The following is a 53,940-nucleotide window of genomic DNA, read 5'->3' as shown; positions in this document are numbered from 1 at the left end:
ACGAAATAATGATATTTTTTGAAGTATAATCAAATTCACTTTTATTTTTACATTTTCATTTCATAAATTATTGTGTAATTGATTATAAAATTAACTGAATAAAGCAATTTATATATAAATAATTAGCAAATTGGCATTGAGTAATTAGAAATAATTCTATATTGGAATTTTGTTGTTTTATCACATTTTAAAATTAAAATATCTTGTTGTTATGATTAAAAAATTAACTTGTTATCAATGAGTTAAATTTACATTATCGAGTTAACTTTGGAGTGCGTGTAGTAAGGAGACTCAAGTGATTGCTCGCAAACTTAACTTCCAACTGATTGACCGTCCCACCTTTTTCGGGGCTTTAGGTTTATTAATATCAACTGTTGTTCCGCTATTACTTTTTCCTAAAGAAGGTGCTGAATGGATAGCAATTGCTAAATCATTTATGACCGATAAATTAGGTTTTTTATATTTGGGACTTGGCGTTGCTGCATTCTTTTTTATGATCTATATCGTTTTTTCTGATATTGGTCAGATTAAATTAGGGGATCCAGATGAAGCGCCAGAATTTAAAACAGCATCTTGGGCTGCCATGTTATTTTGTGGTGGTATTGGTGCCAGTATTTTATATTGGGGGGCGATTGAATGGGCTTATTACTATCAAAGTCCACCGTTTCAGTTAGAACCTGGAAGTGAAGAGGCCGTTCGTTGGGCTGCGACGTATGGTATTTTTCACTGGGGACCGATTGCATGGTCAATTTACTTAGTGCCTGCATTGCCGATTGCTTACTTCTTTTATGTTCGTAAACAACCTGTTTTAAAAGTATCGGCGGCTCTGATGCCTGTTATTGGTGAAGCTCGTAGCCATGGTTGGGTCGGTAAACTAGTTGATGTTCTTTTTATCTTTGGTCTATTAGGTGGTGGTGCCACAACATTAGGTCTTGCTGCACCGTTGATTACTGAAGGTGTTAACTATCTATTTGGTGTGCCAAAAACAACTGAAACTCAAGTTGTTGTACTGCTGGTTTGTACTGCAATTTTTGCTTACTCTGCTTATGCGGGAATGGAAAAAGGCATCAAATTACTCAGTAATATTAACTTTTGGGGCGCGTTAGGGTTATTGGCCTTTATCCTGATCTGTGGTCCAACTATCTTTATGCTAGAAACTGGTCTCGATTCATTAGGCCGTATGCTTTCTAATTTCTTTGTAATGGCAACATGGGCAGAACCGTTTGGTGGTTATGGTTCATTTGCTGATACCCATTTCCCTCAAGATTGGACTATTTTCTATTGGGCGTGGTGGCTAGTTTTTGCTCCAAGTATGGGTCTGTTTGTCGCTCGTATTTCACGTGGGCGCACGATTAAGCAGATGGTTACTGGTTCTATCTTCTTTGGTTCTATGGGCTGTTTCCTATTCTTTATGATTTTAGGAAACTACGGTTTATCACTGCAACTTTCTGGGGCTTTGGATGTTGTTGGAATTTTAAATGCAGAAGGCGCAACAAAAGCGATCTTCTCTATTTTAGAGCAACTGCCATTTAGCACATTCGTTATTGCGGCCTTTACTGTGTTGTGTTTAATCTTTACTGCGACAACTTTCGACTCGATCTCATACATTTTGGCTTCTGTTGTGCAAAATAATGTGACTGAAGAGCCGATGCGCTGGAACCGATTATTCTGGGCGTTTGCGTTGTCGTTCATGCCTTCTGTTTTACTCTTTATGGGGGGATTATCTACTCTGCAAACGGCAGCCATTGTCGGAGGTCTTCCGCTGTTAGTTATTGCGGTGATGTTGATGGTCTCTGCGGTGAAAGCGGCAACTCTCGACTTATCGCATCAAGAAGGATACGAAGATCCAACCATTAATATTGAAGAGTTGCCTGATGTCGATCCATGGTCCAAAGAAGGCATGGCGTTAGCGAAATTTGAGCAATTACGAGATGCAGCGATTGAAGCGGCTGATGCTGAACGTGAAGCGCTCAATGCGATTTGGAAACTGAAGAAAAAAATGCGCGCAGAGGCATTATCTCGCGGTGATTCTGGTTATGAACTGGGTGATTTACCACAAGAAATGCATGACGAACTTGAGCAACTAACTGATGCCGCGATGAGTGCTAAAGATGCTAAATTAGCAGCCTCAGAACAAGCTCAAGAAGCACGAGTAGCATTTAACGACATTATGAAGCAAAAAATACTAGCGGAAACACAAGAGCAAACCGTTTAAGTGATTGTCAGCTATGATTAGAATTTAAATGGAATAATAAAACGGCTTAAGAGAACTTGAGCCGTTTTTATCGTTAAGTGTTTTATGCAGAGAGTGCTTAACGATAAATACGAAAAGGAAAGGATGCTGCAGGATGGAACGCTCAGAGACTTTATTGAATCTACGTGTAATTGAAGCCAAAGATTACCCACAAATTGCCGAGTTAATGGACTTAGTTTTTCATGATGTGGGTGGTGCTTGGCCGCGTATGACAATTATGGATCTTATCCATCAATTTCCTGATGGACAGGTTTGTATTGAAGATAATGGTAAAATTATAGGTGCGGCGCTTACGATTAAAGTGGACTATAACCGTTTTTCTTCAAGCCATACGTATGATGAAATTATTAATGAACATAATGTGGTGCAGCATAACGGCAATGGCGATGCGCTCTACGGATTAGATGTATTTGTTCACCCCGACTACCGAGGACTGCGTTTAGGTCGACGTCTGTATGAAGCTCGACGTGAAATGTGTTTTAGCCATAATTTAAAGGCTATTTTGGCTGGTGGCCGCATCCCAGGTTATAAAAAAGTGGCGCATGAAATGTCGGTGGTAGAATATATTGAACAGGTAAAGCGTCGCCAACTTCATGATCCTATTTTGTCGTTCCAATTGGCAAATGGTTTTGATGTTAAGCGTATTATGAAACGCTATTTGCCTGAAGATGACAGCTCTCAAGGTTATGCTACCTTGCTTGAGTGGAACAACTTTTTCTATGAGGATGAAGTCGAATCGATTCATGATGTTGAAAAAACAGTGGTGAGGTTAGGTGTTGTTCAATGGCAAATGAGAGCCATGTTATCACTGGATGATTTATTGGATCAGGCTGAGTTTTTTGTTTCCTCATTGTCTAATTATCAAGCTGATTTTGCTCTTTTCCCTGAGTTTTTTAGTGCCCCCCTTATGGGATTAAAAAAGGATCAAACCTCAGTTGAAGCCGTGCGTTATCTTGCACAGTTTAGTGAAGAGATCAAAAATCGATTTTCCCAATTAGCGGTAACCTATAACATCAATATTATTGCGGGTAGTATGCCTGTCGTTGATGGTGAACATCTTTATAATATCGCTTATCTGTTGCATCGTGATGGTAAAATTGATGAACAATGTAAAGTGCATATTACCCCGCATGAACAGAAAGATTGGGTAATTGATGGTGGTAATAAAGTTGAGGTGTTTGAAACTGATGCTGGCAAAGTGGGCATCTTGATCTGTTACGATGTTGAGTTCCCAGAATTGGGTCGAATACTGGCAGAGCAGGGTGTTCAAATTCTGTTTGTGCCGTTTTGGACTGATACGAAAAATGGCTACTTACGAGTTCGAATTTGTGCTCAAGCTCGTGCTATCGAAAATGAGTGTTATGTCGCGATTGGTGGCAGTGTAGGCAATTTACCACGAGTTGATAATGTGGATATTCAATATGCGCAATCTGCCGTATTTTCACCATCAGATATATACTTCCCACATGATGCGGTGATCACCGAAGCCAGTCCTAATACTGAAATGATCATTTTTGCTGATGTGGATTTAGATAAATTGAAATCCCTAAACCGAGAAGGTTCTGTGACCAATCTTCGTCACCGTCGATTAGATATTTACGGGTAGAATAGGATAATTGAAATGAAAAGGCCCATCAGATTGATAATGATGAGCCTTTTTGAATATGCTATAAGATGTTATATCGATAGGGGGTTACTGGTTTAGTTGCTGTTCAACCAGTGTTTGCCAGAAATTAACGCCCGACATTAAGATATTATCGTTAAAGTCATAATGTGGATTATGCAGAGCGGTACCGCCACACTCCCCAACACCATTACCGACTAAGATGTAACAACCTTTTGCTTCGCGTAGCATGAATGAGAAATCTTCACTGATGGTAAATGGCTGACAACTACCGTTTACTTTATCTTCACCTGCAACCGTAAGGGCCGCTTTTACTGCATGATCTGTTTCTTCCGGCGTGTTGATCGTTGATAAAAAGCTATTATTGAAGTTGTATTTATAATCAACTCCAGCAGCCATACATTGTCCTGCTACAATACGCTCAATTGCTTTTTCTATTTTGTGTAGTGCTTGGTCTGTAAAGCTGCGTGTATCGCCTTTAATGGTCACTCGAGATGGAATAACGTTGACGGTTCCATTTGTTGCAAATTCGGTAACTGAGATAACCGCTGTTTCATCAATGGCACTTAAATGACGAGAAACAATGGTTTGTAGTGCTAATACGATTTGTGAGCCAACTACAATAGGATCGGTACCCATATGAGGCATTGCAGCATGTCCACCTGTTGCGATCACTTCAATTTCAAAGCTACTTTCGCTTGCCATAATAGAATGAGGGCGAGTAACGAAATGACCTTCAGGAATCCCTGGTAAATTGTGCATGGCATATACGGCATCAATATTCCAGCGAGTAAATAGGCCGTCAGCGATCATTGCTTTTGCTCCAACCCCGTGCTCTTCACCTGGCTGGAAAATAAAATACACAGTACCATCAAAATTTTTACTTTGAGATAATTGGTAAGCAGCGCCTAATAACATTGCCGTATGGCCATCGTGACCACAAGCATGCATTACACCATCATGAACAGAGGCATGAGCAAAGGTGTTTTTTTCACAGATATGAAGTGCATCCATATCTGCTCGAAGACCAATAGAACGTTCACTATTACCACATTTTAAAATACCCACAACACCTGTTTTGCCGATATTTTTATGAACTTCTAATCCAAACTCTTCTAATTTTTGTGCAACAAACGCTGAGGTCATCTCTTCTTCAAAACCAAACTCAGGGTGTTTATGAATATGGTGACGCCATTCAGTTACGATATTTTTAATGGTCATGTGTGTTACCTCAGTAGTGCAAGAGCGCAGCTATATATTCTAGCTGCGCTAATTTCTTGTTTATGCTTTTTGTGTAGTAAGTTCTGTTGCTGATGATTTTTGCTTTTCTGTTTCTTTTGCTTTGTCGTTACCAAATTTCATGAACATCATCATTGATACGATTACCACGGCAATGGCAAGTAGACGCATCGGTGTAACCGATTCACCTAGAGCAAAGACAGCAAGAACAAAGGAAGAAAGAGGCATTAGGTTGAGTGCCATACCAGTGCCATCAACACCAACACGTTCCATTGCGTAGATATAGATTAAGTAACTAATACCAGAGATACCAACGCCTAATATAGTGATACACAGAATACGAAGTGGAGAACTAAAGATACCTAGGGCAGAACTTAAATCGGCGCCTGTAAATACAAGGTACAAACCAAAGCCAATAGAAGCGAAAATAAATTGATGGAACATGGTCGCTACAGAACCGTATTTCTCTGCAAGTTCTGCACGAGCATAAGCCATAGTTGCAAAGCTTGCTGCGCTACCAAAACAGATTAAGTGACCAATATTAAAGCCATTTGTTTCTGATTTTGGATCCATTACCAAGATAGCTACACCAACAAATGCTCCGACTGCTGCGACCATCTGAAGTGTTGTAAAACGTGCATTATGGCGGAAAAAACCAACTGTTAGAATTAGGATTGGGATCAGGCCTTGAATAACGCCATTTTCTGATGCTGTAATGTAATCCAGAGATAGGAAGGATAGAAAACTAAAAGCGCCTTGGCCGATAATGCCACAAGCTGCCGACCAAATGATATCGTGGCGATTTTCCCAATTGAGTTTGAAATCTTTTTTCTTTTCTAGCTTTCCAGTAGCAATACCTACATTTAAAATAATCGCTAATGTTAGAAATGCGATTGTATATCGGGCCCAAACCAAGACTTGAGCATCCATCACTTTAAGAATCGGTGTACCGACGATCCATGGAATACCCCATAAAAGACCGATGAAAATTGCTGCTGTCCAACCCATTGCTGTACGGTTCATAATTTAAATCCTTTAACATCCATTAAATTTGAGACGAAAGCCCCCGTAAGCTGAGTTCTTCAGCCTAATTCCATCACTATTTATGGGCTTCGTTAACCTGTAACGCTAGCTTGTGGTGCGACCTAAAAGGAGCTATTCAACGTCTAAATTGCGTTGCTCTGTTAGGTTTAATAAGCGGCCATATCCTGGGCATGATGCGGTTTTGCCCGTAAGGTGTAATGCATGCCAAAACATGGCTGAATTACTACATACGACAGGAATATTAAATTGGTCTTCAATTTCTTGGATATGGTCTAAAACTCGTAGGTTAGTACATGACATAAACACTAAATCAGCACCTGAATTAGGTAGAATTTGCGCTAAAGCTGTTAGCATAGATTCTTTGGAGACAGTTGTAATATCAGTATCTCGTTCAATACCTAGAGAGCCCAGAACTACAACTTCAAAACCAGCATTGGTCAGTTGTTGATATAAGGGGAAGTTAACTTCTGTTGGGTAAGGCGAAAATACGGCGATTTTCTTTGCCCCTAAATGTTTGAATGCAGCTTTGGCGGCTGTCCATGGATTTGTTGCTGGAATATTGCCACGGTTCTCTGTTAGTAATTGAGCAACGCGTTCTTCACCAATAATAATAGATGCGGAGGTGCAACCAAATGCCATTACATCCATCGGTAACCCATAGGCAATTAAGTCAGAGCCTTCACTAATACCACTGGCAATATTATCTAGTGCCTCCGGTGTCATTTCACTGTTATAGAAAATGCGGGTACTAAATACAGCAGCTTGAGAACCCAATAATTTAGCCCAATCCATTTCTAATGAATGATCCGTACTTAACTGAACAAGTCCTATATGAGTTCGGTCGATACGAGGTGCAGCAATATAGCTTAACGGTTGTTCGAATTGTTTAAATTCATCTAAGGTATTCATAGGGTAGAGGTACTCTTCTTTTTGTTATTTTGTTTTTAGAGGGGAGCACGTCACTCCCCTTAGTTTATTGATAAACGATTATTGAATTACGATAAGCTCTGGTTCTGCGCGTTCAGAAAGCCATTGCGCGCCATCTTCTGTAATCACAATGTTTTCTTCATGCACCATTGATTTACCTGGTGCGTATACCATGCCTGGTTCCAACGTCATCACCATGCCAGGTTTTAAAATAGTATTATCTGTTGCGGTATTTGATGGGCGTTCAGTGAGCTCCATACCTAGACCATGGCCTAGTCGACCTACATCATTACCAAGTGCACCATTTGCTTCTAATACCGACCACATTGCATTGTAAATATCGGTTGTTGTTGCACCTGGTTTCGCTGCTTCAAAGCCTTTAGTTGTTGCCTCATATACCGCACGATACGCCGCTTTTGTCTGCTCACTTGCTGAACCAAATGCCCAGTTACGGTCAAAGTCAGAGAAATAACCATCACGTACCGCACCTGTATCAATGATCAACACATCGCCCTCTTCGATAATACGATCTGTTGGACCCATAATGATGCTGTCGTAGCCGTCTGGACCTGAACCTGCAATGATGTAAGGACATTCATCTGCGCCTTCCATTAACATATCAATACGGAAACGTTTACAAATTTCGCGCTCTGTCATACCTGCCTTTGCATATTCTGGAACTTTTGCGAAACCAACATTTGTAATGCGACAAATCTCTTTTACTTTGGCAATTTCAGCCGCAGATTTCACTTGGCGAATTTCATGCATAGGCAGCGATACATCAACGAAGGATTTTTTTACTAGCGTTGTTAGCTTTAGGTAGTTATTTACTGGCATGCGCAGGTGTGACTCGATGCCAAGAGTTGCACCAACACGACCAAAGCGACAAGGTAAAGAATTAAGGAAGCTTGCAACAAGGCTAATTCCATCATCTTCTGGGCGAGGTGAAGGCCAAGTAATGATGTTATCAATCCATGTACCAGCCATACCACTTGCGCCAATTTCAGGGATGATAGCTGTTGGCTTACCTTCGGCTGGAATGACTAAAAACCACGGGCGAGTTGGACTATGCCAAAACTGAGTATGAAAACCAGTAAAGTAGCGAACATTAGGCTCTGTCGTAAATAACATGGCATCCAGCTCTAGTTCACGCATTACTTTTTGAGCACGAGCAGTACGTTGTTCAAACTCAGCTTGCTCAAATCCACGCATTAGATAGTCATTCATCTAGGTATTCCCTCATTACATGATACGGTTACAACAAGTTAACTTTGAATTGTTATGGTTAACTATTGTTGACGTTATGCTGCGCAGTTTACGTATTTATGAACTGAATAATGTGACTAAACTCTCACGGTTAACTTTTGTGACCTCTAATGGGTGGTAGAACGTTTTGATTGGTGATGTCTGTCAACTTTTTTGAACTTTAGTTGCTTTTTGAGTTGCTATAAAGGGGATTTTAGCTTCTTATAGTTAACGAATTTAGATTTTAGAGACAAAAGGTGATAATCTTTACCTTAATGTTTTATCAATTTTAGTTAACAATAGTGACTTGTTATGAGTACCAAGACTTTAGATTCACTCGCAACCAAATTCAGTGACAGAGACAAAGAAATTTTGACTTCTTATTTTCGACTTGCTGATACCATTGCAGATTTTATTGGGCCTCATAGTGAAGTGGTGATTCATTCATTTGAAAACTTCGAAAAATCAGTTGTGAAGATTGTGAATGGTCATCATACAGGTCGAACTTTGGGTTCACCGATTACGGATTTAGGGTTAAGAATGCTAAGTGCGTATGAGAAGACTGGAGAAGTGACTCCAAAAAGTTATTTCACTCAAAGTAAAGACGGCTCGCTATTGAAATCGACAACTTGCATTCTAATGGGTGAGAACAACCGACCAATAGGTATGTTTTGTATCAATATGAATTTGTCTTTCCCATTTCCAGAGATCATTAAAACGTTAATGCCAGATATGGGACATAGCACAATGGCGGTGAGTGAGAACTTTAGCTCTTGTGCTAACGACGTTATTGATCATGCTCTCGACCACGCAATAACTGAAATTGAAAACGATGTCTCAATAAATCTGAAAGGTAGAAATAAAGCCATTACGAAATTATTGTTTGAAAACGGCATCTTTGAATTAAAAGAAGCGACAGCAATTGTTTCTGATCGGCTTGGAATTACTCGCCATGCCATTTATAAATATTTGCGCGAGTTTAAATCTTAGTTACGGATAGCAAGAGACAAAACATGAAAACTCAAATTCACACAGATTCAGCACCTGCAGCTATTGGTCCATATTCTCAAGCGTTAGCATTTCAAGATATCGTTTTCACATCAGGCCAATTACCGCTTGATCCTGAAACGATGGCTTTTGCTGAAGGGGATATTAAAGAGCAAGCTCGCCAATCGCTAACAAACTTAAAGGCGATTTTAGAACAAGCGGGTGCATCTATGGACACCGTTCTTAAAACAACGTGTTTCTTATCTGATATGGAAAACTTTGCCGCATTTAATGAGGTGTATACAGAGTTTTTTGGTACTGAAATTGCGCCTGCTCGCTCTTGTGTTCAGGCTGCTCGCTTACCAAAAGATGCACTAGTAGAAGTAGAAGCAATCGCCTTTATTAAAAAGTAATCTTCTGAATCTCAAGGCAAGTATTTAATTTCTTGCCTTATCCCTCTATTCTTGCGACATATAAAGTGAATGCCATGTTAAAAGTCTCTCAAAACTCTTATTTTTCGGGTCAAACTAGCCCGTTATTTACTCAAGAAATGGCGAAAGAAACGCGTACATTTCATCAAAAAATTGAAGGTTATAGCCCAACACCGTTAGTATCTTTGCCAAACTTAGCCCAGCTTTTTGGTGTAAAAAGTATTTTAGTAAAAGATGAATCTAAACGTTTTGGTCTTAATGCATTTAAAGTTCTGGGTGGATCCTATGCATTAGGACAGGCTCTGGCTGAACATCTTAACGTTGATATTAATGATATCGATTTAAAAACAGTCGCTTCTAAGCTTGAGCAACCATTAGTATTTACAACGGCAACAGCCGGAAATCATGGTACTGGTGTTGCATGGGCTGCTCGTGAGATGGGTCAAAAAGCAGTTGTTTATATGCCTAAAGGTTCTCCACAAGCGAGTGTTGAACGTATTCGCGGCTTAGGAGCTGAATGTATTGTGACAGATGTAAACTATGACGATACTGTTCGCCTTGCTAACAAAACCGCAGAAGAAAATGGCTGGATGCTAGTTCAAGATACAGCCTGGGAAGGTTATGAGCAGATTCCAACATGGATTTCGCAAGGTTATATGACTATGGCAGATGAAGCTCTTGAGCAGGCTATAGCTCTTGCAGAACAACCAACGCATATTATGCTTCAAGCAGGTGTGGGTGCTATGGCTGGTGGCGTTTTAGGTTACTTCGCGGATGCATTAGGTTCTGATAAGTTTACTGCTATTATTGGTGAGCCTGCGGCGGCTGATTGCATTTATCGCTCTGGTATTAAGGGGGAAATGGAAAACGTATCTGGCGATCTTACATCGATTATGGCTGGCCTTGCGTGTGGTGAACCAAACCCTGTGACGTGGCCAATTTTACGCGATTGTAGTCACTCATTTATTTCTGCAAAAGATGAAGTTGCAGCTCTGGGTATGCGTATTTTAGGTAATCCATTAGCTGGTGATAGTGTTGTAACAAGTGGTGAATCAGGTGCACTATCTATGGGAATTCTGCATCAATTGATTACAACAGAAGATGGACGTCAGCAGGCTGAGAAAATGGGTCTAAACCGTGATTCAGTTATTATGATTTTTAGTACGGAAGGAGATACCAATCCGGAACGTTATCGTCGAATCGTTTGGACTGGAAGTGCTTGTTAATACGATATTAACTGACATATCCTAATCGCATAAACAAACCGCAAGAGTCGCAATAATTCTTGCGGTTTTTTGTTTTAAGCAATATTAGCCATAGGAACAAGAGGCAGCTGTAATGAACGCAGCTTCTCTACGAGATTATGTAGGCTTTCCGGGTTATCCCAGTTAATTTCGATCAATTGTGTGCCCATTTTTCGGCAAACTTGAGGTAATACAGCATCGTGGAATGCACTAATATCAGTCAAATAATCTAAGGTTAATGATGATTCTTCTTCACGACCGCGTTGCTTCATACGCTTAAAAGCAACACTTGGATCTGTTTTTAGATAGATACAGTAATCGATGGTTGGATAATCATGGATTTTTGCAATTAGGTGCTTATAACAGTCCATGTGAGTTGCAGCATCTTCTGGTGTATTTTCATAGTTTGACATACAAGCATGCGTAAACACTAAGTCGCTTAATAGTGAACGCTCAATGATGTATAACCCATCAGAATCTAACCCTTTTAATAGGTTAGCTCGCTGAGAGGTGATGTAGCGCTGAAAGTTATTACGAGCATGAACATCGGATGGATTATGGCTAAACAGTCCTAATAAACGCTGAAACTCAGGATCTGTATCGGCAGGCTCAAGAATAGGTGTCGCTTGTAAAATTGCTGCTAATTTTGGCAGTAATGTTGACTTACCTGAGCCAATATTTCCTTCAATACAGATGATGGTCGGTTTAATGCTTGTCATGATGATCTCTGTCCTATCTAAAGTGCGGCGCAACAGTAACCCATTTCACAACAATATGTAATACCTTGCTCTCTGTTTCATATTAAAATTATCCATATATAGTTGTTATGATTAATTTACACACTATATGTTGTGTTATTTCCAGTTGTATATGAAGCTAAGAAGAAAATAGAAAGTTAAAATCTAGCAAGGAAAAGTAACAATAATGTACGGCGAATAATAATATTTCGCATTTATGAGGTGTGAATTGAGATCAGTAGGCCAAAATACGATAAAATAACACGGCATTTTATAACTTTTGCGTATTAAATTTATGGAACAACAATCAACGTGTGCACCTGAGCCAGTTGACTCCTTAACTAAATTACAAAAAGCGTTTATCACGGGTATCTGGGCGACGTTAGCCAGTATTTCGGTCAGTTTTCTGTTTAAGGTGTGGCTAGCTCAATGGGTCGCCAAAAGTGACTTAGCTTTATTTAACTCAGTCGTTGATATCATTTCTTTGTCGTTGATTTTGATGACAGGGTTTCGTTCATCTATGGTCGTTAGCTTTAGTCAGACTAATAACGATCGCGATATTATTAATATATTTCGTTTCAGTTTGATCGTGATGGTATTGATCACTTGGGGAATTGTGATCCCCTATATCAAACATGAGCTGCATATTAATGTCAGTTATTTTGAAATGGTAGGTGTGATCATCGGGATGGGGATGAAGGTCTATTTTACTAACCTGATTGCCATGTACCGTTTGTATCATATCTCGAATAAAGTGACTTGGATTGAGCCCATCTCCAATGTATTGATCTTTTTAGTTTGCTATTACGGTTTGCATTTCACTGCTTTGGCTTCCCTGTTTTATAGTATGATGTTGTCGTCACTAATCGTGGCTCACTATATGTATTGGCAGCGACGTAAAGAGATTGCAACCAAGCCAATAACAAATGTTCAGTTGAATTCAGATATGATCAACTACATGAAAAAAAGCTTTACTGCCTCTTTAGAAGCAGGCGCAAGTATCTTAATGATCTATATCGCGGTTTTACTTACTATCACCCATTTTAGTATTGATGAATTGGGGGATTTTCAAGTTGTAGTACGTCCAATATTTACGTATATGACTATGTTATTTGTCTTTCCTATTTATCGTTTTGTATTGCCAGAACTCTCGGTCTGTGTACGACAAGGTAAACATGATGAGATCAAAGCCATTCGCCGTTGGGTCTTTAAATTAGCCTTTATTGTTAGTGCTGTATTTTTTGCTTTAATGCTATTTTGGGGCAATGAGATTGTGATGTTTATTTTCCCTCCACAATACAAAGGCGCTGTTTTAGTTCTCTTTCACTTCTCAATGTTTTTTGTTTTCATGATGTTAAACGCTTATCAATTGGCGTACATCAAGGCTCATGGAAAATTTACATTAAGCTTAATGATTCGTATCAGTGGTATCGTAACTTTAGTCGCAGCTTATTATATTCTGTCTGAATTTACTGCCAATGTGGTATCAATCATTGTTGCGCTTTGTTTAGGTTATGTGATGATGTTTATTCTCTCAACCATTGAAGAGAAGAAGATCTTGCGCGGGTATCAACAACAAGATACCTGATAATAAATTGAATTTATGATCGATATAAAGAGAGTGAGTTAGCCATAATTCGCTCTCTTTTTTATTGTTCTCTCATCAGCAAGGATGCTCTCATAAACAATGATAGATGAGAGAATATAATGAACAAAAAATGGTTAGCTATTGCTTTATTAATGAGTACATCTGCCTCTGCTAATATCCACTTTTCTCCAGATATTAAATTAGGTCCTTATTATTTAGGACTCGGAGCTCAAGTTGGGCTACAAGATGTGATGAGTGTTGAAAGTGTTTATGGCAGTTTTGGCTATATGGATTCAACATTTTTATCAGATAAAGAAACCATGTCACACTATCGTATAGGGACTCAATATAAAGAACAATCAAAGGGAATATATTCAGTCCAGTTAGAAGCGGGAGTGGCAAAATACAAAGGGGCTCGCTATTACTGGCGTGATAAGGAAACAAAAGAATCTTACGGCCCAAGTATTGCGGGGGCTTTAGTTTTTAATAACAGCTCTCCTTTTCAAGTGAGGGTTGGTGCAGAGTTGTCGTATTTCAAAAAGTCATATTTACCTAGCCGTTTAGCGCCTAATGTAACATTAGGTATTTTGATGCCGCTTTAATTTGAGAATTGCACCTTATCAATATTATTTAAATGATATTGATAAGGTGCTGATTTGATTATCACAAAACTGGCGAGATCCCAGCGCTGTGACTACTCACAAGTAATAAACCAAAGAGCACTAAAATAATACCGCCAATTAGTTGAGCCCAAGTACCTGCTTGACTGTTGCTGTTAGGGTTATGGTTTAGATAGCGTTTAACCAACGACTTTCCGGTGATGGTCATAATCGCAATAATAGAGGTGGTCATAGCTGTACCTAATGCCATAACAAAGGCACTCACGACGCCTAACCAATAGATACCAACCATATTTGCAAACAGCAAGACCATGACTGCACCAGTACAAGGCCGGATACCGATACTGAAGATAATGCCTGCGTACTCTTTCCATGTTGTCGCGTTATTTATCTCGTCAGCGCTAACCACATGCTTATGACCACAACCACACACTCCATTATTATCATGTTGATGGGTATGGAACGTGGTAGAAGCAAGTGCAGGCGTGGGTTTGGTATTGACTGCATTTATAGAGTTTGAGCTTGAACTCTGCAAAGGTTTGATTGCTGAAATAGTGAATTTTGGAGCTGATTTATCCGCTAATTCTTGCTGTTTAATCTCTGGGGGTGTGGAAAATTTTGCTTGAATCAGCTTTTTAATCGCTTTTAATCCAACCCAAGCGCCAAGAGCAACAACAGCAAAAGAGCTAAATAGAATAAATTGATCGGCTTGGCTACTGATCTGTCGCATTGAAGCATTAAAAACAGCCAGTAAGATTGAGACTAAAGCAACAGCCACCACCGCTTGCATGAGTGCTGAAACAATAGTCATGGTTAAACTGGCTTTGATCTTGGTTGGATTGGTCGCTAAATAGGTTGTAACGATCATTTTACCGTGCCCAGGACCTAAAGAGTGTAGAGCACCATAGATAAAGCTTAAACCTGCTAATGAAATGCCTGCCGCTAAGCTATTGTTTTTCGCATCATAAAGCAGATCACTTAATTGACCATTGATTTCGCGTTGCCATTTTATACTGCTGAGTACCAAACTAGGCCATACCTGCCACAGTTCGTAACACGCCAAGCCAATTAAGCCTAGAATAACCACAATTGATAGCCACGAAGACTTGCGTGATGATGTTTGAATCTGTTCCATGTCGTTCTATTTACATCCTGTCTTAGCTCGATGGTTTACAATGTAAACGTACTGTTTGAGTAAATAATTGCCCTAATGCATTATCAGGATCCGCATCTGGCGGTAGGGACATTGCATAACTCATTTGTTCTGGCGTTGGGTTTGGTTCAATCATTTCAGCATTACAAACGGCTGCTAGTTCAGGATCTAAAATAACGTCTTTGCTTTTTTTCCATGACATATCAACATAATAGCTTGGCTCAAATATCAATACTTTTAAGCTATCTTTGGTGAGTGGTTGTGGCTTAGATAATGGAAGATCAAATGTTAGGGTAAGTTTAGTTCGATTTTGGGTTAACTCACCATTTTCAGCCAACTTATATTTGATTGGTTGTTCACCATTATAAAAGTAGGTGAAATAGTGTTCGTTGATCATATTATGCATCACCGAATCGCCTACTTGTTTGAGTGTCTGAGCTTTGTGATCTGGTGACATGTCTTCGCCATCGAGCATATAGGCAGACGTCATCGCATCAAACGTCCACTCCATAGTAAATCCTGTAATTTGTTGCTCTGTACCATGGATATAGGTTTTCATATCTATCCATGAGTGGGGGTGGGCTAATCCGGCGCTGGAATAAAGCAGTGTTGCAGCAATAGATAGCCAGCGAAATTTCATTTTTTTGCCATCAGAAAGCATAATGATGCTCAACCTTGTCATATTTATTACATTTATGTGTGATGTTATAACATATGTGTGTAGTAGGGAAAGACAAAGGAAGGTAAAAAATGAAGAGAGGATAGATAACTTGTTAGAATGAGCTAATTAAAAAGACAATTAAGCTCAGCATCGATATTCCATCTTTCCTACCGATTTTGAGCTTAACGATTTAGGTATACCCAAATAACTTCAACACATTACAGCTTATATAGTCATAAGATCTTCTCGAATTAACTTTTTGCTTAGTTTTAGCATTAATGCGTATTCATCATCAGATAATGGTGAAAAATAATCGCTCACAATAGCTGATACGATCTTATTGGCTTCTTCTTTTACTTGTTGACCTTTATCTGTAATAACCAGTAAGCGTACTTTTTTATTGTTCTCACTTTTTTTTACATTGATCAGTTCACGCTTAATACAGTTATCCACTAGGCGTTTTGTGACAGAACGCTCACGGCATAGCGCATCAGATAGCGTTTGTTGTGGGACTTCTCCTAAATGTGCTAATACTCGTAATGCCCCAAGCATTTCCAATGTAATATCAAACTGGGTAGCTAATGCGTGAGTAGTTAGCGTTCTAAACTGTTTATAAGCAAGCCCCATAATAAAGGGAACGCTTCTATCAAGATCAGGAATGTGCGTTATGGGTTTGTCCATTGTGCTCTCGTGTTTGGGTTAATCGATGGAATAGCCATAAAATACCTAGAGTGACCGCCAACTCCCATCCTCGCAAAAAGGTGCTTGATAGGCCTAGTTCACTGCTGTTCATATATAACTGTAATGGCAGTACGGTGGCTAACAAAATGTCCGCATGTGTATCTCTTTGAGCTGGAGTATCGTCATTATGCATTTGATCTGCAATGATATAAAGCAATACAAAGAGAGCGATACCATAAATGAAGAACATGTTTTGGTGCCCTGTCATCAAAATAGAGAAGATTGCAGCGATGGCACATCCTCCTACCTGAGTCCAAAAACGACCTTTGATGACTTTTAAATAATTCTGGCGATTAAATTGAGTTGCAGCCGCAATAACTGGCACCATACAAAAAGCGGCAGAGACCAAATTAACGATCATCAGAAAACCGAGTCCGATCCCCATCAAACTTATAGAAACTAGTCGATGTTCAAAGGTAATGGGATATGGTTTAAATTGAGGTGGCTTTGTCCCTTTTGCTTTAGGTAATAGCCATAACATACCTTTAGTAACAACCGCGGTAATAACCATCGCAATAAAAATTTCATGAATACGCTCTGGCATATTCATTGTGGTATGTTGAGCAAAGACGATATTTAAAATCCAGTTAATTGTAGGCATAAACAGTGCGCCAACTTTTGGTGGGGTATCTGCTTTTTTCCTCAAAGTATCAAATAATAAGATACTGATTGTCCATATAATAAATGGATGATCTCGAAAAATTTCAGTTGTGATAATGGCCAGTGTTGCTGAGATCAAAGTTGGAAATAGGCTTTTGAATAACCCCCTCCAACGATAATCTTTTACTTTTGTCATCACAATGGCAGGATATAACGCCAAATATACAGGAGAGTTTAAATGGAGCAATTTACCCAGCATCATGCACACTGTAACCGTTAGAGCAACACGAAGGGCATCTTTGTTATTAATAATGTTATTAAACCACTTCATTGTTAACTCCTATTAATATACGTAACGGAATAGGGCTACACAGTGAATCCAAATACGACTAATAGCATCAATAATCGGGTTACCGTTTTTGACTACCACACTCGCACGAGCACCGGATATTAAGTTGGTATCTAATTGCTGAACGTCAATACGAGTTCGGATTTTCTGCTGCTCTCGGATCCAGCGGGTATCATTAGCAACGGTTGATAAACGTGTCTCAGGATTGTTGGCATCGTAAATAGCATCATCTTTATTTTCAATCACCCCAGTAAATACTTGCCCTGGTAACGCATCAAAGCTAATTGAGACCTGAGTATTAGGTTGTAAATGCGAAATACCTTTTTCGTTAAAATCTGCACTTAACCAGCTGTCGTTATTGTTCACTAAAAAAAGAACTGGAGTGCCACTTTTAACATAAGTTCCTGTTTCTATTTGTAAGTTACTGATAGTTCCAGATGTTTGAGCAACAACCTTAGTATGAGTTAAATTCAGTTCTGCTTGCTGTAATTTTGCTAAAGCTAACTCAACTGCTGCACTGTTTTTATCGCCAGCTAATTGCGCTTTAATACGAAGAACTTCAGCTTTGGCTGCAGCAATAGCGCTTTTGGCAACTTGTTCAGTTGTTTGAGCGTTATCCAACTCTTGACGGGTTGTTAAGCCTTTCTTATTCAGAGCCTGATAGCGGTGCAGTGTATTTAACGCATTGTGCCACTGGCTGTTTTTCTGTGTTAATCCCTCTTTAGCTGAAGCGAGTTGTTGCCACATAGCCAAGTTTGAATCTTGAGCTTGTTTTAACTCAGCTTCTGCTTGAGCAACAGCAATCTGATATGGCTTAGGATCAATGGTAAATAAGATCTGACCTTGTTGAACGTTCTCTCCATTCTCAACATTAACGTGAGTGATAACCCCAGAGACTTCAGGAGCAATATTGGCAACAGGTTTATATAAAGTCGCTTGTGTCGTAAAGGGGGCAACATTATCTGAAATCAGTAAAAATGCTGAGAAAGCCAAAGCACACCCAACCACAGAATAGAGAATAGTTTGATAAATTTTTTCTTTCATATTGTTACCCATACAACAAAATACAGGGCTAGTATAACCAATAATGTTGTATGAGCAACAAAAAATATAAAATAGATCGCTAATTTGATCATAACCGTTGATAATATGTGGCAAGGTAACTGATAAAAAAGAGTAGATTGATGAGAGCTTTTGTTGTTCGGGCGCGTGCTGCGTCTACAGATAAAGACACGTTTGTAGCTGCGGTTGGTCAAGAAGATCATTCTGAAATTTTGGCACATGTATTAATGAATGCCATTTTCACCGCGCAATCTCATCGTGATGATGTTGTTGTTTATTTAGTGTTAGAAAGTACGCGCGATTTTTCACGCACCATTCGTTTTGAGTCGAGTAAGATCCACAATATTGGTGGTTTTCACGAAGCGGCGCTTATTAATAAAATTGCAGGTGCATTAGGTGCATCTGTTGGTATGGCAAAAGAGCAAGTAAGAGAAGTTGAATCGGGTATTACTGTAGAAACAGTGAGTTTTGAGCGCCTTGTTCAGCGCTTAGCTGAAGATTATCAACTATTCTTATTAGATAAAAAAGGCACTAATTTCCGTGAACAGGAACTAGAAGGCGATCTTTGTTTCTTATTAACGGACCATATTCCGATGCCAAAGAAAACCATTAATAGCTTAAAGCGTTTAAATACATTGCCAATCAGCTTAGGTCCAAAAATGCTGTTTGCTTCTCAGTGTATTGTGCTAATTCAAAATGAGCTGGATATTCGCGGTTTTTAATTAGGTAACATAAGGTGATTAGATGAAGATTGTCGACGTAACACCATCAAATATTGAGATTTATTATAATCTAACACAAGCTTATGAAGCCGAATTTTCTCCGCTCACCAAGAAATTTCCTGATCAGAAAGGTAAGTTTGCTTTAGATACGGAAATCGGTGGAAATGTGAAAGGCTTCTTACTCTATATTGATGAGCATCCTGCTGGTTTAGCGGCTATTGCTGTTGATGAGGCAGAAGATGGATCTCTTCATTGCGAAGTGTGTGATTTCTACGTAGTTCCACTATTTCGTAAAAATAAAGCAGGACAGCGATTCGCCCATCAACTGTTTGCAATGATGCCTGGTGAGTGGGAAAGTAAGCAAATTGAAGGCGCGGAGCATGCCATTGCTTTCTGGCGTCGAGCAATTGGTGCTTATACCAATGAGCAATTCATTGAGGATATCTACTCAGATCCTTATTGGGGAGAGGTTACTCGTCAACGTTTTACCGTTTCGGTTGCCTGAGTAAGAGAGAGTTCATATCCAGATAAAAGAGCCATTATTTTAATGGCTCTTTTTGTTTCTATTTAATACCTAAATTATTTTCGCTAAATCTCGAATCTCGAATCTCGAATCTCGAATCTCGAACTTGGATATATTGTGTCCAGTCGTTATTCGATGATGTTATCCGCTGGAAATATTACCCCTGTTTGACGCCGTATCTCTGTTAGTACTTTTGCGACAATAAGCGATCTTTGCTGTTCTTTAGGATCTATTTTCCCCTGCTGTATCCGTTGGGCAAAAGCGTGTGCTTCATAGAACATAGAGTTTGAATGTTGAACTAAAGTCAGATCGGTTTGAGCGCCCTGGCGACTGATTTTAGTTACGCCTCGTCCGGTAGATATCATATCAACCAGTAAGTTTGCATCTTCACCTTGAAACTCACTTGGGACATAAGAATTACTGATTTTTGAGTGCATAATTACTACATCAAATTCCTCATAGCCCAGTAATACACAGCCACTACCATCCACTCCCGATTCTAAGAGGTGAGCTGTCGCTTTTATAGTTTGCGGTTCGCCAAAAAGTTCAATAGCGCTTGCGACACAGTAATAACCAATATCGACAATTGAGCCATTAGAAAACTCAGGGTTAAAGGTATTGGGATTCTCACCATTTAAATATTTTTGATAGCGAGAAGAGTATTGGCAATAACTAATTTGTGCTTTTCTAAGAGCTCCTAGACTAGGTAATTGATCTTTAATTACCTGAAAGTTAGGCTGATAAGGAGACATAAAAGCTTCAAATAACACGACGTTATTGCTGTGGGCAGCCGCAAACATTTGCTGTACTTGGTTATAGTTTGAGCCTAATGGTTTTTCACAAATAACGTGTTTGCCCGATTGCATAAGTGTTATGGCTTGTGGGGCATGTAATGCGTTTGGACTGGCAATATATACCGCATCAATTTCTGTATCGTCTGCCAGTTGTTCTAACTTGTCATAGTAATGGGTGGCATGATATTTCAAGCCAAACTCTTGTGCTCGTTGTATATCTCTTGAATAAACAGCCTTGAGTGAAAATTGTTCGGTGGCAAGAGCCACTTCAACAAATTGATCGGTGATCCAATTGGTTCCAACAACAGCAAGCTTGATCATAATCTTCCTTGGATATTATCGTTATAGTACAAATTCTAAAATGGCGCGGCTGCGCGATAAAGTCACAGTTTGATGCTCACCTTCTGTGGTCATCCCATGTTTTTGCATGCCTTGTAGCACGATATCAATAGCATGATGATCGAGACCTTCTTCCGCTAATGATGTCGGCATCCCCATCTGTTGAAAAAATGAGATGGTATGGGTAATAGCTGAATCTATTCTTTCTTGTTCTGTGCCTTGTGTAAGACCAAAAATGCGTTCGCCATATTGTAAAATTTTCGCACTTTTTTCAGTACGACACTCTTGCATAACACCTGGCAGAACAATACTTAAGGTTCGGCCATGGTCAATACCAAAGTGTGCCGTTAACTCATGACCAATATGGTGACTGGTCCAATCTTGAGGAACACCTACACCGATAATACCATTGAGCGCCTGAGTCGCTGCCCACATAATATTGGCTCGAACATCGTAATTTTCAGGATCAGCAAGTGCTTTTGGACCTTCTTCGATCAAAGTATGCAATAGGCCTTCGGCAAAACGGTCTTGAACTTTGGCATCGACTGGGTAGGTAAGATACTGCTCCATCACATGAACAAAGGCATCAACAACGCCGTTAGCCGTTTGTTTCGCAGACAAACTAAAAGTGGTTGTAGGATCCAAAATCGCTAACTGGGGTTTCAAACTTGGAGAACCAAATGAGAGTTTGTCATTACCTCGAGAGATAACAGCGCCGCTATTTGTTTCAGAACCTGTTGCCGGTAGTGTCAATACACAACCTAATGGAAGAGGGTCATGGAATGGTGCTTTCTTACTTAATAGGTTCCAAGGCTCATCGGTAAAATGAACGGCGGCTGCGATAAATTTTGTGCCATCGATAACAGAACCGCCACCTACAGCAAGAAGGTAATCATAGCCTTGTTCTCGGATTACTGTAACGGCTTGCATTAGAGTGTCGTACTGAGGATTGGGTTCAATACCGGAAAATTCGCCCCATTGGAAACCGTCAAGAGCTCGGCTTACTTGCTCGTAGACTCCGTTTTGTTTAATTGAGCCACCACCGTAAATGACCAAGACCTTCTTCTCTTTAGGAATCGCATGCGAGATCGCTTCTATTTGACCTTTCCCAAAGAATATTTGGCTTGGACTAGAAAACGTAAAATTATTCATGGTGATATTTCCGCTAAGCAGCAACAAGTAAATTGAATTTCATCTAAGATAAAACATTCTAATGAAAATCTCGAATTTGCTAAGTGTGTAAAATAACGCAAAAAAACATTTTATTGTGATCTTTTGCGATTTGTTCACCTTAGAACTATCTGTTTAAGGTATGATTGAAGGCCGTGATAGCGGAACTAATTGATTGTTTTTCTGTCATATTTGGACTAAAACCTAAGACAAATTGAAATTATGGCTAGCAAGTTGTCATAGAATAAAAAAAAAGAAGGAAGTTATGGCAGAAAAGAAAAAGATTCTCTTATTATTTGCTCACCCATCTCCTGAGCGCTCAGAAGTTAATTTTCCCCTATTTCGTGCATCTCAAACAGTCGACAATGTAACAACTGTGGATTTATACGCGGAGTACCCGACGTTTCGTATTAATATCGACCGTGAACAGCAACGCCTGTGTGAGCACGATATTATTATCTTTATGTTCCCACTTTATTGGTACTCCACACCGGCAATTTTAAAAGAATGGCAAGATTTAGTTTTAGAGTATGGATTTGCCTACGGCTCCGAAGGAACTAAGCTACACGGTAAAACCTTTTTGTGTGCATTAACGGCTGGTGGTGCTGAATCTGCGTATCGTCATGAAGGTTATAACCATTACACTATTCGAGAGTTATTACAGCCCCTTGAGCAGATGGCGGATCTAACCGGTATGGACTTTATCGCTCCGTTTGCTTTATTTGGAGCCCGTACTGCAGTGGAAGAACATCGTGTGGGATCGCACATTAATAATTGGAAACAGGTGTTGATTGCATTGCGAGACAATAAGTTTGATTTAGCGCTGGCTAAAACGCTATCTAAACTCAATCACCATTTACCAGAATTGATTAAGGACTAACGAGCATGACGGGATATTTTCTTCAGGCCTTTATCTACCTTTTTGCTGCTGTTATTGCTGTACCTATTGCTAAGCGTTTAGGTCTGGGCTCGGTGTTGGGCTACTTAATTGCAGGTGTTGTTATTGGCCCTGTTATTGGCTTGGTTGGCAGTGAAACAACGACTATTCAGCACTTTGCCGAGTTTGGCGTTGTTATGATGTTGTTCCTTGTCGGCCTAGAATTAGAACCGCGTATGCTATGGGATATGCGTCATCGATTAATAGGGTTAGGTGGCTTACAAGTAGGCTTATCAACTCTTGTCGTGATGGGTATTGCGATGGCCTTTGGTATTGGCTGGACTATTGCATTAACCATAGGTCTTATTTTCTCTCTGTCATCAACGGCGATTGTACTGCAAACCTTTAATGAAAAAGGGCTGAGTAAAACAGAGGGCGGGCGTACAGCCTTTTCGGTGCTGTTATTCCAAGATATTGCCGTGATCCCGATGTTGGCCTTAATTCCGCTCTTAGCGCTGCCTGATCTTGTTGCCAAAGCGCAAAGTGCCGCTCAGCAAGTAGCCGAACATCATGATTCATTAAGTTTAGTTGCGGGATTACCTGGCTGGGCTTATGCGCTAGTGGTTATTTTAGCTATTGTTGGTGTCGTTGTTGGTGGACATTATTTAAGCCGCCCTCTGTTTCGCTTTGTCGCTTCATCTGGCTTGAGAGAAATCTTTACCGCAACTGCGCTTATGTTAGTGATAGGTATTGCGGCGCTAATGAGTCTGGTTGGATTGTCTCCCGCTCTTGGTACTTTCCTTGCTGGTGTCGTACTTGCTAACAGTGAGTTCCGTCATGAATTAGAGTCAAACATTGAGCCATTTAAAGGCCTATTACTTGGTTTGTTCTTTATTACTGTGGGTGCAGGCATCGACTTTAATGTTCTATTTGATCAGTTTGGTATTGTTATTGGCATGACACTTGGCGTGATGTTAATTAAAGCTCTGGTACTATTACTGCTGTCATTTATCTTTAAAGTGAAAGGACGTGATCGCTGGTTGTTTGCGTTAAGTTTGGCGCAAGCGGGTGAATTTGGTTTTGTGTTACTAAGCTATACCGTACAAAATCATGTGTTACCGGTTGAGATCTCCCAAACCTTATCGCTGGTTGTCGCTCTGTCCATGTTCCTAACCCCTGGGTTATTTATTTTGTTTGATCGAGTGATTGAACCGCGCTTTGCCGAATCCATTAATGATCGCGAAGCAGATACGATTGATGAGGAAGGGACGGTTGTTATTGCTGGTATTGGTCGTTTCGGTCAGATCGTTAACCGTTTATTAGTGGCAAATGGTATTAAAACGGTAGTGCTTGATCATGATGCAGGCCTAATTGAAAACATGCGCCAAATTCGAATTAAAAGTTTCTATGGTGATGCTACCCGAGATGATCTACTTCACAGTACTGGGATTGCTGAGGCGAAAGTATTTGTTGTTGCTATAGATGACAAAGAGCGCGCTATCGATTTGGTTAAACATGTAAAACATACTTATCCAAAAGTGAAAATATTGGCTCGTGCATACGACCGAGGGCACCATTACTCGTTAAGAAATGCAGGTGCTGATTATGTGATCAGTGAAACCTATCGTTCAGCATTAGCTCTAGGTACTGAAGTATTAAAAGAGATGGGGGTTCACCCGTTTAAAGCAGAGCAGCAAAAAGCCGCTTTTGTTGAGACTGAAGCGCAAAGCAAAGATATTTTGTTCCAGACATGGAAAGAGAGCACAGAAGATGATCGTTTCAACGCATCTTATCGTGAACTGTTTATGCAGTTAGAAGACGCTTTAAGTGAAGCAATGAAACGCGAACGTGGCGATCGTCATTCAAAATCTGAGCGAGGATGGACGCCGCCGCCAAAAGGCTATGATGATGTTGTTGAACAGATTCAGGCAGAAAAAGAAGAGGAAGAACAAGAGCAAAAATCTGCTCAATAATTGTTAACTCATTCATAAAATTAAGAAGGCTCAGATAATCATTGTCTGGGCCTTTTTCTTTGGCGTAAAACTTGCTGCATTTCATTGAGTCTTCGCAAAGTGAGTATGTGATGAGTATTATTGCAGGATTTTTTTTATTAGAACCAGATAAAACCGATCCTGAATTTGTTGATGGGATTGAAGATCTTATTCGAACTCACATTTCTCGACGAGCAACTGACACGCGTTATGAATATACCGATGGGTATTTGTATCTTTGTCGTGTTGATCTAGGTTGCTATCATGAAGCCAGTTGGGCTGAAGATCATACACGGTTAACCACCATATTAGGTCACACTTTTATTAGTGCTTCTTTAACGCAAGATACCAACCATCTATTCTCTCATGGTGTATCGGCTCGCTCACTAGAAAAAGCCGATGGAACTTATACCGCTTTGCAATATGACAAAATTGAGCGAGAACTTACAGTATGCTTTGATTCTTTGTCTTTACGTCCTTTGTATTACCTGCAAATTAATCAAATGGTTATATTCAGCTCTTGTCAGCGAATTTATCCAAAGCTTGGTTTGAATTTAACCGTGGATATGAATGCCATCAGTGAGATTGCAACTATAGGCTTCCCATTGGCGGGAAAAACACGTTATCAAGATGTGCGAAGTGTACAAGCTGGGGAGCAACTCACCATCAATCTTTCGGGTATATCTATAAAAACTGGATTTAATTGGGGCGATTATCAGCCTCAGTTACTGAATGAAAAAAGTGCATTGTCTCTGTTTGAGCAGACTTTCTCATCGGTTCTCAATAAATATCGTAAATCAGATAATAATATGGTGAGCACTTTATCAGGAGGTCTTGATTCTAGGGTTCTGGTGGAAGCGTTACATCAACGGGGAACGGTTATTGAGTGTATCAACTTTTCCAGAGCTAATAGTCAAGATGATATTTATGCCAGTCAATATGCTCACACTCGTCATATTCGATTGCGCCAGATAGAAGTGGAAGATACTCAAGCTGTTAGTGTGGAATATCGCTTAGGTCAATATTGGCGTCGTTTGAACTTTAGTTTTTATCAGCAGGTAGAGCGTCCCAGACTGTTTTGGTCGGGGAATGGTGGGAGTGTCTGCTTAGGTATGGTGTACTTTAGTGATGATATTGCTAAAGCGTGTGAATCGGGTAGTGTAGAAGCTGTTGCTGATGCTTATATCGATTTACAGCAAGCGTATATACCCAAGCGTCTTGTTAAAGGGGCGGCTGAACTTCAACAGCAATTGCGTAAAACCATCATTGCTTGCCTCACAAAATATGCCAATGTTGATCTTTTTAAAGCGTACCAATTATTTTTATGGGAAAACGATCAGCATCAGCATTTAGTTTCAGCGTATGAAGATATGGACATCTATCGTCTTGATTTTTATCTTCCTTTTTATGCCAAGTCTCTGTTAGATGTCATTCATCGCATTCCGCCTCAGTTATTATTAAAGCATCAATTTTATATGACATGGGTGCGGACATATTTACCAGATGCATTATGCTCACCATGGCAAGTATATCCAGGTCATGAGCCGTGTGATCTTGCTGACAATATTATCCAAGCCCCGATCTCTCAGTGGCAATTAAAGCGCCCTTGGTCGGCAAAAATGAAACTGATAAAGACTGGGATCTCTGCCTTTTTTGATACTCAAAATACTTTTTATCATCGCCATTATTTAGGGGCAAATTGTATTCTAACTGCGTTGGGACTCTACAACGGTTCTGCGACTTTGAATGTGATAAATCGGATGAACCAAGCCTTATCAGAATAGTGTTACCGCTGCGGTTTATTAAAATATTTTTGGGCGGAGAAAAGAGAGAGAGCATTTGAGCTCAAGGCTAACCCTAGGTACAATGCCGAGCCTTATTATTTACTAGAATTCAATCATCATGCGCTTACTTCGCTCAACAACTCATCCAGATCTTACCGATTTATCAGGCTCTATGTTTCATCGTTTAGCTGCTCGTGCCATCATTCTAGATGGTGAAGATATCTTATTATTGTACACCGAGCGCTATCATGATTACTCTCTGCCTGGCGGTGGTGTGGATGCTGGTGAAGATATTGTGGCTGGGATGATCCGAGAGCTTGAAGAAGAGACTGGCGCACAAAATATACGTAACATTAAAGAGTTTGGTCTATATGAAGAATACCGTCCTTGGTATAAACCAGATTTTGATATTGTTCATATGGAGTCATACTGTTTTACTTGTGAAATCGATCGTCAGTTAGGTCAAACTCGACTAGAAGATTATGAAGTGAAAAATGGTATGCGTCCGGTATGGATCAATATTTTTGACGCTATTGCTCACAACGAAAAAACCATTCAAGAAAGTGACAAAAAAGGTTTGTCTATTGAACGTGAAACTTTCTTGTTAAAACAAGTGGTGGCTGAGTGTTTAACGGCTAATTTACAGCAAGCAGGCTAAGTGATGTTTAATAAAGAACATTTGGTGAAATTAGCAAATACTAAGATGCCATTTGGTAAATACAGTGGCCGAGTGATCATCGATCTACCAGAAGAGTATTTGCTTTGGTTCCAGAAAAAAGGCTTTCCTGAAGGTGAACTAGGCTTGCTGATGGCACTTGCGCTTGAATTTAGGGTCGAAGGATTAGAATCGGTTATTAGACCACTAAGAAATGAGTAATAAGGTTAGTATGAGAACAAAACTGGGCTGGGTCGGGATCGCTGCGTGTAGCTTATGGCTGTCAGGTTGCGCACAGCATTATGCAAGTGTGTATGAAATTCCATTTAAAGACCCTAAATTTAAGGCGTGTGTTTTAAAAAAAGGGATAACTGATACCAGTCAGTTTACTGAGCTTGATTGTTCTCATTATGGTATTACTTCTGCAAGTGAAATTACTAACTTTCAGAATTTAGAAACTTTAGATCTGGCGTTTAATAAACTGCAGCATCTTGATATCAGTGATAATGAAAATTTGAAGGTTGTTAGCCTTGAAGGTAATCGTCTTGCGTATTTAGATGTAAGCGATAATGATGATATTAAAGTGGTGAACGTCAGTAATAATCCGCTAAGTCGATTAGAGTTGAGCCGCAAGCAGAATGTTTCTTACGTTAATATTGGTAACACACGTATTAAACATTTTCGTCATAAAGGGCAGATCACAACGTTAATTGTTGAATAGGATCAGACTTTGTTGACGGGTATAGAAATGCGCTTAAAGGGGCGCATTTTTTATGTTTGTAAGATGACCAAATATCATACTGTTTCAAAGTAGAATTTATACTCGCGAATCCCCTCTATCTGAACACCGTTTTCTCGTAATTCTAGATATTGTTTTAGCTTAATGGTTTTAAAGTTCATTGCTTTCAATGCAAGAATTATCCGTAAATCATCCATTGAATTTGACTTAGCATCTGAAGTACAGGCATTGCAAATAACATGAGTTTTGGGTTTGAATCCAACCTTAATCAGCCAATGTAGATCTTTAGAGTCTTTATGAGTCCCACAAAAGTAACAGTGATTTTCTTGCTCTAATGCGGCTTGCTCTCTCAATTCTTTAGGACTTAGCTGCGTGGCTGGAGAAGACGCATTATTTTTCTTATTACTAAACGCAGAAAACTGAACGATGTTAGACATTGGGTTAGCTCTTATTTATTAAGAAATATATAGGGTGATGAAAAACCACAGTGACACATCACCATACCTTATTTTTTGCTTCGGTTGATCAAATTGTTATTTATACAAAAGGCAGCCACTGCTGCCTTTTATGTGATTTATTAAGCTCAAGAAAATTAAGAGTTCTTCAACCAAACGTCTGCTTGCTGGGCTGCTTGTTTCTTTTTGCGTTTTTTCTTGCCTGTACCTTCTGGTTTGGCCATAGGTTTTTTCACATCAAGCATCTTTTTCGCTTTGGCTTCATCAAACTCAAAGCCAGCAACTTGCTCGCGCTCAAGACGGATTTTGTTTTTCTTCTCAATAACTTTGAAGTGATGGAAGTCTTCATAATCAATCAAAGAGATCGCTAAACCAGCTTCACCAGCACGGCCACTACGACCAATACGGTGCATGTAATCGGATGGGCTTCGAGGTAAGTCAACGTTAATAACGACAGGAAGTTTTTCAATATCTAGACCACGGGCAGCAATATCGGTTGCAATTAAGACTTCAATTTTACCTGATTTGAAATCTTCAATGATACGAGTACGAGAGCTTTGTGCTTTATCACCATGGAAAACTTCAGCTTCAATACCACGCTTATGTAGTTTTTCAGCGAGGTGTTTACAGCTGTTTTTTGCTGCAACAAATACTAGCGCCTGTCGCCATTGATTCTGCTTAATAAGATGAGCCAGAACTGCAGTTTTTTCACCTTTATTTACAGTGTATACGTGTTGTTCAATGGTGCTAGCATCATCACTTTGAATTTGGATTTCTACTGGGTTATTCAGTAGATCTTGAGTTAGCGACTGAACCTGTTCTGGGAATGTAGCTGAAAATAGCAGTGTTTGTTTCTGCTTTGGCAACTGATTTAGAACGTTTGTTAGCTCTTCAGTAAAGCCAAGGCTAAGCATGCGATCGGCTTCATCAAGGACTAGGGTTTTAACGCGATCAAGTTTGATTGCATTGTGATCAACTAAATCAAGTAAACGACCAGGTGTCGCAACTAAAATATCTGCACCATGACGTAGCTCTAGCATCTGAGCATTAGTGGAAACACCACCGTATACAGCAGCAGTCTTAATCGCCCCATTAAAATGAGCAGAGTACGAAGTGATGCTGTCAGCAACCTGTCGAGCCAGTTCACGAGTCGGTACTAAAACAAGTGCAGAAACAAAGTTACCACGACGACCATGAGTTTGGTCTGACTGCTTCTGTGAATAAAGCTCTTGTAAGATAGGAAGCGCAAATGCCGCGGTTTTACCTGCACCCGTATTGGCTCCTGCAATTACATCACGTCCTGCTAATACATTCGGAATTACTTGTCCTTGAATTGGTGTTGGCTGCTGGTATCCCGACTCGGTTACACGAGCGAGTAAAGGCTGAATTAGGGCAAGTTCTGTAAAGCTGGTTAGTGCTGTAGCAATTGTCATGGGTAATTGATGATCTAGGTAAAATAAAAGGAGGGCATCTTAACGCATTTATGACCAGTGAAGTAGCACTATGTTGAATTGGAGAGCAACTTTAATGTAAGAAGAAGGGATAATTGGAGAATAAGACAGCCTAAAGTTCTAAGTAAGAAAAATAGGCTGCCTTTAAAAAGGAGGCTTACTTGCTTAGGAATGCATAAGCAGTTGTAAATGCCGCTTCTTGGAACTGGCGTAGACCGGTTGCACGGAACTCGATCATCATTGGGTTACGCTTTAGCTTCTGTTTGATGTCGCTGTTAGACATAAAGCTTACATCTAAACCATCTATTAGCTGGATAGCAGTTTCTAGTTTGAAACCAATTGCGCTACCTGCGAACTTACCACGAGTTTCACGAGAGCGAATAACAACTTTATCTACTTGGTAATCTTCTAGTAGTTTCTTAAATGCGAATTGGAAATCACGCATTTTTTGGTTATCCCAAGCATCGTCCATGATGAATTTTTGAGTACGGCATTCAGGAATACCAAAAACACCTTGCTCTAGCGTTAGTAGACAGATCACAGCTTCATTGCTACGTAGCTCAACGGCACAAATTTTCATCGTTTTACCTTGTTAGAATTAATCTCTAACTATTGTATGTGAAAAAAAGTTCGGATGTTAGTGATTATCGCTGTTTGAGCGGAATTTGTGTTTTGGGGGTAAAAGAAAAAACCTCAGTTGATCTCTCAACTAAGGTTTTTGAAATTTGGCTTTTGCAAGTCAGACTTATTCTAATTAAGCGCGTTTAGGCTGTTGGTAAGTACGGCCAGCTGCTTGATAAGTATCACGTTGCTTAATTTCGAAGTTAGTGTAGAAGAACCATGCCGCAAACTTCAGCATTTCTTCACCTTCATTCATAACCCACTCAACGAACTCTTGCTCTTCGCCTGCTTCGTTTTCTTGAGTGAATACATGATAAATACGCTTTTCGCCTTCGATTTCAGCTAGACAAAAATGACCTTTAAGATCTTCAGCAGCCTGTGCGATCTCTTCTTCTTCAACAGCACTTAGTGCATTAAGAACATCAGTGATGGTTTCTTTTTGTGCTAGCTCTTTTACCAACACTTCAAATTCATTCTGTTGCATGTTATCTCATCTCACGGTGATATTGAGCGCATTATACCCAAATGACTTTAAGATACTAGTCTGTACTCCATTACTCGTACACAGGGCCAAAAAACTCGACCTGAGTAAGATATAAACGGGTATCAAATTCTAACTGATGATAGTTTGGCTCCATATGACAGCATAGCTGGTAGAATGCTTTGTGGTGTTCCTTCTCTTTAATATGAGCCAATTCATGTACCACAATCATACGCAATAACGGCAAGGGTGCATTTTTAAACAAGGCTGCAATCTTGATTTCATTCTTTGCTTTCAGCTTATTACCATGCACTCGAGAGACAAAAGTGTGTAAACCTAAAGCGTGATTTACCACATTGATTTTGTTATCGAAATTTACCTTACTCAACGGTGCTGATTTTTTAATATATTGATTTTTTAGGTCAATCGTAAAATCGTACAAGGCTTTTTCTGTTGTGATTGTGTGTGGCTTAGGATAGCGCTTAAGTAGTAAATCTTTGAGTTTATCTTGCTCAATAAGACGCTGTACTTGTTCGAGTAGATGAGGTGGATAACCTTGTAGGTACTTGAGTTGCTTCATTTATGATGGGCTCGGTCGATAACTTGGGTATATACTCTAAACACTATTCGTAGCGCTTGAGTCGGTGCTGATGATACCTTTGACTCAAACCTAAAGGAACGTTTTTATGTCTTTAAAAGTCCCTCCTCCTATTTGGCTGCTTCTGGCCCTTGTTTCGATGGCATTGGTTTCGCACTATGCTCCATTAGGTTACTTTGATTTTCCGTTAAAAAACGCCGTAGTCATAGCGATCTGCTTTATTGGTTCAATTCCCGGATTCTCTGCGGTTTATCTGTTCTCTAAAGCAAAAACAACGTTAGATCCTCGAAACCCAAAGCGGACATCGCAGCTGGTCACGTCAGGAATTTATCAGTTTACTCGTAATCCGATGTATCTAAGTTTGGCGCTGTATTTATTGGCTGCGGCGATCTATTCAGGAACCTATAGTCCATTTTTGGTTCTTCCTGTATTTATTGGTTTGATTTCGTATTTACAGATTGCGCCAGAAGAGGAAGTATTGAGGGCGATGTTTGGTCAAGAGTACAGCGAATACTGTAAAAAAGTACGTAGATGGTGCTAATACCGTGACATTCTCCGCCTGAACTATAAGATGTAATAAAACTAAGATAAGAGCTTATAAGGGATAAACCATGACTAAAGCCAAAATTGGTATCGTAACCGTTAGTGATCGCGCAAGTGCTGGTGTATATGAAGACATTTCAGGACAAGCTATTATTGATACGCTAAACGACTACTTAACGTCGGAGTGGGAACCTGTTTATCAAGTGATCCCTGATGAGCAAGATGTGATTGAAGCAACTTTAATTAAGATGACAGATGAAGAGAACTGTTGTTTGGTTGTAACCACTGGCGGTACGGGTCCAGCAAAGCGTGATGTGACACCAGAAGCGACAGAAGCTGTGTGTGATCGCATGATGCCTGGCTTTGGTGAGTTAATGCGTGCTGAATCACTTAAATTTGTTCCAACAGCGATTTTGTCTCGTCAAACAGCGGGTCTTCGTGGTGACAGCTTGATTGTGAATCTTCCTGGTAAGCCAAAATCCATTCGTGAATGTTTGGACGCTGTATTCCCTGCTATTCCATACTGTATTGATCTGATGGAAGGCCCATTCTTAGTCTGTAATGAAGACGTTATTAAACCTTTCCGTCCAAAACAAAAGTAACGTTTTAGGCGTAAATTTATTAATAACATTTGATATAGAATGTTAAAAAACCGCTTAATCTCAGACGTGCCTATCGAGCATTACGTTATCGATGATGACATAAGAGATAAGCGGTTTTCTTTTTATTTGTTTTCTTCTGGCTCAGAGAAACCAGATAAAGATGCGTAGCGGTGTAGCAGCTCGGTCAGCGTTTGAACCCACTCAAAAGCATTCTTTGCTGGATTTTGAAGAATCTTTTCGACTTCTTCACAATGCTGCTCTAGTGTGACTGCTTCTTCAAGTTGAAACGACATTGCGTAGAAGTGCCATAAAAGTAGGCGAGTCATACGTTCAATATTTTGTTTTGCATTGTCAGTATGAGCAAACGCCTCATTGACTTCACTTAGCGCAATGGCGGTCATACGTAACATTGCATCAAATTGCGCAGATTTTAAGCGCTCTTCGTTTTCTGTTTCTTCTTGTTCAAAAGTAAACAGTTCCTGCATCTCTTCTTCCGATACCATTCGGCCTAGTACACGTAAGCTAAATTCTTCAAGCTCATGGCGTGGCATCGTAAGCAGACAATTTAAGGTATAATCTCGTTCCATAGTCACTCTCGTTCTAATTTCACTGCAAAGTATACCTAAGTTTTCGGTTTTTAGTGATCATTTAGGATATATATGATTTATAGCTTTGACATAAGAATGACATCTTATTTTATAAATCGATTAATGTAGCTTAAGTTAAAGTACTTTTTAGCAAATATAGGATGAGCCGTTAGTGTTTCCTTTACGAGACAAAAATCGTAGAGTGCAAACGAAGACAAACTCATGATGTAGAGAAACGATGACGTCAAATAATTCACAATCAGGACTACCCGAACAGGATAGTCAACATACTAAGCAGCCATCAAAGCTGAAGAAAGTATTACTTCGTAGCTTGATTGCCGCTGCGCTTGTTGGTGGTGCCGGTGCTGTGTACGTTGGGCATCAACTCAATGAAATAGTGACCGCTAAGTTTTCATCTGGCCAGCTGTGGAAGTTGCCATCTGTGGTGTATGCTCGTGAGCTAACGCTTCAGCCTGGTTCGCCAATTTCTTATAAGAACTTACTTAACGAGTTGCGCGTACTTCACTACACCAAAGTGAAAAAGCCAGATGAGAGCGGTGAGTATTCTGCTAATGGTTGGCGAATTGAGTTTGTACGTCGTCCATTCCAGTTTAAAGAAGGGGCAGAGGGTGCGCGTGATGTTGCAGTAACCTTTGATGGTAACAGCATTAAGCAAATCACTGACCTTGATAAAAATCAGGAACTGGGCTTCCTTCGCATGGACCCTAAAATGCTAGGTATGCTGGAGTCGCGTACCCCTGAGCAGCGTATTTATGTTCCTGCTGATAAAATGCCAAAAGAGCTAGTTAACGGCTTGATCGCAACAGAAGATCGTCATTTCTATGAACATGATGGTATTTCGCTGGTGGGTATTGCTCGTGCTTTTATCGCTAATATTAAAGCGGGTCATACGGTTCAAGGTGGTAGTACCTTAACTCAGCAGCTAGCGAAAAATATGTTCCTATCTAGTGAGCGTAGTTTATGGCGTAAAGCAAAAGAAGCGTACATGGCGATCATCATTGATGCGCGTTACGGCAAGCAAGAAGTTCTTGATGCCTATATGAACCAAGTGTATCTAGCTCAAAATGGTAACCATGGTATTCACGGTTTTGCTTTAGCGTCTCGTTACTACTTTGGTCGTCCTCTGTCTGAGCTACGTATTGATCAGATGGCTCTTATGGTTGGTCTGGTTAAAGGGCCTTCATATTATAATCCTTGGCGCTATCCAGAGCGTGCTAAAGAGCGTCGTAATGTTGTTCTTAAGCTGATGGCTGACAATAATGTGATTACCCAAGAGCAGTATCAAGACGCCATCAAGCTGCCTCTTGATATTCAAGCTAAAGGTGAGCTATCAAAACGCCAGCCTGCTTATTTTGGTCAGATCCGTGCAGAGCTTGAAGAAAAAGTAGGTGATGCATTTAAATCTGGTGAAGGTTTACGTCTATTCACTTCTCTTGATCCTCAGTCGCAAGATGCTGCTGATCAAGCGGTGAAGAAGATGATTCCGATCATTGAGAAGCAACGTGCAGGCAAAGATCTTGAAACTGCGATGGTGATTGCTGATCGTAAAACGGGTGAAATTCGTGCCATGATAGGCAGTAGTAATCCGGGTTACGCTGGCTATAACCGAGCAATTGATGCTCAGCGTCAAATTGGTTCTGTCGTAAAACCTGCGATTTATCTTACTGCCTTGGCTCAGCCAGAGAAATATTCATTGGCAACAACGCTTGAAGATAAACCACTGTCGATTAAATTGCCGAACGGTGATGTATGGAAACCTCGTAACTATAGCCGCACATTTAGTGGTCAGGTTCCATTATTCTTGGCTTTGGCAAAATCTATGAACGTACCTACGGTAAACTTAGGTATGGCATTGGGTGTTGAGAATGTGATTAAGACCATGGTTACTCTTGGTGTTGACGCAAATGATATTCCTGATGTGCCAGCTATTTTATTAGGTGCTGTTGCTCTGCCTCCACTTCAAGTGGCTCAAATGTATCAGACTATCACCAATGAAGGGGCTAAAGCGCCATTAACCGCGCTGAATGCCGTTGTTGATGAAAAAGGTGATGTACTATATCAAAACTGGCCAAAAGCGGCTCAAGTAGTACCGCCTCAAGCTGCATGGTTAACCACTTATGATATGCAGCAAGTAGTAAAACAAGGTACGGCTCGTTCGTTGGGCAGAATGTATCCAAATATGCATCTAGCTGGTAAAACAGGGACAACAGACCAAGGTAAAGACAGCTGGTTTGTTGGCGCAGATGGCCGTGAAGTGGTTGCTGTTTGGATGGGACGTGATGATAATAAGAGTGCGAATCTAACTGGTTCAACAGGTGCTCTACGTCTTTATGAAGATTACATTAAGCGTCGTGGCCCAGAGCCTCTAGAACTGCGTCTTCCTGCTAATATTACTGGTTTTAATTATGATGTAATGCCAGATGGTACATATCAGCAAAGTTGTACAGGTACTACTCGACTACCCGTTTGGGATCCAAACAACGATCTTAAAATGGATTGTAGTGTGCCTGTTCAACAACAAGTAAAAGAGCATGTACAAGAAGCACAGCAGCAAGTAGAAGGTTTCTTTAACCGCTTATTTAACTGGTAAGTTACTTAGTAAATAAGTTACAGAAATCGTCACTGTAAAACAGACAATGCCACTGGGAGCGATCTCAGTGGCATTGTTGTTTTTATCTAAGAGCGTTTAATTTATCTGGTTATTGTTACAATAATTGTTTTATTTTTGTTAAATATTGTTTTTTATCGGGCAAGATCTTGCTCGCTGGGCAACTTATTGCCCGCCTCTGAGCAAGATCTTGCCCAGAAAAAATCTTCTCAAATATATTTAAAATTAAATTCCTTTTTATTCAATGAGTTAAATTTTTGTCTAAGTTGGCATACATCCTGCACTTAATACGTAGGCAAAAAATGCCGATTTAACATTTAACAATAAAATTAGAAGGATATTTTCCATGCCAACTCCTTGTTATATTTCAATCCAAGGTAAAACTCAGGGCAACATTACAGCTGGCGCATTTACTGCTGATTCTGTGGGTAACATCTATGTTGAAGGTCATGAAGACCAGATGCTTGTTCAAGAATTCAAGCACATCGTTACCGTTCCTACGGATCCTCAATCAGGTCAGCCAGCGGGTCAACGCGTACATAAGCCATTTAAGTTTACAGTCGCGCTTAATAAAGCCGTTCCACTCATGTTCAACTCACTGGCTTCTGGTGAAATGCTGCCAAAAGTTGAGCTGAAGTGGTACCGTACTTCTGTTGAGGGTAAGCAAGAGCATTACTTCACAACAACGCTGACTGACGCAACCATTGTTGATATCAACACTCACATGCCTCATTGCCAAGATCCATCAAAAGCAGATTTCACTCAGCTTATTGAAGTGTCTATGGCCTACCGTAAGATCAACTGGGATCACACTATCTCAGGTACTTCTGGTGCTGACGACTGGCGTGCACCGCTAGAAGCGTAATCGCACAAGTTTGAGGAATGCGCCTCACTTTTGGGTGTGGTGTCTTTCTTTTCCTTCCGTGCTTAATCACCATTATCACAACGAATAATAATATACCCAAGTAACCTCAAGATGCGAGGTTCAGCGAGAATAATTTGGTTTACAGGCAAGGCAACGATTTGAAGATCTAGTGGCTCTAAATTAAAAATCGTTAACGTAGTATGTGAAGCAAATTAACTCGCCCTTTGGGAGCGTGTCACAGACACAATTTCATCGTCAAACAATTTGGAAATAGCGAGCTATTACACTGCATTGTTTGTCTTGAACTTGAATCAGTGACAACGCTCTGAATCCTGCATCTTGAAGTCACTTGGGTATACAATAACGAGTAACGTCGCTATGGCTAGTGGATTACAATTTACCTTCACGGTAGAAGGGCTCGATGCCTCAACATTTGCTGTGACTGAATTTCGAGGAAGTGATGGTTTGTCCCTTCCTTTTTCCTTTTCTATTGACCTTGCCAGCCGTAACCCATCGCTAAGCCCAAATGACACCGTGGATCGCAATTGCTGTTTATCGGTATGGCGTGAAGGCGAATTAAAACAGCAGTGGTTTGGTATTGTTGCGGGATTTTCTCAAGGCGATACGGGACATCATCATACGCTATACCAAGTACAGATGATCCCGCCGATAGGGCGCTTAGCTCTACGTCATAATAGCCGTATTTTTCAAACTCAAACGGTGCCTGAAATCATCTCTATTTTACTGCAAGAGATGAATGTACAAGATTATGCTTTTGCGTTAGCCCGTCAGTATCCGCAACGTGAATATTGTGTTCAATATCGTGAAACGGACTTAGCCTTTTTACAACGTATCGCCGCAGAAGAAGGTATTTTCTTCTCATTTAGCCACAAAGGTAATAAAAATACGGTGATCTTCACCGATGATACTCAAAATGTGGCGATGTTACCTGAGCCCGTGGCCTATAACGGATTAAGCGGTGGCTCCAGCCCATTGCCTTTTGTGCGTCAATTTAAGCGAATGGCACAAATCCGTCCGTCATCTGCACAATTAAAAGATTACAGTTTCAAAAATCCGGCTTACAGTTTTTTGCTCACAGAGCAAGCCAAAGAAGCGGCTTATCAGCAAGCCATTTATGAACAATATGACTATCCCGGTCGTTATAAAAATGATGAGAGTGGCAAGCCCTTTACTCAGTTTCGTTTAGAGTCTCTGCGCCGAGATGCGGAAACTGCCCAAGCAAAAAGTAATCTGGAAATCTTATTAGCTGGTTCTAAGTTTGTACTTCAAGATCACAGTGATGATGCGTGCAATCGTGATTGGTTGTTAGTTGAAATAAAACATCACGGTACTCAGCCTCAAGCGCTAGAAGAAGCGGGCGGTCATGGTGTCACAACCTATAACAATGAATTTGTGGTGATACCGGGACACAAACCTTGGCGACCGCCATTTAATGCAAAACCTTGTGTCGATGGTCCTCAAATTGCTCGTGTTGTCGGCCCTGAAGGCGAAGAAATTTATTGTGATGAGTTTGGTCGAGTCAAAATTCAGTTTCCATGGGATCGTTATTCTAACAATGATGATAATGCCAGTTGTTGGGTACGAGTCTCCCAAGGCTGGGCGGGAACTCAATATGGTATGGTGGCGCTGCCTCGTGTTGGGCATGAAGTCATTGTGGATTTCTTTGAAGGGGATCCAGATCAGCCAATTATTACGGGTCGTACTTATAACGCGACCAATAAGCCGCCTTATGAACTCCCTGCTCATAAAACCCGAACGGTGTTGCGAACAGAAACCCACCAAGGTGACGGTTACAACGAATTACGTTTTGAAGATCAAGCAGGTAAAGAAGAGATTTATGTCCATGCACAAAAGGATATGAATCTGCTGGTTGAGAATGACCGTAAAGATGACATCAAACACGATCTCCACCTTGATGTTGCTAATGAGCGTTTTACTCACATCAAAGCCAATGACCATTTAACCGTTGATGGTGAGTCTCGTAGTCATACCAAAGGAAATAAAACGATTGTTACCGATGCATCAAGCCATTTGAAGCAAGGTAATAGCTTATTGGTTGATGCTGGCCGAGAAATACACCTCAAAGGCGGCAGTAAAATTGTTGTTGAGTCTGACGCAGAGCTCACCTTAAAAGCGGGAGGTAGTTTTGTCAAAATTGATGGCTCTGGTGTCTCTATTGTGGGTTCTAAGATCAACTTAAACTCAGGAGGCAGTGCTGGCTCTGGTTCGGGATATGCTGGAAGTGCTCCGTTACTGCCGGGAGGAGTAGAGCCTGCTAAGACGATTACTGAAGTGCAGTCATCAAATATAGCCCCAACGAAAGAAGCTCAGAATGCATTGTTGAAAGAATCAGATAACCAAGATGATTTCTTATCTAAGTTTCGTTTTTCTAGCTAATTATTGAGTGATTCAAGATGTTCCTTTATCCATTTAATCAAAAAAATGGCTCTCCATATCCTAGCCAAAAAGCATTTGAATCCGTCTTACAAAAAGAGTCTGTAGGACACTTCGGTTTTAATGCGAGTAATTTATGTTGGCATGGTGGAGTCCATGTTTCTCATAATAACGCCCCATGGTTAAAAGATGAGTCTCCGCTGCAAGCTATCGCAGATGGCGTTGTGGTTGCTTGTCGGATCAGCGATACCTATCAGCATTCAAGGTTTGAAGGTCAGACGTTGGATTACAGTTCCGATTTTTGTTTGATTCAGCATACGGTTGCCAATCCTAAGCAATCCGAGGAAACCTTTACGTTCTATGCGTTGTATATGCATTTAGCGCCACTTTGCTCACCTCACCGAGAAGTATCTGAACACCCTCGTTATCGCTTACGCACTTCACAATCGGCGAAGATACTTGAGGTGACAGGGGAGTCTGTCTCTTTAGATAAAGGCACGATCATTGAAGCGACCAACGAAGAGATCGTAAAGCAAAATGGGTATGCGTTTAAACCTTTTACGGTAATCCGCACATCGTCAGGTCAATGGGTAGAAAAGACTGTTTGGTTGGCGGTAGAGAAGGACGGTCCCCCAAGTGATATACGGCGTCGTTTTCTTGGTGATGCAGAGCAATATCAAGCTTTATTGCACGATAATAAAGCGTGGATTGAGCCCGACTTATGGCAACCTCCTCGTTCTTTAAAACGTGGCAGTCGAGTGAAAGCGCTGTCTTTAGAGCCTGTGCGCAGTGGGGATTACCTCATGCACGCTTATAAACTGTTAGACAGTGAAGAAACGGTATGGTTTGTGACAGGAAAATACGAATCGAGTAGCTCCTTTTTTGATACATACGCAGACTCGTATCAGCTCCCAAATTGGCTCTTAACGAAAGTGATTGCGCGAACCCGTACAGAGGGGCTCTGTGGGCGTAGTGATCCCAAGAATAACACTCAAGGTGAATTAGAAGCCGGAGCGGTGGCATTTCACTTACCGAAAGATACGTTACTTCGATTTGATAAGACTCAAGATTGCAGCTTACAGAAGTTGAATGGGAAAATGCGGCTTATGGCGCGCTGTCAACTAGATCCAACAACTCCAGTTAAGAATAGTTCTGGGCAATTAGCCCGTGAGGTTTGGGTTTGTGTCGAAGACGAATTTATAGAGGTTGTGCAGGCTGATACGGTGGCTCTGAATTCGCTTCATTGCTTTGGAACTCGCTCCTCGTTAGTAATTAGTGGGGGGGATGCCATTGGTTATTTAGGTCGTTACGATGTGGCGAATGCTGAAGAGAATAAACCACCAGTGACCGTTCGCCATCAAGTACACTTTGAGTTATTTTCTAACGAAAAACCACCTCAATTTTTCATTGATATGTATCTTGGAGAGGCAGATAAAGAGAACCCTTACTTTGTGCTGTCTGATATATCAGGATGTGATGGTTTTTTAGATTTGGATGAGCCATCCCCTTTCTTTCAACAACTCAGTGCTCATACGGGGAAACAGGGAACCTCAGGATTTGATATTCTGCGTAATCTTATGGATTGGAACAGTGAAAAGACGGTGATCGCACAGCATGAAAGCGAATGGGCGGTGAAGTCGAGTGAAAAAGCGTTCTTACCTAAATTGGTCGAGAAAGTGAACAAGCCAAGGTTTACGGCCTTGATTGAGCACGAAAAAGAGCGAATAGATAACATGATATGGTTGCCAGAGGTGAGCAAACTTGGATTATCAAATAATGTGTGGAATTGGTGGCCGATTCATTACGTTGAATCAACGGATGATGTGAACGATGTGTATCTGGTCATTATGGACGAAGACATCAGCATCGAAGATTTTGCACAACAAACTTACCATTCAAAAGATAAGACGGTTATTGATCATATCTTACGAACGAATCCGCATTTAAAACGCAGTTTCCATCAGATAGTAGCAGGAATGCCAATGGTGGTTTCACCTTATACATACTCGCATTCAGGTGAAGCGGATGCGCTGAGTTTTGCGGATAAATTGATGACAGAGTTTTTGACGCTCAATGACGAACAAAAGGCATGGTACGGTAAAAACAGCGCATTAGTTAATCACACCGCATTAATGTTACCACCTTCTGAATCAGGGGGAATTGGTTGGAACGATGTTGTTGTGGGTTCGACAGCAGCTATAGCGAGCTATCAAATTATTCATGACTCTTTTAATAACCGTTTAGAGCAGTTTGCTCAGTTTATGGATGAAGCCAACAAGGAACTGCAATACGTTGATAAAGCGAATTTAAAATCGCACCCTAAATATAAAGCTTATCGACAAGAGTTAAAATTACTAGAACAAGATTTAAAAGGTCTCTTTAAACAATACTGGAAACCTTCGTACTTAAAAGAACTTCAAGTGCCAAGTATTAACGAATTGTTTAATATTGGAAATCGACAATTGTATCGAACTGCGGATTTTGCAGAATCATTCAGTGCAATTAATACCGCTAAGGTTTTTAAAGATGCAATGAAAACAAGCAGAATGTTAGGACTTGCTGGTGATACTGCATTTTTATTAGGGGCTAGAAACAATATTATGAATATGTGGGATTCTTGTGATACCAATACTCTTACAGAAGATTGTGAAAAAGCATTTATTAAAAATGGAACATCATTGGTAGTTAATTATCAGGTTGGTACATCAATAATGACTTATGCGGTAAGTTTAGCTCCTTCTTCAATGGGATTATCTCTAGTGATTGGTATCGGGGGTACTATGTTATGGGGCTACTATGGTGGTGAATTGACTGATTCTATTGGTGATGTAGTTGAGTATATGGTATTTGATTTAACTATTGAAGATGTAAAAAATAAAATTAAGGAGTTTTTATAATGAAAGAGTTTATTTTAATGTTGAGCGAAAATTATCCTTTTTTATATTTGTGCTTTATACTTGTTGTTGCTGTAATGATTTTATCAATGATATTGACTTTGGTTTTTTCTTTTATTTTGAAATTGTTAACGATAAATAAACGGAATGATATTTACAAATATTATGTCGAGAATTCTCCTGAGATTTACAAACCTTGGGTTAGTATTAAATTTGGTGGTTGGCTTAGAAATATTGATGTGCCTTTTATTTATTGGCGATTTTTTCAGTTTTTTTATAAAATGACTAAAGATGATGTAAAAAAATGGAGGAATGTTGTAAAAAAAAGTTTTGGTAAATATTATATAATATATATGGCTAGACTTATTACAAAGAAAATGATGTTAATCATTGTTATTCCAATGCTGGTTGGAATTGCTATATATATGGTTTTTAATTGAATTTTAATAGTTTTTTAATCAATAAAAAACGTAAGGATAAAATGGCTGGTGAAGTTAATCATGAGTATGTAGTGGATCCATTTTTATCGTTAATGGATAAGTAAATATACTGGAAATTTTAATTGGAGTAAGATTTTACTCTGCACCATATGTTGGAATGTTCGCTGTTCCTGTTTTTGTTGCATGTATTATAATTAGTTATGGCGATGAAAAACGAATGATATTTATTGATGAACAGTTATCTAAAGATAAGTGTTCATATAAACGATTAAATTTTATGAGTATAGGTGCAAGATTTCAAGGGTATTGTTTCTCTTTTCCTTTTATAAGGAAAAGAATTAAATCTAATTCAAAGGCGTTTACTGTTTTTATGATATTTTGTTCTGTCTGGTTCTATTCAGTTGTACTAGTACTATTAAGCAACAGTATTATTGATTATCTTACAGCATAACAACCATAATCTTTATCTGTAACAAAGTTCAGTTTTTATGTGATATTTTACTCAAAATAAAGTTGCGAAACGTTCGTGTTTCGCAATCGGCTACTTTTTATCAATTAAGGTTAACTACCTTTAAAACTAGTTGTTTGCCATTAAACTTATTCCAATTAACTAGAGCACTTTTATTATTAGTTAGTAAATAACTTATGACGCTGTTAGTAATCGACATGGTGTAGCAGGATAATCACAATGGAAAAATTAGATTTAGATGAAGCACAACAAATCGAACGTTTATATACTACCTCCCCTGTGTATGAGTGGGAGTTGATTGTCAATACTATCTCGTTTCGAACTAAGATGATGTATATCATGCTGTTGGGATCTTTCGGTGTCGCTATAGTATTTTTTCTTTTAGGCTTCAGTTGGTTATCTTTAGTACCTATTGTTGTAGGTTCTTTCTTAACACCATGGTTTCGTTATTTGGTAAACTCAGACAAGCGCTATTATTATGCTATAAATCAATATGGAATGTACTCAACAGAAGAGCAGATTATCCCAGAAATCGCCTATACCATAGTGAGATATTCAGCTTGGGTTGGCTGTGGAATTTGTTTATTTGCCGCTATTTTGGTTGGTCCCATTGCTTTTGTGGGAGCGGGAGGGGCCGCATTGTTATCATTCCAAATGACCAACTTTCGTTCTGTTCCATACAAAAGTCAGTGTTTATTTGATAACGCAGCCATATTAAAAAACTATCGAGAAAATGATTATCTCTTGAGAACTGAAAATTCTATGATTCCGCTTATTATCCCAGAATGTAAGCTTCCAAGAATTATTAATGTTATCAAACAGTATAACGATAGTTTTGAAGAAGAGTTTGTTGATTTATATAAAGATTCCAAATTTCAAGCTCGTCCAATAATCCTCGAAATTGTTCGCTAAAAGTAGATGAAACGAAAATGCCATTCACTTTAATCGGTGAATGGCATTTTTTAGTAGAGTTAGTAAAACATGATCTCTGTTTTATCTAGCCTTATACATATCTTTAAGGTGCTACATGTTCTAGTGGTTGGGTTTGGGCTGCCAATACTTTTTGTTTTCTTTTCTCAACATTGGCAAGCCAAGCGATAGGTATCACAATCATTATCGTCCCGATGAGCATGTAGATATCCGGTAATTCATTGAACCACAAAATACCGACACCAACGGCTCCAATTAAACCACTATATTCTGCACTGGCTATTTTACTGCTTTCAGCTGAGCGATAAGCAACAACACAGCTTCCCGCATAAATTAGAATTAGAGCACTAGAACCGGCTGCTGTAAGTAATGGTCCCCAATCCCATGGTTTACCTTCAAGCAAGGCTAAAGTTAGTGATGCAGGCATCCCAACTAAATTTGTTAAAAATAGAGTCTGAATAACGGTTTGTTCTGCCGGTAACTTGCGGATCAATAAATTATTTAAGGCAAGGGTGACTGCAACAACCAGAGCCGCAATGGCTGACCAGCTGATTTCTGTTGGACGAATCACAACCAGCACCCCTGCAAAACCACAAATGGCCGCAAAGAGTGAGTAGCGAGTTAGTTTCTCGTTATAGATAAACATCGCCAGTGGCAACATCAGTAATGGTGCGGCATAGAAAATGGCGTTAGCTGTTGCAAGTGGCATAGTATTGAGAGAAATGAACATTCCAATTGCACCTAATAACCAAACATGGCCACGTAATGCATGCCATTTAATACCTGAGGTAAAGCTGCTCAATGAGTAACGATAACAAAAAGGTAGCAGCATTAATACCGCCGTTAACTGACGGAAAAAAACAAATTGAAATACGGGACTATCTGCACCAACAGTTTTCACTAATGCATCGGAGAACACGGCAATCAAATTCCCTACAATCAGTATTAACATAGCAAAACCGACAGAGTGATTTTTGTTCATAGCGCCTCCTAGTGTGTTATTGAGTATGTATGTATATCTACGATGAGATCTGAGCTAGAGATAGTAAATCTTTAAGATGAAGTATAATGATATAAATTCCTCTAGTATGAGCTGAACTAATAATGAAACTCCCTCCTTTACGTGCCGTGCAGTGTTTTGAAACAGTCGCTCGCTTAAACAGTTTTTCTCTGGCTGCTCAGCAATTACATATTACTCAGAGCGCCGTTAGTCATCAGGTTAAGCAACTGGAGGAATACTTAGGGGAAGAACTATTTATTCGCCAAGGACGTAAGCTGACATTATCTTCAGTAGGAGAGCAATACTTTGATGAAGTCAGTAATTCACTACAGACAATTTCTCAAGCCAGTCAACGATTGCGAGAAGGTGAAGATGGTAAGATCCGGCTTGCTTTGTATAGCTCGTTAGCGGTGAAATGGCTTATTCCTCGACTAGAAAACTTACGTCAATTGCATCCAGAAATTGATTTAAGTCTGAATATGATGGCTGATGAACCTGAGTTTAGCGATCGAGTGGCAGATTGCTTTATCACGGCCTATCCACCAAAGCGCAATTTTGTTAAAGAGTTTTTGTATGATGAGCATCTTTATCCATTTTGCAGTCAGCAGATTTGGCAACAGATAAAAGATAAACCGTTACCAGATGCGTTGTGGCAGCATAATTTGCTGTCAGTAAGTACGATTTTTTTACATGGTAAACCGGGGCAAGATTGGTATGAGTGGTGTCGTTTAGGGGGCTTTGAGCTGCCAGCAGAAGTTACAATGAGCCATTTTAGTCATATGTTATTAGCGGCCGAAGCTGCGCGTTACCATCAAGGCATTACGTTCTTAAATGACTTTTTCACGACAGACCAAGAAAGACAACAATACTTGATTCGTATCCCAATGCACGATTTACCTACGGGGGATAGCTTGTATTTTGTGTATAAGAAAAGTCGAGCAAAGCAGAAGGGAATTCAAACATTAAGCCGTTGGTTAAAAGCACAATGTCTTCAAATTGGACAGAGTTAATAAGTAGATATATAAAAATATAAGCCCCTGTTGAAAGGGGCCCATTTGATGTTTTAGTTAGAAGTGATTATTTCTTCTTGCTTACGCCTTTTAGGATTTCTTTAATGCGTTTGTTTTGAGTACGACGTGCCATGAAAAACTCCTTGTTAATCTTTACTAACTTTAGCGCCAATTTAGGCTTTGACTCATAATAAGAAACGTTATTTTTACGTTCTGATAACCACTATAACGTATTTAATTTTTAGATGAAGGGAGCAGAAATCTATCTCTATGCAAATAATTGTGATGTTTTTGTTGTTAGAATGAAAAATAATTTTAATGCGAGCTTTATCATTAGAATATCTTTTTACGCTATAACTGTATGCTGGTAATTTGTTCTATATGCTGGGTGTTTGTTCTTGAGTGAAAAGTGCGATCATGTTCACAAAAGTCTTGAGGTGAGTTTTTTCTGCTGGCTGGAAAACAGAAAAAAGAGCACAAATTTAGAAAATTGTGCTCTTGTAGATGATGGGGAAAATAGTGTTCAATTTATCGAACAATAATAGAGAATACGCTCTGATGTTTTTCCCCGTTGTTGACAATTTGGATATTGTTGAATATCTCGAAGGTTATCTTGAGTATTGCTCAGAACGATAAAAGTGGATTTGTTGAGGTCAGCCAGAAGTTGATCCGGTTTTGCTTCTGATCTAACGGCTTTACCATCGGAATAATATTGAGCTGAAAATGGTCGTTTACCCAGATATACTAAAGCACTTTGGTTATGCTCAGGTTGTTGTTTCCATATCGTAAGTAAACGATTATCTGCAGTTTTTCCTGTCACTCCCGAGCCTAATACGATTGCGGTAATAAAAAGCAGTATCGGTGTTATAAAACCAATAGTGTAAACTTTCTTATTCAATGGTTGCTCACTCTGGTATCGACTTAATAACAGAGCAAATGCAGGTATACTGGGCATCACGTAACTAGTAAGAATATTTCCAGCAAAAGTAAATAGGAATAGAGGCGCTAACATCCAGCACCATAAGAAGCTTAGATATCCGTCTGAACTGCTTTTCGAATCTCCTCCTGCTTTTAGGCGTTTAATCAGTTGCCAAATAAAAAGGGGGCTCCAAGGTAATGTTGCCAATAAAGCTAATAACCAAATAGTACCTCTTAACTCTTCATGAGCCGTTCCATAAAGATCGCCTTTCCATCCGCTAACCACAAAGCGCATAAAGTGTTCGCCGATAATAAAATAATGTAAAAATCCTGGGGTTTTCCACTCCGCCAATAAATACCAAGGTAACGTTAAAACTAGAAAGGTGACTAAACCATATCCCCAAGGTAATTTTGCATACAGTAAGCGCCAACGACCGTCAGACAGGCTCCAGAGTATAATACTCATTCCTACTAATACGAGGGTTAATGGCCCTTTTGCTAGCATCCCGATGGCTAATCCAACGAAAAATAGTAGCCCGAAAAATAGAGATGGTTGTTGCCAGTTACGCCAAAAACTGACCATGCTAAGTGTAATCGCAAAAGTTAAGGCTGTGTCTGTCATGACGGCACCAGAGATAACAATGAATGCGGTACTGGTTGCTAAAATTGCTGCGCTAAGCAGTGCCACCGTATTGTTTTTCTGTACTTTTTTGGCGAACAGGTAAGTTATTATTGTAATGAGAATACCGACCAGCAAATGAGGTAGTCGAACAGCGAATTCTGAATTGCCTAATAGCTTGATACTTGCAGCACTTAGCCAACTAAACAGAGGGGGTTTACCCCAAAATGGTACATTGTAATCAAACATTGGCGTAATCCAGTTGCCTGTTTCTGCCATAATTCGAGCCATTTCCCCATATCTAGCCTCTGTCGTATCCATGAGTGGGTACATGCTTAAAGTTACAAAGCGAATAATGAATGTGGAGATGACAGTAATTATTGCTATATGAGCCAAAGAGGTTTGTTTTGTAAGTTTATTGAAGATTCTCATGATCTTTTCCATTCATTATTTAGGGGAGCCAAGACTTGGATTACTCGTGTAATGAAAGAAAAAGATAGTGATATTAAGCTGTGATCTCATAAAAAATGGGGGGGAGTGGTATATGGTTGTCATGGGAAATCCTCATAATAAAATCCCCATTAACTTAAAATGTAGATGGTGATAAAAAGGTTATCGACGTTTTTTTCACGTTTTTCTATGCGACAATGCTATACCTAAGTTATTTCAAACCGCGAAGTGTAGGGCGTATAACTTCGCGGTATACGACATAAATATAAATCAATGAGAGAGATACTATGCGGATTCTTTTAGTTGAAGATCACCACGATACTGCGGGGATTATTTTTGATTACTTTGAAATCAAAGGCGCAGTTCTCGATCATGCAGCCACAGGCCCTAGAGGATTAGCTTTAGCAAAAGAGCAACATTACGATCTTATTATTTTAGATCTCATGTTACCTAAAATGGATGGACTGACAGTGTGCCGTGAGCTACGAGATTATGGTATCGATACACCTGTATTAATGCTAACAGCCATGGATAGCAGAGAAGACATTTTGGCTGGCTTTCAAAACGGTGCAGACGATTACCTAGTTAAACCGTTTGATTTAGAAATTTTAGAGGCTAGAGTCAAAGCGTTAACTCGTCGACGCAGCGGGATGGTGGCTTCTAACACCCTCGTGTTTGGTGAACTCTCTTTAGATGTAAAAACACATACGGCTTATCGTAAGTCCTGTAAATTCGCACTGAATCCTTCACTATTTACTATTTTACGCCTATTAATGACTCGAGCTCCCCAAGTGGTAACAAAAGATGAGTTAGTGACAGCATTATGGGGAGATGATGAGCCAGACAGTAATGTGCTACGTAGTCATTTATATCAGCTTAGAAATTTAATCGATAAACCTTTTGAGCATGCTTATATTCAAACGTTGCCAAAAGTGGGGTATCAGTTAGTTACACCTGAGGTCTCACATGAAGATTAAATCCGCTAAGCAGTTAACGTTTACTTATTTTTCTATTGTTGCGTTTGCGATTATTGCAATCCACTTTTCTATTTTTGAATCAACAATTGAAGATTTAGAGATGTTTAATGCGCAAAATAGGCTAGATATGGCACTAGAGTCGGTACAACAAAACCTACCGCAAGATGAGCTTGAACATAACAACCCTTATACCTCGTTCTATTTTGGGAAAGCAAATATACCTAGCGATATTCATCTACCTGAGAACTTACCTTTTAATAAAGCGGTTGAAGTGTATAAGCCGAGTCAAGATGAGTTAGAAACTGAATACTTTGTTATGCGATCCAAAGTGACTTATCAAGGCAAGGAACAAGAGGTTTATATTTTTAATATCGATCCTATATTTGAACGTAGTGAAGAGCAAATGATGGATTCGCAAAGCTATCAAATGCTACTAACATTAGGACTATTGTTAGTCAGTTTATTTGCGGTATTGCGTATTTCTGTTCGCTTAACCTCGCCTCTTTCTTCGCTATCTAAGCAGCTGCAAAACCGAGCGCATAATGATTTTACCCCCATTCAATTACCTTCAAGTGGTCAAACACGCGAATTGGTACAATTAGTAGAAAGCTTGAATGATTACCAACAGCAAATAACTGATCTGCTTGAACGAGAGCGGGCTTTTAACCGTTTTGCGAGTCATGAATTAAGAACGCCTCTTATGGTGATAAAAGGGGGACTGACTTTACTTGGGCACTCACAACAGCCAGAATTTGTTGAGCGTCAACGCAATCGAATGCTACCCGCTGTTGATGAGATGCAAGAGTATGTTCAGACCTTACTATCATTAACTCGTGATGAACAACTTACTGAAACTCCTTGGCAAATCAGGGAAGACTTAATTCATTCATTGATATCCAGTTACCAACAGTTATTGGATGGTAAAACCGTTAAAATTGACGTGGTGGCAAACGGTGAACCAACAGTTAATGCTCCTCTTCCTGCGGTCAAAATATTGCTTGGAAACTTAATAAAGAATGCTTTTACGTATACTGAACAAGGAAGAATCACAATAATCCTTAATACATCGAACGTGGTTATTTCTGATACCGGAGTTGGCATTGATCCAGATGCCGAGAATGGACAGAAAGGTTATGGACTAGGTCTACTTATTGTTAAAGATATTTGTCGAAAATATAACTGGAGTGTTGAATTAAGCAATAATAGGGCTAATGGCTGCGATGCAACTGTTGATTTCATAAATTAATTTTGCAAACTAGCTCACAAAATCATGTTGTTTGTTAAATTTCGATATGAATAACTATTCTTTGTTGGCATATGAATAGAAATGAACAGGATGATGAATTGTATTTTAATTGCGTATGAAATCTAATGGTTTCATTATGTTATGTATTAGATTTGGTTTGTCTCATTTAATAAGAACGAGATGTCTTAAATTGCAAAAATATGAATTTAAGCTTGTTTTGAATAGATAGGCAAATTTTCGTTTTTGAAAATTTAATTCACTAAAAATGGTAAACTGAAAAGGGTATTTTTTCTCTAAAACGGATTATAATAACCGCGAATTTGAAGACAAATCGTATGAAGAGTCGACATTTTTAAACATGGCTTTTCTCTTCATTGAAGCTCCAGTAGTAATAAGAATTACTGCCCGTGTTTAAAGAGATGTTGCCGTGGGTTGGGTTGATATCCCAAGCTGTTTCCCGAAACTTAGGAGGTATAGCTTATGTCCCTAGCGCCACCAATCTTAATTATTCTTGCTGTTTCTTTATTGATCACAATGGCTATTCACTATTTAACGAAAGCCACTAAAGCCCAATATAACAGTCAACTGAGATGTTGTGCAGTTGATCAATTAAGTCTTAGCGAATTTGAATCTTCACTTGAAGGACAGAGTTCTTTTGTATTAGCGAAAATGTCTAGCCATATTATGGACGCGATGCTTTATGCTAAAAGTGAAGGCCACGATTATCATGTCGATGAGTTGAATCAACGGTTAGCTTTGGTGTTAACTAAGATCCAATGAACACGTCTTTTATATAACGATAAACGCTTCATAACTCTAAGTTCTGGGGCGTTTTTTGATCTACTAGTAATATAATCCTTTCTCTTTCCATCTCTCTTTCCTTCATTAAATCTGTAACAAAAAGTAGAGTGCGTAATATCTCACGGAAACGTTTACACTAAATCGTTACGCTATGAAGTTGTTAGAGTAAATTAATCACAGTTTTTATAGAGCAAGGAAGTTGAGATGGGAAGTACTAGGATTGGTGTGATCGGTGGTATGGGCAATGAAGCCATGGTTGATTTAATTGAGAAAATCAATGGTTCGATCAGTGCCTCTGATTCAATTGAGTTAGTTGCTTTCGGTAACTCTCGCTTAGCATACAAAGCAGAAGAAGTGGGGCAACAGTGGCAAGCAACCGATACTCCAGAACTGCGCAAATATGCAACAGCTACCTACACGTTAAGATTGATGCAGTATTTAGATGTTAAAGTAATGGGATTGGCTTGTAATAGTGCTCATGAGCTATTTCGTACTATTTTGCCACAGATCCCAGTTCACTTTGTCGATATGATAAAGCAAACAGCAGCGTCATTAGAGGGTAGTGAAGACACCATTCTTGTTATGGGTGTCAATAGCTTAGTAGATTCTGGACTCTATCAGTCTGCATTAGCTGATCAGGGTGTTAAGTCAACAAAACCAAGCCTTGAGAATCAACAAAAAGTAATGGATGCCATTTATCATCCTGAGTTTGGTATTAAGACGGCTAAAATCACCCCGCAAGCAGAGCAGTTATTGTGTGAGGTGATTTGTGATGAATTAGCAAAACAGGGATGTACAAAGATTGTTCTTGGATGTACTGAATTACCTCTGGCTCTTACCGCGGAGAGTTGTCTTCGCTTTAAGCAACAAGGACTACTACCACCTGAAATCACTGTAATTGATGCTTCTATGGTGCTGGCACAAAGCCTAATATCAACACTCGGGGATGCAAGTTCGTTAATCGAGCCTTTACAAAGCTATCAACAACCATATTTAGATTGGATTGCACCTCTTGCTGTGAGTGTATCTAGTCTTGAGCAATTAGCATCCATTCAAAAACAGATATTTGCACAAACAACCTCATACTTAGCAAAAAATAATAAAAGCTTAACGGGAAGCTACATGCACCTCCCAACACTCTTTTTTACTGATAATGCCAAGGGCGTTGCTGACAAACTTCGATCAATCGACATTGAAGTGATTGATGGTGATGATTTAACTGCGGCAGATATAGAACAAGCATTGCAACGGCATTTGGCAGAATAAGATCAAATTGTGGCTAGATCCTCCTTTTGTTATTGATCCATCAGAAGATTTAGCCAATTACAAATGAACAGTGTTGTTTGTGTCGTTTTTTCGGTATCATACACGACTATTTATTGAGCATTAAAACGATTTAAAAGTACATTATGAGTAATTCGCCATTACAATCAGAGCAACAAGATCCACTATCTTTTCGTGCCGAACAGCGTACTGCGCCAGTAAGACCGACTAAGCCAGTATCAAAGAAATTAACCCAATGTCCAGCATGTGAAGGTATGGTCTCCCGTAAGGCGCATTTCTGTCCTCATTGCGGCGAGCCAGATCCTGCTAACCATTTGCGTAAATCGCAAGTTGTTTCTTGCGCGGTATGGACAGCGATCATTGCTACTGGATGCTGGTTTGCCTATAGCACACTGTGGCCTCTTGTTCTGCAACGTTTAGGCTAATAAACAAGTAAACCTTCTTATCTTTAAAAGCAGTCTTAATCGGCTGCTTTTTTGTATTAAAAATAAAAAAAGCCGCGATACCTGCGGCTGAGTACTGACTCCATCAATTATTTAAAAGTGAGCCAATGAAGTCAGTATTAACTAATAACCAAGTAAAACAAGATTATAGAGAATCAAGTTCAATCAGTATTAACGGCAACGCCAAGAAGTAGCTCGGTGTGTACTACGCTGATGGTTGTGTTGCGTTGCTGATTTTTTTAGGTGAATAATACGAGCTTCTTGTTCTTTAGATTCTTTATGAAGCTGTTTATAATTTTTTGTACTTTCAAACACTTCTTCACGAATAAAAAAGAGTTCATCTTGCACTTTATCTAATTGCATCAGCAGGACTTGAAGCTGCTCTTGATTATAATTAGCATCAGGTTGAGTGAGAGTTTGTTGAACAGCATCTTTGATCGTTTTAATTTGCTTGTATGCTTCAGTGATTTTTGAAGTATCCATAATTCATCATTCCTTATTTTCTATCCATTTACATATAACTTTATCAGAGAAGACACCGATCTGATGATGTGCTTTTATGGTCTTCATTATGGGATTACAAGTTTAACTCAATTGGTTTCTGTTATTCACAGTTTAAGCAGTATCATTCGCCAGATCCTCTGACTAAAATCAACGCTCTCTTCATGACAAATATAGTCCTCCTTAAACACTTTTGCATCATTAATGGCAATGTTTTTCACATATACTTTACCATCAACTTCAATACTTTTAGAATATCCCCGTGAGTATGGTGATGTTTCATACTTCAGGAAATTCAATGCCTTATCTGGGTCTGTGGTGTTTTTTATTATATCAGGGAACATGGATAAACCATGACTAATCCTTAACCTAAATGTTTTCATAAAAACTATCCTTAGTATGAAAAACGATAGTTAATAAACAGCGTTATTTTGCGTTCCTTTTGTTTTTATATGCTGTCTATATGAATCAATATACGCTCTGGTTTTTTATGGTCAACCTTAAAATGAAACAATATTAATGTTTTTCTTAAAACTATGAGCTAGATTTTATTATTTAAATTCTATTTTTAAATATAAGTAATAACGTATTATTAGTTATATTTATAATAC

General features: G+C 39.5%; 51 protein-coding genes. 29 read left to right on the top strand and 22 right to left on the bottom strand.

Annotated features, from left to right (window positions below; genetic code table 11):
* The first annotated feature begins 295 nt into the window (after window positions 1-295).
* Both CTN07_RS17890 and CTN07_RS17885 read left to right on the top strand, forming a co-directional pair.
* Entirely contained in the window at window positions 296-2,215 is a 1,920-nt protein-coding gene (locus tag CTN07_RS17890; protein WP_005304183.1) for a BCCT family transporter, read from the top strand.
* A 133-nt stretch (window positions 2,216-2,348) separates the two neighbouring features.
* On the top strand, window positions 2,349-3,860 hold the full coding sequence (locus tag CTN07_RS17885; protein WP_005304186.1) for a bifunctional GNAT family N-acetyltransferase/carbon-nitrogen hydrolase family protein: 1,512 nt from the start codon (window positions 2,349-2,351) through the stop codon (window positions 3,858-3,860).
* Window positions 3,861-3,947: 87 nt separating this feature from the next.
* Here CTN07_RS17885 and CTN07_RS17880 read toward each other — a convergent pair whose 3' ends face one another.
* From CTN07_RS17880 to CTN07_RS17865, 4 genes are all read right to left on the bottom strand, one after another.
* The gene (locus tag CTN07_RS17880) at window positions 3,948-5,099 is read right to left on the bottom strand and encodes a M20 aminoacylase family protein (RefSeq protein WP_005304189.1); all 1,152 of its coding nucleotides are present in this window, start codon (window positions 5,097-5,099) and stop codon (window positions 3,948-3,950) included.
* Between the two features lie 60 nt (window positions 5,100-5,159).
* The gene (locus CTN07_RS17875; RefSeq protein WP_005304192.1) at window positions 5,160-6,140 is read right to left on the bottom strand and encodes a DMT family transporter; all 981 of its coding nucleotides are present in this window, start codon (window positions 6,138-6,140) and stop codon (window positions 5,160-5,162) included.
* A 132-nt stretch (window positions 6,141-6,272) separates the two neighbouring features.
* On the bottom strand, window positions 6,273-7,070 hold the full coding sequence (locus CTN07_RS17870; protein ID WP_005304193.1) for a maleate cis-trans isomerase family protein: 798 nt from the start codon (window positions 7,068-7,070) through the stop codon (window positions 6,273-6,275).
* Between the two features lie 78 nt (window positions 7,071-7,148).
* Window positions 7,149-8,315, bottom strand: a complete 1,167-nt coding sequence (locus CTN07_RS17865) for a M24 family metallopeptidase (RefSeq protein WP_005304196.1) — start codon at window positions 8,313-8,315, stop codon at window positions 7,149-7,151.
* A gap of 330 nt (window positions 8,316-8,645) precedes the next feature.
* On the opposite strand from CTN07_RS17865, the gene CTN07_RS17860 reads away from it, so the two are divergent.
* The 3 genes from CTN07_RS17860 to dpaL all read left to right on the top strand — a co-directional run bounded on the left by CTN07_RS17860 (window position 8,646) and on the right by dpaL (window position 10,977).
* Window positions 8,646-9,323 (top strand): helix-turn-helix transcriptional regulator, encoded by a 678-nt coding sequence (locus CTN07_RS17860; RefSeq protein WP_005304198.1) that lies wholly within the window; start codon window positions 8,646-8,648, stop codon window positions 9,321-9,323.
* Between the two features lie 23 nt (window positions 9,324-9,346).
* Entirely contained in the window at window positions 9,347-9,733 is a 387-nt protein-coding gene (locus tag CTN07_RS17855; RefSeq protein ID WP_005304200.1) for a RidA family protein, read from the top strand.
* A gap of 74 nt (window positions 9,734-9,807) precedes the next feature.
* Window positions 9,808-10,977: a diaminopropionate ammonia-lyase gene (gene dpaL, locus CTN07_RS17850; protein WP_005304204.1), complete on the top strand. Its 1,170-nt coding sequence runs from the start codon at window positions 9,808-9,810 to the stop codon at window positions 10,975-10,977.
* A gap of 74 nt (window positions 10,978-11,051) precedes the next feature.
* Here the strand turns inward: dpaL and CTN07_RS17845 are convergent, their stop codons facing one another.
* Window positions 11,052-11,714, bottom strand: a complete 663-nt coding sequence (locus tag CTN07_RS17845) for a deoxynucleoside kinase (RefSeq protein WP_005304207.1) — start codon at window positions 11,712-11,714, stop codon at window positions 11,052-11,054.
* 313 nt (window positions 11,715-12,027) lie between these two features.
* Here CTN07_RS17845 and CTN07_RS17840 point away from each other — a divergent pair, with 313 nt between their 5' ends.
* Together CTN07_RS17840 and CTN07_RS17835 are read left to right on the top strand one after the other, a co-directional pair.
* Complete coding sequence (locus CTN07_RS17840) at window positions 12,028-13,320, top strand: lipopolysaccharide biosynthesis protein (protein ID WP_005304209.1); 1,293 nt, start codon at window positions 12,028-12,030, stop codon at window positions 13,318-13,320.
* A gap of 119 nt (window positions 13,321-13,439) precedes the next feature.
* The gene (locus tag CTN07_RS17835; RefSeq protein ID WP_085999149.1) at window positions 13,440-13,922 is read left to right on the top strand and encodes a hypothetical protein; all 483 of its coding nucleotides are present in this window, start codon (window positions 13,440-13,442) and stop codon (window positions 13,920-13,922) included.
* A 61-nt stretch (window positions 13,923-13,983) separates the two neighbouring features.
* Here the strand turns inward: CTN07_RS17835 and CTN07_RS17830 are convergent, their stop codons facing one another.
* The 5 genes from CTN07_RS17830 to CTN07_RS17810 all read right to left on the bottom strand — a co-directional run bounded on the left by CTN07_RS17830 (window position 13,984) and on the right by CTN07_RS17810 (window position 18,488).
* A complete protein-coding gene (locus CTN07_RS17830) occupies window positions 13,984-15,075 on the bottom strand; it encodes a nickel/cobalt transporter (protein ID WP_005304212.1) in 1,092 nt (363 codons plus the stop codon).
* A 22-nt stretch (window positions 15,076-15,097) separates the two neighbouring features.
* Window positions 15,098-15,733 (bottom strand): DUF1007 family protein, encoded by a 636-nt coding sequence (locus CTN07_RS17825; RefSeq protein WP_225314592.1) that lies wholly within the window; start codon window positions 15,731-15,733, stop codon window positions 15,098-15,100.
* Window positions 15,734-15,979: 246 nt separating this feature from the next.
* Window positions 15,980-16,435: a MarR family winged helix-turn-helix transcriptional regulator gene (locus CTN07_RS17820; RefSeq protein WP_036765403.1), complete on the bottom strand. Its 456-nt coding sequence runs from the start codon at window positions 16,433-16,435 to the stop codon at window positions 15,980-15,982.
* The gene (locus CTN07_RS17815) at window positions 16,407-17,426 is read right to left on the bottom strand and encodes a DUF2955 domain-containing protein (RefSeq protein ID WP_005304218.1); all 1,020 of its coding nucleotides are present in this window, start codon (window positions 17,424-17,426) and stop codon (window positions 16,407-16,409) included. The genes CTN07_RS17820 and CTN07_RS17815 overlap by 29 nt, the downstream gene beginning before the upstream one ends.
* A 12-nt stretch (window positions 17,427-17,438) precedes the next feature.
* Window positions 17,439-18,488 carry an HlyD family secretion protein gene (locus CTN07_RS17810; protein ID WP_005304221.1) on the bottom strand — a complete coding sequence of 350 codons (1,050 nt, stop codon included), beginning with the start codon at window positions 18,486-18,488 and terminating at the stop codon, window positions 17,439-17,441.
* 140 nt (window positions 18,489-18,628) lie between these two features.
* On the opposite strand from CTN07_RS17810, the gene trmY reads away from it, so the two are divergent.
* Both trmY and CTN07_RS17800 read left to right on the top strand, forming a co-directional pair.
* Window positions 18,629-19,228, top strand: a complete 600-nt coding sequence (gene trmY / locus CTN07_RS17805) for a tRNA (pseudouridine(54)-N(1))-methyltransferase TrmY (RefSeq protein ID WP_005304224.1) — start codon at window positions 18,629-18,631, stop codon at window positions 19,226-19,228.
* A 22-nt stretch (window positions 19,229-19,250) separates the two neighbouring features.
* Complete coding sequence (locus CTN07_RS17800) at window positions 19,251-19,733, top strand: GNAT family N-acetyltransferase (protein WP_036765407.1); 483 nt, start codon at window positions 19,251-19,253, stop codon at window positions 19,731-19,733.
* A 146-nt stretch (window positions 19,734-19,879) separates the two neighbouring features.
* On the opposite strand, the gene CTN07_RS17795 is transcribed toward CTN07_RS17800, so the two are convergent.
* Together CTN07_RS17795 and CTN07_RS17790 are read right to left on the bottom strand one after the other, a co-directional pair.
* Window positions 19,880-20,866 carry a Gfo/Idh/MocA family protein gene (locus CTN07_RS17795; RefSeq protein WP_005304227.1) on the bottom strand — a complete coding sequence of 329 codons (987 nt, stop codon included), beginning with the start codon at window positions 20,864-20,866 and terminating at the stop codon, window positions 19,880-19,882.
* Window positions 20,867-20,887: 21 nt separating this feature from the next.
* Window positions 20,888-22,036, bottom strand: coding sequence for an iron-containing alcohol dehydrogenase (locus CTN07_RS17790; protein ID WP_005304230.1), 1,149 nt, complete (start codon window positions 22,034-22,036; stop codon window positions 20,888-20,890).
* A gap of 283 nt (window positions 22,037-22,319) precedes the next feature.
* Here CTN07_RS17790 and CTN07_RS17785 point away from each other — a divergent pair, with 283 nt between their 5' ends.
* The 6 genes from CTN07_RS17785 to CTN07_RS17760 all read left to right on the top strand — a co-directional run bounded on the left by CTN07_RS17785 (window position 22,320) and on the right by CTN07_RS17760 (window position 28,082).
* Entirely contained in the window at window positions 22,320-22,934 is a 615-nt protein-coding gene (locus CTN07_RS17785; RefSeq protein ID WP_005304232.1) for an NAD(P)H-dependent oxidoreductase, read from the top strand.
* Window positions 22,935-22,939: 5 nt separating this feature from the next.
* Window positions 22,940-24,904, top strand: coding sequence for a monovalent cation:proton antiporter-2 (CPA2) family protein (locus CTN07_RS17780; protein ID WP_005304234.1), 1,965 nt, complete (start codon window positions 22,940-22,942; stop codon window positions 24,902-24,904).
* Window positions 24,905-25,014: 110 nt separating this feature from the next.
* On the top strand, window positions 25,015-26,706 hold the full coding sequence (locus CTN07_RS17775) for an asparagine synthetase B family protein (RefSeq protein WP_005304237.1): 1,692 nt from the start codon (window positions 25,015-25,017) through the stop codon (window positions 26,704-26,706).
* Window positions 26,707-26,824: 118 nt separating this feature from the next.
* The gene (locus CTN07_RS17770) at window positions 26,825-27,364 is read left to right on the top strand and encodes an NUDIX hydrolase (protein WP_005304240.1); all 540 of its coding nucleotides are present in this window, start codon (window positions 26,825-26,827) and stop codon (window positions 27,362-27,364) included.
* Window positions 27,365-27,367: 3 nt separating this feature from the next.
* Window positions 27,368-27,583 (top strand): DUF3820 family protein, encoded by a 216-nt coding sequence (locus tag CTN07_RS17765; protein WP_036765410.1) that lies wholly within the window; start codon window positions 27,368-27,370, stop codon window positions 27,581-27,583.
* 10 nt (window positions 27,584-27,593) lie between these two features.
* Entirely contained in the window at window positions 27,594-28,082 is a 489-nt protein-coding gene (locus CTN07_RS17760) for a leucine-rich repeat domain-containing protein (RefSeq protein WP_086368229.1), read from the top strand.
* A 74-nt stretch (window positions 28,083-28,156) separates the two neighbouring features.
* Here the strand turns inward: CTN07_RS17760 and CTN07_RS17755 are convergent, their stop codons facing one another.
* The 5 genes from CTN07_RS17755 to CTN07_RS17735 all read right to left on the bottom strand — a co-directional run bounded on the left by CTN07_RS17755 (window position 28,157) and on the right by CTN07_RS17735 (window position 31,688).
* A complete protein-coding gene (locus tag CTN07_RS17755) occupies window positions 28,157-28,537 on the bottom strand; it encodes a hypothetical protein (RefSeq protein ID WP_036765415.1) in 381 nt (126 codons plus the stop codon).
* 155 nt (window positions 28,538-28,692) lie between these two features.
* Entirely contained in the window at window positions 28,693-29,988 is a 1,296-nt protein-coding gene (locus CTN07_RS17750) for a DEAD/DEAH box helicase (protein ID WP_005304247.1), read from the bottom strand.
* Between the two features lie 175 nt (window positions 29,989-30,163).
* Window positions 30,164-30,586 carry a DUF3010 family protein gene (locus CTN07_RS17745; RefSeq protein WP_005304250.1) on the bottom strand — a complete coding sequence of 141 codons (423 nt, stop codon included), beginning with the start codon at window positions 30,584-30,586 and terminating at the stop codon, window positions 30,164-30,166.
* Window positions 30,587-30,760: 174 nt separating this feature from the next.
* A complete protein-coding gene (locus CTN07_RS17740; protein WP_005304253.1) occupies window positions 30,761-31,111 on the bottom strand; it encodes a hypothetical protein in 351 nt (116 codons plus the stop codon).
* Window positions 31,112-31,181: 70 nt separating this feature from the next.
* A complete protein-coding gene (locus CTN07_RS17735) occupies window positions 31,182-31,688 on the bottom strand; it encodes a YgjP-like metallopeptidase domain-containing protein (protein ID WP_036765418.1) in 507 nt (168 codons plus the stop codon).
* Between the two features lie 106 nt (window positions 31,689-31,794).
* Here CTN07_RS17735 and CTN07_RS17730 point away from each other — a divergent pair, with 106 nt between their 5' ends.
* A complete protein-coding gene (locus CTN07_RS17730; protein ID WP_036765420.1) occupies window positions 31,795-32,247 on the top strand; it encodes a methyltransferase family protein in 453 nt (150 codons plus the stop codon).
* Window positions 32,248-32,317: 70 nt separating this feature from the next.
* The gene (gene mog / locus CTN07_RS17725) at window positions 32,318-32,851 is read left to right on the top strand and encodes a molybdopterin adenylyltransferase (protein WP_005304256.1); all 534 of its coding nucleotides are present in this window, start codon (window positions 32,318-32,320) and stop codon (window positions 32,849-32,851) included.
* Window positions 32,852-32,973: 122 nt separating this feature from the next.
* On the opposite strand, the gene CTN07_RS17720 is transcribed toward mog, so the two are convergent.
* On the bottom strand, window positions 32,974-33,438 hold the full coding sequence (locus CTN07_RS17720) for a hypothetical protein (RefSeq protein ID WP_036765423.1): 465 nt from the start codon (window positions 33,436-33,438) through the stop codon (window positions 32,974-32,976).
* A gap of 238 nt (window positions 33,439-33,676) precedes the next feature.
* Between CTN07_RS17720 and mrcB the strand changes: the two genes are divergently transcribed.
* The 6 genes from mrcB (at window position 33,677) to CTN07_RS17680 (ending at window position 44,062) form a co-directional block, all read left to right on the top strand.
* Complete coding sequence (mrcB, locus tag CTN07_RS17715; protein ID WP_036765426.1) at window positions 33,677-36,049, top strand: penicillin-binding protein 1B; 2,373 nt, start codon at window positions 33,677-33,679, stop codon at window positions 36,047-36,049.
* A gap of 364 nt (window positions 36,050-36,413) precedes the next feature.
* Window positions 36,414-36,932: an Hcp family type VI secretion system effector gene (locus CTN07_RS17710; protein WP_005304266.1), complete on the top strand. Its 519-nt coding sequence runs from the start codon at window positions 36,414-36,416 to the stop codon at window positions 36,930-36,932.
* Window positions 36,933-37,310: 378 nt separating this feature from the next.
* Window positions 37,311-39,350, top strand: coding sequence for a type VI secretion system Vgr family protein (locus tag CTN07_RS17700; RefSeq protein ID WP_005304268.1), 2,040 nt, complete (start codon window positions 37,311-37,313; stop codon window positions 39,348-39,350).
* A gap of 17 nt (window positions 39,351-39,367) precedes the next feature.
* Entirely contained in the window at window positions 39,368-42,244 is a 2,877-nt protein-coding gene (locus tag CTN07_RS17695) for a hypothetical protein (RefSeq protein WP_005304271.1), read from the top strand.
* Window positions 42,244-42,681, top strand: coding sequence for a hypothetical protein (locus tag CTN07_RS17690; protein ID WP_036765429.1), 438 nt, complete (start codon window positions 42,244-42,246; stop codon window positions 42,679-42,681). The genes CTN07_RS17695 and CTN07_RS17690 overlap by 1 nt, the downstream gene beginning before the upstream one ends.
* Before the next feature lie 688 nt (window positions 42,682-43,369).
* On the top strand, window positions 43,370-44,062 hold the full coding sequence (locus CTN07_RS17680) for an immunity protein TsiV2 protein (protein WP_005304272.1): 693 nt from the start codon (window positions 43,370-43,372) through the stop codon (window positions 44,060-44,062).
* Between the two features lie 103 nt (window positions 44,063-44,165).
* Here CTN07_RS17680 and CTN07_RS17675 read toward each other — a convergent pair whose 3' ends face one another.
* Window positions 44,166-45,062, bottom strand: a complete 897-nt coding sequence (locus tag CTN07_RS17675; protein WP_005304275.1) for a DMT family transporter — start codon at window positions 45,060-45,062, stop codon at window positions 44,166-44,168.
* Between the two features lie 122 nt (window positions 45,063-45,184).
* Between CTN07_RS17675 and CTN07_RS17670 the strand changes: the two genes are divergently transcribed.
* Window positions 45,185-46,090 (top strand): LysR family transcriptional regulator, encoded by a 906-nt coding sequence (locus CTN07_RS17670; protein WP_005304278.1) that lies wholly within the window; start codon window positions 45,185-45,187, stop codon window positions 46,088-46,090.
* 523 nt (window positions 46,091-46,613) lie between these two features.
* Here CTN07_RS17670 and CTN07_RS17665 read toward each other — a convergent pair.
* Window positions 46,614-48,059 carry an ArnT family glycosyltransferase gene (locus CTN07_RS17665; RefSeq protein ID WP_005304284.1) on the bottom strand — a complete coding sequence of 482 codons (1,446 nt, stop codon included), beginning with the start codon at window positions 48,057-48,059 and terminating at the stop codon, window positions 46,614-46,616.
* A gap of 305 nt (window positions 48,060-48,364) precedes the next feature.
* Here CTN07_RS17665 and CTN07_RS17660 point away from each other — a divergent pair, with 305 nt between their 5' ends.
* The 5 genes from CTN07_RS17660 (at window position 48,365) to CTN07_RS17640 (ending at window position 52,810) form a co-directional block, all read left to right on the top strand.
* A complete protein-coding gene (locus tag CTN07_RS17660; RefSeq protein WP_005304285.1) occupies window positions 48,365-49,054 on the top strand; it encodes a response regulator transcription factor in 690 nt (229 codons plus the stop codon).
* A complete protein-coding gene (locus CTN07_RS17655) occupies window positions 49,044-50,300 on the top strand; it encodes a sensor histidine kinase (RefSeq protein ID WP_005304287.1) in 1,257 nt (418 codons plus the stop codon). Before CTN07_RS17660 ends, CTN07_RS17655 begins: the two co-directional genes overlap by 11 nt.
* Window positions 50,301-50,780: 480 nt before the next feature.
* Window positions 50,781-51,080, top strand: coding sequence for a hypothetical protein (locus CTN07_RS17650; RefSeq protein WP_036765435.1), 300 nt, complete (start codon window positions 50,781-50,783; stop codon window positions 51,078-51,080).
* Between the two features lie 225 nt (window positions 51,081-51,305).
* Window positions 51,306-52,367, top strand: a complete 1,062-nt coding sequence (locus CTN07_RS17645; protein ID WP_005304290.1) for an aspartate/glutamate racemase family protein — start codon at window positions 51,306-51,308, stop codon at window positions 52,365-52,367.
* 143 nt (window positions 52,368-52,510) lie between these two features.
* Window positions 52,511-52,810 carry a hypothetical protein gene (locus tag CTN07_RS17640; RefSeq protein WP_036765438.1) on the top strand — a complete coding sequence of 100 codons (300 nt, stop codon included), beginning with the start codon at window positions 52,511-52,513 and terminating at the stop codon, window positions 52,808-52,810.
* Between the two features lie 189 nt (window positions 52,811-52,999).
* Here CTN07_RS17640 and CTN07_RS17635 read toward each other — a convergent pair whose 3' ends face one another.
* Together CTN07_RS17635 and CTN07_RS17630 are read right to left on the bottom strand one after the other, a co-directional pair.
* The gene (locus tag CTN07_RS17635) at window positions 53,000-53,311 is read right to left on the bottom strand and encodes a hypothetical protein (RefSeq protein ID WP_005304293.1); all 312 of its coding nucleotides are present in this window, start codon (window positions 53,309-53,311) and stop codon (window positions 53,000-53,002) included.
* A gap of 125 nt (window positions 53,312-53,436) precedes the next feature.
* Window positions 53,437-53,712, bottom strand: a complete 276-nt coding sequence (locus CTN07_RS17630) for a hypothetical protein (protein ID WP_036765440.1) — start codon at window positions 53,710-53,712, stop codon at window positions 53,437-53,439.
* Window positions 53,713-53,940 lie beyond the last annotated feature (228 nt).

It is taken from the genome of Photobacterium damselae (assembly GCF_003026815.1).
Lineage (GTDB): Bacteria > Pseudomonadota > Gammaproteobacteria > Enterobacterales > Vibrionaceae > Photobacterium > Photobacterium damselae.
Note: the sequence above shows the minus strand (reverse complement) of the source record. Positions and strands in the feature narration are given on the sequence as shown.

Bases quoted from the DNA above. Each gene is read 5' to 3' on its own strand.
- CTN07_RS17855 (WP_005304200.1), top strand. From the start codon at position 9,347: ATGAAAACTCAAATTCACACAGATTCAGCACCTGCAGCTATTGGTCCA.
- CTN07_RS17675 (WP_005304275.1), bottom strand. From the start codon at position 45,062: ATGAACAAAAATCACTCTGTCGGTTTTGCTATGTTAATACTGATTGTA.
- CTN07_RS17800 (WP_036765407.1), top strand. From the start codon at position 19,251: ATGAAGATTGTCGACGTAACACCATCAAATATTGAGATTTATTATAAT.
- CTN07_RS17655 (WP_005304287.1), top strand. From the start codon at position 49,044: ATGAAGATTAAATCCGCTAAGCAGTTAACGTTTACTTATTTTTCTATT.
- CTN07_RS17865 (WP_005304196.1), bottom strand. From the start codon at position 8,315: ATGAATGACTATCTAATGCGTGGATTTGAGCAAGCTGAGTTTGAACAA.
- CTN07_RS17790 (WP_005304230.1), bottom strand. From the start codon at position 22,036: ATGAATAATTTTACGTTTTCTAGTCCAAGCCAAATATTCTTTGGGAAA.
- CTN07_RS17680 (WP_005304272.1), top strand. From the start codon at position 43,370: ATGGAAAAATTAGATTTAGATGAAGCACAACAAATCGAACGTTTATAT.
- mog (WP_005304256.1), top strand. From the start codon at position 32,318: ATGACTAAAGCCAAAATTGGTATCGTAACCGTTAGTGATCGCGCAAGT.
- CTN07_RS17650 (WP_036765435.1), top strand. From the start codon at position 50,781: ATGTCCCTAGCGCCACCAATCTTAATTATTCTTGCTGTTTCTTTATTG.
- CTN07_RS17785 (WP_005304232.1), top strand. From the start codon at position 22,320: ATGGCAGAAAAGAAAAAGATTCTCTTATTATTTGCTCACCCATCTCCT.
- CTN07_RS17755 (WP_036765415.1), bottom strand. From the start codon at position 28,537: ATGTCTAACATCGTTCAGTTTTCTGCGTTTAGTAATAAGAAAAATAAT.
- CTN07_RS17750 (WP_005304247.1), bottom strand. From the start codon at position 29,988: ATGACAATTGCTACAGCACTAACCAGCTTTACAGAACTTGCCCTAATT.
- CTN07_RS17885 (WP_005304186.1), top strand. From the start codon at position 2,349: ATGGAACGCTCAGAGACTTTATTGAATCTACGTGTAATTGAAGCCAAA.
- CTN07_RS17735 (WP_036765418.1), bottom strand. From the start codon at position 31,688: ATGAAGCAACTCAAGTACCTACAAGGTTATCCACCTCATCTACTCGAA.
- CTN07_RS17720 (WP_036765423.1), bottom strand. From the start codon at position 33,438: ATGGAACGAGATTATACCTTAAATTGTCTGCTTACGATGCCACGCCAT.
- CTN07_RS17880 (WP_005304189.1), bottom strand. From the start codon at position 5,099: ATGACCATTAAAAATATCGTAACTGAATGGCGTCACCATATTCATAAA.
- CTN07_RS17795 (WP_005304227.1), bottom strand. From the start codon at position 20,866: ATGATCAAGCTTGCTGTTGTTGGAACCAATTGGATCACCGATCAATTT.
- CTN07_RS17700 (WP_005304268.1), top strand. From the start codon at position 37,311: ATGGCTAGTGGATTACAATTTACCTTCACGGTAGAAGGGCTCGATGCC.
- CTN07_RS17870 (WP_005304193.1), bottom strand. From the start codon at position 7,070: ATGAATACCTTAGATGAATTTAAACAATTCGAACAACCGTTAAGCTAT.
- CTN07_RS17815 (WP_005304218.1), bottom strand. From the start codon at position 17,426: ATGAAGTGGTTTAATAACATTATTAATAACAAAGATGCCCTTCGTGTT.
- CTN07_RS17775 (WP_005304237.1), top strand. From the start codon at position 25,015: ATGAGTATTATTGCAGGATTTTTTTTATTAGAACCAGATAAAACCGAT.
- CTN07_RS17695 (WP_005304271.1), top strand. From the start codon at position 39,368: ATGTTCCTTTATCCATTTAATCAAAAAAATGGCTCTCCATATCCTAGC.
- CTN07_RS17810 (WP_005304221.1), bottom strand. From the start codon at position 18,488: ATGAAAGAAAAAATTTATCAAACTATTCTCTATTCTGTGGTTGGGTGT.
- CTN07_RS17860 (WP_005304198.1), top strand. From the start codon at position 8,646: ATGAGTACCAAGACTTTAGATTCACTCGCAACCAAATTCAGTGACAGA.
- CTN07_RS17830 (WP_005304212.1), bottom strand. From the start codon at position 15,075: ATGGAACAGATTCAAACATCATCACGCAAGTCTTCGTGGCTATCAATT.
- CTN07_RS17740 (WP_005304253.1), bottom strand. From the start codon at position 31,111: ATGCAACAGAATGAATTTGAAGTGTTGGTAAAAGAGCTAGCACAAAAA.
- CTN07_RS17760 (WP_086368229.1), top strand. From the start codon at position 27,594: ATGAGAACAAAACTGGGCTGGGTCGGGATCGCTGCGTGTAGCTTATGG.
- CTN07_RS17745 (WP_005304250.1), bottom strand. From the start codon at position 30,586: ATGAAAATTTGTGCCGTTGAGCTACGTAGCAATGAAGCTGTGATCTGT.
- CTN07_RS17660 (WP_005304285.1), top strand. From the start codon at position 48,365: ATGCGGATTCTTTTAGTTGAAGATCACCACGATACTGCGGGGATTATT.
- CTN07_RS17730 (WP_036765420.1), top strand. From the start codon at position 31,795: ATGTCTTTAAAAGTCCCTCCTCCTATTTGGCTGCTTCTGGCCCTTGTT.
- CTN07_RS17820 (WP_036765403.1), bottom strand. From the start codon at position 16,435: ATGGACAAACCCATAACGCACATTCCTGATCTTGATAGAAGCGTTCCC.
- CTN07_RS17690 (WP_036765429.1), top strand. From the start codon at position 42,244: ATGAAAGAGTTTATTTTAATGTTGAGCGAAAATTATCCTTTTTTATAT.
- CTN07_RS17780 (WP_005304234.1), top strand. From the start codon at position 22,940: ATGACGGGATATTTTCTTCAGGCCTTTATCTACCTTTTTGCTGCTGTT.
- dpaL (WP_005304204.1), top strand. From the start codon at position 9,808: ATGTTAAAAGTCTCTCAAAACTCTTATTTTTCGGGTCAAACTAGCCCG.
- CTN07_RS17710 (WP_005304266.1), top strand. From the start codon at position 36,414: ATGCCAACTCCTTGTTATATTTCAATCCAAGGTAAAACTCAGGGCAAC.
- CTN07_RS17630 (WP_036765440.1), bottom strand. From the start codon at position 53,712: ATGAAAACATTTAGGTTAAGGATTAGTCATGGTTTATCCATGTTCCCT.
- CTN07_RS17635 (WP_005304293.1), bottom strand. From the start codon at position 53,311: ATGGATACTTCAAAAATCACTGAAGCATACAAGCAAATTAAAACGATC.
- mrcB (WP_036765426.1), top strand. From the start codon at position 33,677: ATGACGTCAAATAATTCACAATCAGGACTACCCGAACAGGATAGTCAA.
- CTN07_RS17645 (WP_005304290.1), top strand. From the start codon at position 51,306: ATGGGAAGTACTAGGATTGGTGTGATCGGTGGTATGGGCAATGAAGCC.
- CTN07_RS17770 (WP_005304240.1), top strand. From the start codon at position 26,825: ATGCGCTTACTTCGCTCAACAACTCATCCAGATCTTACCGATTTATCA.
- CTN07_RS17835 (WP_085999149.1), top strand. From the start codon at position 13,440: ATGAACAAAAAATGGTTAGCTATTGCTTTATTAATGAGTACATCTGCC.
- CTN07_RS17825 (WP_225314592.1), bottom strand. From the start codon at position 15,733: ATGAAATTTCGCTGGCTATCTATTGCTGCAACACTGCTTTATTCCAGC.
- CTN07_RS17670 (WP_005304278.1), top strand. From the start codon at position 45,185: ATGAAACTCCCTCCTTTACGTGCCGTGCAGTGTTTTGAAACAGTCGCT.
- CTN07_RS17840 (WP_005304209.1), top strand. From the start codon at position 12,028: ATGGAACAACAATCAACGTGTGCACCTGAGCCAGTTGACTCCTTAACT.
- CTN07_RS17845 (WP_005304207.1), bottom strand. From the start codon at position 11,714: ATGACAAGCATTAAACCGACCATCATCTGTATTGAAGGAAATATTGGC.
- CTN07_RS17665 (WP_005304284.1), bottom strand. From the start codon at position 48,059: ATGAGAATCTTCAATAAACTTACAAAACAAACCTCTTTGGCTCATATA.
- trmY (WP_005304224.1), top strand. From the start codon at position 18,629: ATGAGAGCTTTTGTTGTTCGGGCGCGTGCTGCGTCTACAGATAAAGAC.
- CTN07_RS17875 (WP_005304192.1), bottom strand. From the start codon at position 6,140: ATGAACCGTACAGCAATGGGTTGGACAGCAGCAATTTTCATCGGTCTT.
- CTN07_RS17640 (WP_036765438.1), top strand. From the start codon at position 52,511: ATGAGTAATTCGCCATTACAATCAGAGCAACAAGATCCACTATCTTTT.
- CTN07_RS17765 (WP_036765410.1), top strand. From the start codon at position 27,368: ATGTTTAATAAAGAACATTTGGTGAAATTAGCAAATACTAAGATGCCA.